The organism is Streptomyces sp. NPDC015032 (assembly GCF_043080425.1).
GTDB lineage: Bacteria > Actinomycetota > Actinomycetes > Streptomycetales > Streptomycetaceae > Streptomyces.
In genome coordinates this window covers 1-56,352 of the sequence record NZ_JBIBVN010000037.1, presented here as the reverse complement: position 1 = coordinate 56,352, position 56,352 = coordinate 1, and the positions used below count along the sequence as shown (strand labels likewise).

Below are 56,352 nucleotides of genomic sequence, written 5' to 3'. Positions count from 1 at the left end.
CGCGTGACCAGCCTCTCGCGTTCAGCGCGTGCCACACGCTGGGAGATGGCACCAGCAGTGACCAGGGATTGCTCGGCAAGCTCACGGGTGCTCAGCGTGTACGGGGGGCCGCTGCGACGCAGCGTGCTGAGGAGGTCGAGGGTGGCTGGGTCAAGGTCGGCCTCAGCCAACACTCGACGGCGGTCATCACCGAAGTGCTTCGCAAGCTGCCAGATACGGGTGACTACCCCGATAGACGCCACCGAGGTCTGCGGCCGCTCCCGGCGCCAGGCAGCGGCGATCGAGTCCACAGGGTCCCGGACGGACTCGGCTCCCTCGGGCGCCTGCTGTTGTGACATCTCCATGGACTCCCCTCATGGCGTGCTACATTTAGTCCTCAATTAAGGTCTAAACGTAGCTTCGAGACTCCGTATCCTACACCGAGCGCCTGGTACTGGGTGCAGGCTCCGTCGCGCTTCGACATTCAGTGGTGGCCATGAGTGCATTAGCAGAGGAAGAGGGCTCAGTAGCCCCAGCGGACCAGAGTCAAGGCCAACCGAGGCCGACCACTCGGGACTGGGCAGGACTTGGGGTGGTACTGCTCGCGATGTTCATGAGCCAGATCGACATGTTCATCGTGAACGTAGCGGCCCCAGAGATCCAAACCGACCTGAACGCCGGATTCGGCCAGCTTCAGTTCGTGATCGACGGCTACGTCATCGCTTACGCCGCGGGCATGGTGACGGGGGGTCGACTCGGAGACCGCGCTGGGCGTAAGAAGGTATTCCAGTACGGTGTCGCAGCGTTCACGACGACGTCTCTCCTGTGTGCCCTGGCACCCTCGGCGAACACGCTGATCGCAGCACGTGTTCTCCAGGGACTTTCAGCGGCGTTGATGACACCGCAAGTTCTGTCCCTTATCCGCACTGTCTTCGTCCACGGCCGCGACCGTGCCCGTGCGGTAGGGGCGTATGGCGCGGCCATCGGCGCCGGTGTCATCGCCGGGCTGGTTGGCGGGGGGCTGCTGCTCGACCTGGACATCGCCGGGCTGGGCTGGCGCATGATCTTCCTGATCAATGTGCCGATCGGAATCGTCATTCTCTGCGCGGCGGCACCCGCGGTGACGGAAAGCCGCAGTTCTGACAACCCGCGGCTGGACTTCGTCGGCGTAGCGTTCACTGCGCTGCTTCTGCCCCTTGTGCTGATCCCGCTGACGATCGGCCCCGAGAAGGACTGGCCATGGTGGACCTATCTCTGCTTCACGCTGGGAGCCGTGATGATTGTGGCGTTCCTGCGTTGGGAACGCCACCTCGAAGCCCGAGGCAGCGACCCCCTGTTGCCCGGCAGGCTCCTCCGAGCCAAGGGCTTCCCCCTCAGCATGGTCACCGTGCTGGCCTTCTTCGCAGGCAATGCGGGCCTCTTCCTGGTGCTCACTTATCACCTGCAATCCGGCATCCAGCTGTCCCCGATGAATGCGAGCCTGGTGTTTGTGCCACTCGGAGTCGGGTTCATCCTCGCCTCCGCTGCCTGCCGGAGGCTGGCCGCCCGGTTCGGCATCCGCGTCTCCGTCGCCGGCGGGGCCATCATGGCTGCCAGCCTCTGCGCTGTACCAGCAGTCACCAGTACAGCGGCGGACCTCCAAGCCATGTTGCTGGCCGCCGTCATGGGCATCTCGGGCTTCGGGCAAGGGCTCGTGGTGGCACCACTGATTGACACGGTCCTTTCACGTGTGCATCCAGACGATGCCGGCGCGGGCTCGGGCGTGCTGAACACGGTCACCCAAGCGGGTATGGGCCTTGGAGTCGCCGCCATCGGCGCGCTCTACCAAGCTCTGCTTGGGGCCAACCCGCAGACACCTGACAGCCGCGTCACCGCCTCGGACTTTGCTGGTTCTTTCGATGTGACCAGCCTCGTGCTGGCCGTGCTGGCTCTCGGCGTCGCGCTGCTGTGCGCGTGGCTCGGAAAGGGCCGTAGAGGCGGTGGCAACACTGGTCCTGTGCACGAGCCCGAAACGTACGAACCCGGCGCGACAGGCTAATTGGGGCTCTCCTGCCGTATGTGTGGGTCATTCTGTGGTGGGTTGGCGGCCGGGGAGGGTGGGTTTGTCTCCGGCGAGGGTGAGCATGACGAGGGCGATGATGGCGTCGGCGGTGTGGAAGCCGAAGCCGCGGCGGATGATCAGGCGGGTCTTGGTGGTGGTGGACTCGATCAGGCCCAGAGCGCGTCGGCGACCGAGACGCCGGCGAACGCCGCGCCGAGCCCGGCCACCACACTCGCCACGATGTTGGCCACGGCGTAGAACTTCGCCCCGTCCTCGGCCAGCCGCAGCGTCTCGTAGCTGAAGGTCGAGTACGTGGTGAGCGCCCCGCACAGCCCGGTGCCGAGGAGCAGTTGCACGGAGGAGGAGGCGGCTCCGGCCGCGACCGCGCCGGACAGCAGCCCGAGGATCAGCGAACCGCTCACGTTGACGGCGAAGGTGCCCCACGGGAAGACGGTGTCGTGCCGGGACTGCACCGCCCGGTCGGTCAGGTACCGCAGCGGTGCCCCGACCGCCGCCCCGAGGATCACCAGGAGCCAGTTCACCGGCGCTGCTCCTGGTCGTCGGGGGTGTCGTCGTCGCGGTTTACGCCGTTGCTCCCATCGGCGTAGCGGACGACCTCGCAGGCGTCCAGGACAACCAGACCGCCGTCCGTGACCAGCTCTTCGACGAGCGGCAGGAACGCGCGGATCCGCTCCTCCGCGTCCACGATCACGACCGCTACCGGCAGGTCCTCGCTCAGCGAGAGCAGCCGCTGGGTGTGGATCATCGACCCGGCGCCGAACCCCTCGATCCCCCGGAAGACGCTCGCGCCCGCCAGTCCCGCCCGGTGCGCCCGGTGCACGATCTCGGTGTACACCGGCCGGTGATGCCACCCGTCGGACTCGCCGACGAGGACCGTCAGGCGCAGCGCCCGTTCCGTGTCCGGAGCCGTCATGACTGCCTCCACGCCAGCACGCGGCGGGTCGCCCACACCGCACTCCACACCGCCGCGAGGGCCGCGCACAGTGTCAGTCCCAGATACGCCAGGCCGGTACGGGCCCGGCCGCCCTCGACCAGGCGCTGGATGTCCACCGCGTACGTCGAGAACGTGGTGAAGCCGCCCAGCACCCCCGTACCGAAGAACGGCCGCACCAGCCGGTGCGCCGCCCACACCTCGCTGATCACCACCATGAACACGCCGATCACGGCGCAGCCGACGACATTCACGATCAGGGTCGTCCAGGGGAAGCCGTCCGGGGCGGTCGGCCAGATCAGTGCGGCGCCGTAGCGGGCGGACGCCCCGAGCGTGCCGCCGAGCGCGACCACCGCGACGACGGAAGCTTGGGGATTCCGGGTTCCCATGCGCACATGTCTCCTGCCTGCTGTATGCACCAGGCTATCGCCGCACTCCCGGCGGGCCCACCGCACCAGGTGGGCCCGCCACACCCTCGGTGGGCCCGCCGGCCTCCGGCAGTGTGCCGGAGGTCCTTACCGCGCCCGCCGGAGGGAGCTTCGCAGGCCGTTCTCCTCGGCGACCCTGGCCCGGAGCTGCCGTATCACCGCGGAGTCCCCGTCATCGTCGTCCTCGCGGGAACGGCAGCGCGCGCACGCGCACGGTGGCCAGCGCAGCGGGTTGAATTCGGGCAACTCCGGTACGGGTTCCGGTCCTTGTCCCGGCTCCAGTTCCTGTCCCTGTTCCTGTTCCTTCATGCCGGCCCCCGCTCCGAACAGGCCGCCGTGTTCCGGTGGCGCCGGAGCAGCACCCGGCAGTCCGTCGCCTTGCTGTAGTCGTGCTGATCGTTGGCAAGGGCCTCGGCCAGGCGGAGTTTCTGACACCCGCGACAAGGCTTCTGCCCGGCCGGGGGACCGGTCTGTGCGGACACGGGTCACTCCTCTCCGTAGTCATTCCACTACTAAGCGGGCTCAGATTGGCCTAGAGTCTGGAGCGCTTCAACTTGTTGGGTACGAGCGAAAAGTCAGGTGACAGCCGTTGAACCGCAAGGAGTTGGACCCCGAGAGCAGCCCGGAGGCGGCCTTTGGTGCGCGCATTCGCGGCCTGCGGGAGGAACGCGGATGGAAGCAGGAGGAGTTAGCCGAACGGATGGGCTACTCCGGCACACACATCTCCGCTGTCGAAACTGGTCGCAAGATGCCGACTCTTCGGTTCTCGCGCAGTGCGGACCAGATCTTCGGCACCGGGGAAACAGCAGACACGTTCGAACGCCAGTACCGCGAGATCCGGCACGGCTCGCTGCTGGAAGGTTTCCCGCAGTACGTGGGGCACGAGGGACGCGCGGTAGAGATCCGGCTGTACGAAATCGGCATCATTCCGGGGTTGTTGCAGACACAGGAGTACGCGCGGGTGCTGGCGGACAGCGCCCTGCGGCGCGGAGCGATCGTCCCCGAACAGGCAGCCGAGCGGGTCTCGTTCCTCGCGGAGCGCCAGGCGGCTCTGGTGCGTCCGCGACCGCCCACGATGCTGGTGGTGATGGACGAGAGCTGCATCCGCAGGCGGGTCGGCGGGGACGAGGTCATGGCCGCCCAGCTCGACCGGTTGCTGGAGTTCGCCGAGCTACCGAACACCGTGCTCCAGATCGCCCCGTACGACATGGGGGAGCGTCGCCCGTTCAACCTTCCGGTGAACCTGCTGACGCTGTCGGACCTGTCCGTGATCGCGTACGCGGAATCCCAGATGCGGGGACATCTGGAACGCGATACGACGTCCGTGCTACCGCTGTTGACGGCCTACCATCAGCTACAGGCCGAAGCGCTGTCCCAGGCGGCATCGGTGGCCATGATCAACGAGGCACGAAAGGGCACCCCGTGACGACCACGACCGAGTCCCCCCGCTGGTTCAAGTCTTCGTACAGCGACAACGGCGGCAACTGCATCGAGGTCGCCGCCAACCTCGTCGCCCCGCGCGGTGTGGTCCCCGTCCGCGACTCCAAGAATCCGGGCGGTCCGGTGCTGAACACCTCCCCCGCCTCGTTCGCCTCCTTCGTGGCGGGCGTCAAGGCCGGAGAGTTCGGCACCGTCTGATTACCAGGTCCGGCGCTGCGATCCAGAGCCCCGTCGTGCGCCGCGCGGTGGGGCTTCTCGCTGTCAGAACTGCCCCGTTGACGGCCATCAACTTCGGGTTCAGGCTGAGGCGTTGTCCCAGAGGCAGGAAAGGACACCCCCACGGTGATCGCAACCGAATCCCCCCACTGGTTCAAGTCTTCGTACAGCGACAACGGCGGCGCCTGCATCGAGGTCGCTGCCAACCTCGTCGCCCTGCGCAGCGTGGTCCCTGTCCGTGACTCCAAGGATCCGGGCGGTCCGGTGCTGAACACCTCCCCCGCCTCGTTCGCTTCCTTCGTGGAGGGCGTCAAGGCCGGAGAGTTCGGCACCGTCTGATCGCCAGGTCCGGCGCATGCGATCCCGAAGTCCCCATCGTGCAACGCATGGTGGGGCTTCTCGCTGTCTGCATCGCGCAACCGGGGGTTAGCCCCACCGTCTTCCCGCATGCCTCCCGGATGGGTTGCGGGCGCAGGCTCAACAAGGCTTGCAGCATGAGGACTTACGGAAAATCAGCCGCGTTCGTCGCCCTGTCCGTCACCGCCGTCGCCACCGCCCTCACCGGGACCGTGCCCTCGCAAGCCGTCGCCCGCGCCAACCCCGCCGCCCCCGCGCTCTCCTGGCGGCCCTGTGCCCAGGACGGCGGCCCCGCCGCCCAGGAGTGTGCCGAGCTTCCCGTACCGCTGGACTACCGCGACCCGGACGGCCCGCAGATCTCCCTCGCGGTGACCCGGGTCCGCAGCGACCGGCCGGCCGCCCGGCGCGGGACGCTGATGGTGATCCCGGGCGGTCCGGGCTCCTCCGGGGTGCAGCGGGTGACGCAGAAGGGGGAGCGGTTGCAGCGGGAGACGGAGGGGCGGTACGACATCGTGGGCCTCGACCCGCGCGGGGTCGGCGGCAGCCCGAAGGCGAGCTGCGGGCTCATCCCGGAGGACCGGGAGCTGGTGAACCTGCGGTCCTGGCCCGGTGCCGACGGCTCGATCGCCGAGAACGTGACCCGGTCCCGGCGTATCGCCGAGGCCTGCGCCCGCAACGGCGGAGCGCTGCTGCGGAGCCTCACCACGGCCAACGAGGTACGGGACATCGACCGGTTCCGGCAGGCCCTCGGCGAGGAGAAGGTGTCGGCCTGGGGGAGCTCGTACGGCACCTACGTGGGCGCCGTGTACGCGCAGAAGTACCCGCAGCACACGGACCGTTGGGTGCTGGACAGCAGCGGTGACCCGGACCCGTCGCGGGTGGCCAAGGGCTGGCTGGCGAACATGGCGGTGGGGGCGGCCGACCGGTTCCCCGACTTCGCGCGCTGGGCCTCGGACCCGGCCAGGGAAGCGGAGGGGCTGCGACTGGCCCGGCGGGCCGAGGACGTGCAGCCACTGGTGCTGGACCTGGCGGCGCGGCTGGACCGTGAACCGAAGGAGTCCACCACGCCGGGCATCCCGCTGACCGGCAACCGGCTGCGCCAGGAGATCCAGCTGGCCCTGTACAACGACGCCGCCTTCGCCGAGCTGGCGCGGCTCGTGCAGGAGGCTCGGGACACCTCGGCGAAGCCGGTCCTGCCCGGCGCACTGAGCGGGCCGATGACGGACGCGGACGCGGCGATCACGATCGGCGTGATCTGCAACGACGTGCGCTGGCAGGGCACGGTCTCCTCGTACGCGCGGGCTGTTGCCGTCGACCGGGTGAAGTACCCGCTGACCGCCGGGATGACGGCGAACATCACCCCGTGCACCTTCTGGAAGGACGCCCCCGCCGAGCAGCCGACCAGGATCACGGACCGGGGACCGTCCAACGTCCTGATGATCCAGGGCCTGCGCGACCCGGCGACCCCGTACTCCGGAGCCCTGAAGATGCGCGCAGCCTTTGGCGGCCGGGCGCGCATGGTCGCGGTCGACCACGGCGGGCACGGCGTCTACTTGGGCAACGGCAACGCGTGCGGTGACCGCTCGGTCACCACGTTCCTGACGACGGGCAAACGGCCGGCACGGGACACCTACTGCGCGGACTGACCGAGGGGGTGGACCGAGGGGCGGTGCGGGGGTGCGTGGGCGGGGCGGCGCGGCGCACGGGCCGAGGGGCCGCTCCGGGGGCCGTATGGACCGGGGCGGCCCGCCCGCTGCCCGGCTCCCGGCCCGCCCGCTATCCAGTTCGCACGCCTCTTGGCTCGATACGGAGCTGACGCCACTGCGTGGTCCAGGAAACAGGTAGCCGACCGCGACTGAACGAGCGGTGCCCCGACACTGCATCCTGGCGTGGAACCCCTCCGTGGTGGGCCACGTCTTCTCTGCAGAAGATCATGGTCGTAGGAGAGGACACAAGGTGAGTGACCGCGAGCGGGGCCAGGACACCGAACCCGCGCCCACCGGAGACGCTCCCTGGTGGGCCGGGCTCAGGCTGACCGGAGGAGTGGTCCTCGCTGTGAGCGGGATAGGGTTGCTCTTGTGGCTGATCCTGCACGGAGGCACGGCTGACAATGACTGGTCCCACTACTACGGGGCCGGCAAGATCCTGGCCATCGGATGCGTCATTGTCGGCACGACGCTCCTGGCCCGCCGCCGCTGAGGCGGTGTCCTACGTGAAAAGGACGAGTGCGCCACCAAAGTCCTGCGTGCTCTGCTCGTCCTGACGAACTCCGAGACTATCCGCTGACGGATGATCTTGTCCGTGGACTCCCGCCGATGACCAGCACAAGTCCCCCGAGGACCGATCACACCAGCCTTTTGACCTGGGACGTCAAGTTGGCGAGGGCCAGTGCGAGCGTGGCTCACCCCCGCCCCTCCACCAACCGCGACTCCCAGGCCCAAGCCGCGATCTCCACGCGGTTGCGGGCGGACAGCTTCGTCTGAACATTTCCGAGGTGGGTCTTCACCGTGCCCACCGAGATGGTCAGCTCGTCGGCGATCTCGGCGTTCGTCAGGCCTCGGGCGACCAGGCGCACTAGGTCCTTCTCCCGCTCGGAGAGTGCGGTGTGCGGTTCGCGCGGAGCGGGCGCGGCGCTGTTGAGCTGCCGCAGTAGTCGGACCGTGATCGCCGGGCTCACCAGGGCCTCGCCGGAGGCGGCCGCCCTGATGGCCTCGACGAGCAGGGCGGGGCCCGAGTCCTTGATGAGGAAGCCGGAGGCGCCTTGGGTCAGGGCGCGTTGTACGTACTCGTCGTCGTCGAACGTCGTGACCACCACGACCTTCGGTGGGTTCACCGTCCCGGGACGCGTCAGTCTGCGCAGCGCCTCCAGGCCGTCCATGCGCGGCATGCGGATGTCCATCAGGACGACGTCCGGGCGGTGGAGTTCGGCGAGTTCCACGGCGTGGACCCCGTCCGTGGCCTCCCCGACGACGTCGATGTCGTCCTCCGCCGCGAGGATCATCGCGAACCCGGCGCGCACCATGGCCTGGTCGTCGGCGATCAGCACCCGGATCGTCACGAAGCCGCCACTCCTGCCATGGCCGTCCCGGCCGCCGACACCCTGGCCGTCGACACCGGAAGCGTCGCCTCCACACTCCAGCCGCCGCCTGTCACCGGCCCCGCCTGCATGCTTCCGCCGATCAGGCCCACCCGCTCGGCCAGCCCATTCAGCCCGAAGCCGCCATGTGAGACGTGACGCGGCCGTCCGTCGTCGCTGACCCGTACGGTCAGCCGGTTCTCCGAGTGGCTCACCCGTACCCGTACCTCCGTACAGGCTTGGGCGTGTTTGCGTACGTTGGTGAGGGCCTCCATCACCACCCGGTGCGCCGTGGTGGTCACCTCCACCGGCAGATCGTCGACGGCCCCCTCAAGGTCAAGCCTGGCCCGCGCGCCACCCACCGCCGAGAACTCTTCGACCAGCGACCGCATCTCGTCGATCCCCGCCAGTGGCGTCACCGCCACCTCCCCGTCGGCGTCGCGCAGCATCCCCACCATGTGCCGCATGGAGGTCAGCGCCTCCGAGCCGGCCTGTTCGATCCGCCGCAGCGCGGGCGGCACGAGTTCGGGGCGGCGGTCCGCGATCGCCTGGGCGCCCTGCGCCTGTACGACGATGCCGGTCACGTGGTGGGCGACGAAGTCGTGCAGGTCCCTGGCGAACTCCGTCCGTTGTTCGAGACGCAGCGCCGCCGCCTGCCGTCGCCGGTCCACCAGGAGCAGCCGCGTCCCGAGGCCGACGCCCAGCGCCGTGACCGCAGCCAGCGCGAAGAGCAGCGCCATGATGACGGTGGACTGCCGCACCGAGACCGCCACCGGCCGCAGCACGATGGCCATGCACAGCACGGGCACGGCCGCCACCACCCACGAGGGCTTCCCACGCCGGGCGACGACCAGCAGGAGCCACAGCAGCGCCGCCGGTTCGGCGAGCCCATAGGCCTGCGAACTGGCCACCATCTCCACGTGCAGCCACACCGAGAGGCAGAGCGACACGACCGCGAGCGCGCAGGCCGTCATCGGCAGCGCCCGGTCCCTGTCGAACCAAGGCGAAGCAATGGCCACTCCGACGGCCAGCAAGGCGCCGATCAGCTTGGCGGGGCCGTGGTTCTCGATCCAGTAGAAGCCGGCCAGCAGGTCGAAAAGGACGAGGCCGGCCAGGGCCGCGACCAGCAGCACCCATGACGTGACGGGCAGCAGCCGCGTACGTCCGTTCCCCCGCGTAACCGCGGGTGTGGTCGCCCCGGTCGCCCCAGTCGCCACCTCCGTCACGTCCCTCACCTCTCTCAGCTTGCTCAACATCCCGCCACGATCTCGCACACCCGAGATCTCTCGCACCGGCCGAAAGTCGGAGCCTGCCGCGCATGATCTGTCTTTCGCCCGATACCCCGCGGGCGGCGGCCGAGCAGAGTTGCGTCCACCGGAAGCGGCGTAACCCTCCCTGACACCTGACACCTGACACCTGACACGGAAGTACATCGCCACCACGGCCAACGCCACCGTAGTGCGGACCCTCGAAGGCCCCCCACGGCCCCCACCTCCCACCTCGTACAGGAGCCACCCACCCATGGACCACGCGACGATGCACCTGGAAAACGGACCGGGATCGCGGTGTCCCGCACGTACGTCCCCGCAGTCCCCCGCGCCCGCGATCGAGGCCCACGGGCTCGGCAAGAAGTACCGGCGCGGCTGGGCCCTGCGCGATGTCTCCTTCCGGCTGCCGACCGGGCGGGTCTGCGGCCTCGTAGGACCCAACGGCGCCGGCAAGAGCACGCTGATGGGCCTGGCCACCGACATGATCCGCCCGACGGCCGGCGCGCTGCGGATCTTCGGCGCGGCCCCGGGTTCGACGGAGGCGGTCCTGCGCACCGCGTTCCTCACCCAGGAGAAGCCACTGTTCCGGCGCTTCACCGTGGCCGAGACGCTGCGGCTCGGCCACGAGCTGAACCCCCACTGGAACCAGGAGGTCGCCGAGGGCATCGTCCGCGCGGGCCAGGTGCCGCTGGCGGCGAGGATCGGCACGCTGTCCGGCGGTCAGCGCACCCGCGTCGCCTTCGCCCTGGCCTTCGGAAAGTGCCCTGACCTGCTCATCCTCGACGAGCCGATGGCTGACCTCGACCCGCTGGTCCGCCGCGAGCTCATGGCCACGCTGACGGCGGCGGCAGCCGAACGCGGCACGACGGTACTGATCTCCTCGCACATGCTCGCCGAGCTGGAACACATCTGCGACTACCTCCTCGTCGTCGCGAACGGCGGCCTGCGTCTCGCGGGCGAGGTAAACGAACTACGGGCGGCACACGCTCTGGTCGCGGTCCCGCCGGGCACCTCGTTCCCGGCCGGGAGCCCGCACCGGGTCATCGGTTCCGAGTTGTCCGGCGTCGAGGGCCGGCCCGGCGTCCTCGTACGGCTCGGCGCCCCGATCCAGTACGGCGGACAGGCCGAGCCGCCCACTCTGGAGGAGCTGCTGCTCGCCTACCTGCGCTCACCCGACGCGCCCCCGCTGATCGCCCCCGGCGCCTAGGGCCTTTCGTTTGGATCAGGCCGGACCCCGCGAGCCCGGCATGATCCAAATGAGAGGCCCTGGGTCGGCGACATCCACGACATCCTCACCCGTGACCGGCAGAAGGCTGTGACCGCATGACCACGCTCACCCACGACCCGGCCCGTACGGCCCCCGACGCACGCCCCTCACGCAAGGGCCCCCGATTCGGCGGCCCGGTCTGGCTGGTCTGGCGCCAGCACCGTGCGGCGTTCTGGACCCTGCTCGCCCTGACGCTCCTGACGATGCTGGCCATGATCTACCTGCGCGGCCAGCTGACGGACTACCTCGCCACGTCCCCCCAGAAGAGCCTTCCGCCCGACATCGAGAAGTACACCGGCCGCCTGTTCAGCGTCGGAAGCTACCTGGGCTACGCCCCCATCTTGGCGGGCGTCCTGATCGGCGCCCCGCTGATCGCGGGCGACCTGGAGTCCGGCACCGCAAAGCTGGTGGCCTCGCAGTCCGTCAGCCGCCTCCGCTGGCTCACCACGAAGCTCGCGATGCCCGCCGCGCTGATCGCCCTGTCCACCACCGCGCTGGGCGCCGTCTTCACCTGGTGGTGGAACCCGGTCAGGAGCCGTGACGTCAACCTGGAGTGGACGAGCGGCGTGCTCTTCGACGTCACGGGGATCATGCCGGCGGCCTACGCTCTGCTCACCTTCACCGTGGGCGCGGCGATCGGCATGCTCCTGCGACGCACGCTGGTGTCGATGGTGGTCACACTCGGCACAGTGGTGACGATCGGCTTCATCTGGGACCGCTTCCGCCTAAACCTGGGCCACGTCCTGTCGGTCACCACCCACAAGGGCGTAGGCCCCGACGCCCGGCAGCCGGAACTGCCCGCCGGTGCGGTGCAACAGGGCCAAGGCACGTACTTCCTCACCGACTCGGGAGCCCGCCTGGACTGGACGACGTGCCTGGACAAGATGGAGAACACCCGAGCCCACACGTCCTGCCTGGAGTCAAAGCACGTCATCGGCTACGCGACCGACTACCTCCCGATCTCCCAGATGCAGCCGATGCAGTGGCTGGGAGCAGCCATCATGCTCACAGCCACCGCGGCCATCGTCACGTTCATCATCGTGTGGGGACGGGAGCGGCTCTTGTGAACCGTAGGCCCTGCAGGGCGTTGTCACGTTGACTGACCGGCCCGGGACAACGGGAGCAGCTGCCGCCACACTGCGGGACCCGAGACGGCCGGCCTCCCCGCGCCGGGCTGGCCGACCGGCTGTCGGTGCCGGGTGTCAGTCGGTGCCGGGTGTCACATGTCCGCTGTGCCGGGCCCGTGCCAGCAGGGAGACGACCTCCTCGTCGGAGGTCTGCCCGAAGTCCCGGTACCACTCGCCGACCGCGTAGAACAGGCGCGGCGTGGACAGGCACACCACCTCGTCCGCGCTGTGCCGCAGCCGGACGACCGCGTCCGGCGGCGCCACCGGCACGGCCGCCACGACGCGTGCCGGGTGCTGTGCCCGTACCACCCGGCAGGCGGCCTCGGCCGTGGCACCGGTCGCGATGCCGTCGTCCACGACGATCACGGTCCGGCCCTCGACCGGCGCCCGCGGCCTGCCCGCGCGGTAGGCCTGCGCCCGCCGTGCGAGTTCCGTCGCCTCGACGCGTTCGATCGCCGCGAGATCCTGCTTCCCGGCCCGGATATGGCTGACGACGTCTTCGTTGAGGACCCGTACCCCGCCCTCTCCGATGGCGCCGAACGCCACCTCCTCGTGGTACGGCACACCGAGTTTGCGGACCACGATCACATCGAGGGGGGCGCCGAGCATCTGTGCCACCTGGAAGGCCACCGGGACTCCGCCGCGGGGCAGGCCCAGCACGACGGGGTTCTCCCGCTCCAGATGACGGAGCGCCTCGGCCAGCTGCTGTCCCGCGTCCGCGCGGTCGGCGAACAGCACGGCGGTTCACCCCCAACCAGGGGGGACAGGGACCACACGGGACCGTGCGTACCCCACCCGCTTTCCCTACCTCGAAACAACCCCAAGTGCGGGGTCCGCGCAACTCGGGCAGGGTCGGTGGCATGGAGCGAATCGGAGCGGTCCTGATCGATATCGACGGTGTGCTCACGGTGTCCTGGAAGGCGCTGCCGGGCACCGTGGCGGCCATGGAACGGCTGCGCGAGGCGGGGCTCCCGCTGGCGCTGGTCACCAACACCACCTCCCGCACCCGTGCCTCGATCGCCGGGAAACTGGCCGCCGAGGGTTTCCCCGTCTCGGCCGACGACATCCTGACCGCCCCCGCGCTCACCGCCGCCCACCTGCGGCAGCACCACCCCGGCGCCCGTTGCCTGCTGATCAACACGGGCGACGTCCGGGAGGACCTGACGGGCGTGACGCTCGTCGGCGAGGGCGAGGGCGAGGGCGAGGGCGAGGGCGAGGGCGAGTACGGGGCCGGGGCCGGGGACGGAGTGGAGGCCGGCCCGGTTCACGGTGACGCGCCGGACGTCGTCGTCATCGGCGGGGCCGGGGACGCCTTCACCTACGCGGCGCTCAACCGCGCCTTCCACCACGTGCGGCGCGGCGCCCGGCTCGTCGCCATGCACCGGAACATGTACTGGCGCACGGCAGGCGGTCTCGACCTCGACACCGGAGCCTTCCTCCTGGGGCTGGAACGGGCTGCCCGCGTCGAGGCGGAGATCACCGGCAAACCCGCCGGGTCGTTCTTCGCCGCGGCCCTGGCACATCTCGGCGCCACGCCGTCCCAGGCCCTGATGGTGGGCGACGACATCGAGTCCGATGTACTGGCGGCCCAGCGTGCCGGGCTCACCGGCGTACTCGTCAGAACCGGCAAGTACCTCCCCGAGACCCACCGGGCCGCCGACGGCACCCCGGACCACGTGATCGACTCCTTCGCCGGTCTGCCGGACCTCCTGGAACGGCTGGAGCGGCCGGAGCGCCCCGGGACGTGAGGAGCCGCACCGGCCCGCACGGCCGGGTCAGGACACCGGGGTCGTCCTGGGCATCTCGCCCCCGGTCGTGTTGACGTCGATCACGGAGAACGCCGCGCCCTGCGGGTCCGTCAGCGCGGCGAAGCGGCCGAAAGGAATGGTCAGCGGGCCGAACCGCAGGATCGCGCCGCGCTCGGTGGCCTTCGCGACGGCCGCGTCGCAGTCCGCGACGGTGAAGTACACATTCATGTGCGGCGGCACCTCGGACGGGAAATCGTCGCCCATCTTCATCCGCCCCAAGACCGTCTGGTCGCCGAGATTGAACATCCTGAAGTCGACGCGGGCGTCCTCCATCTTCACCATGGTGTACGGGAAGACGGCGGAGAAGAAGGCATCGGACTTCTCGGGCTCCCGGGTGAACACCTCGGCCCAGCAGTACGCACCGGGCACGCGCTGGGCCTCGAAGCCCTCATGGGTGCCCGCCTGCCACACGCCGAAGACGACACCGCTGGGGTCGCGGGCGAGCAGCATCGTGCCGAACGCGCCGACCTCCATGGGGTCCATCAGCGTCTCGCCGCCGTTCTCGCGGATCTTCGCGGCGGTGGCGGCGGCGTCCGGCGAGGCCAGGTACAGACACCAGGCCGACGGTCCCTCCTGGCCGGGCATCGGGGGCACGACGGCGGCGACCGCCTTGCCGTCGGCGTACGCCTGCGTGTAGTCGCCGAACTCGGCCGACGACTCGCCGAACGTCCAGCCCAGCACATCACCGTAGAAACGCTTCGCGCCTTCGAGGTCGGGGAACATCGCGTCGGCCCAGCACGGCATGCCCTCCGGGTGTCCAGCCATGACGTCGATTCCTTCCTGATCTGCGTGATCTGCGTGATCTTCGCGGTCTCGTCCTTGGTGGGTGGTCCCGTATTTCACGCTAGCCAGGCCACCGGATCCCCGCGCGCGGAAGCGCCGCGCTTCCGCGCGCGACGGGGCACACGGGTGAGCGAGCCGTGAGCGAGCCGGCCGACGGACCGGCCCCGAATCGGGCGACTGGCCGGCCGCCGAACCCGGCCGACGAGCCGGCCCCGACCGCCCCCGGCCCGCCCCCCGGAATACCCCTCAGCGCCCGTCGCCCGGCAGCGGCGGGTCCACGCGCACCAGGCCCGACTGGTAGGCCATGGCGACCAGTTGGGCCCGGTGCCGGGCGCCCAGCTTGCTCATCGCGCGCCCGACATGGGTGCGTACGGTCAGCGGGCTGACATGCATCCGCTCGGCGATCTCGTCGTTCGACAGCCCCTCGGCGGCCTGCGCCATGACCTCGCGCTCGCGGGCGGTCAGGACGTCCAGGGACTCGGGCGCGGCGATTCTGCCCTCGGGGCGGGCGAGGTAGCGGGTGATGAGGGCCCGGGTCGCGGCGGGCGACAGGAGTGTGTCGCCCGCGGCCACCGTGCGAATGGCGTCCAGCAGTTCCTCGGGCCCGACGCCCTTGCCGAGGAAGCCGCTCGCGCCCGCACGCAGGGCCTGGGCCACGTAGTCGTCGATCTCGAACGTGGTGAGGATGAGGATGCGGGTCCCCCGCAACGCCTCGTCCTGGCAGATCTCCCGGGTCGCCGCCAGCCCGTCGAGGCCCGGCATCCGGATGTCCATCACGACCACATCCGGTGTCGTGGCACGGGCCAGTTCCACCGCCTCCCGGCCGTCCGCCGCGACACCGACGACCTCCATGTCGTCGTTCGAGTCGATCAGCAGCCGGAAGGTTCCGGCCAGCAGCGCCTGGTCATCGGCCAGCAGTACCCGGATGGTCACCGTGCCGTCCTCTCGTCATCGTCCGATCGCCCTGGTGACGATTCGGGTTCCGCTTCAGCCGTCTCCAGGGGAAGCTCCGTGGTCACCTCGAAGCCGCCGCTCGCCCGGTGCCCGGCGGCCAGCCGGCCACCGACGGACAGCGCCCGTTCCCGCATGCCGATGAGGCCGTACCCCGGTGCCCCCGCCGTCTGCGGCTTGTGCCCGTCGTCGCTGATGGTGAGCGTGAGCAGGCGGCGCGAGTAGCCGAGCCGGACCGAGGCCGTCGCGGAGCCCGCATGCTTGGTGACATTGGTCAGCGCCTCCTGCACGATCCGGTACGCGGTCAGGTCCGTCCCCGGCGACAGCGGCCGCTTTGCCCCCTCCACCGACACCGAGACGACGAGGCCCGTCTGCTCGAACGAGGCGATCAGCTCCGGGAGCTGGGCCAGGCCGGGGGAAGGCTCCAGGGGGGTCTCCGGGTCGCCCTCGCTGCGCAGCAGCCCCACGGTCGCCTTGAGTTCGCGCAGCGCGGAGGAGGTGGTTCCGGCGAGCTGGTCCATCATGTCCTGCGCCTGCTCCGGCCGGCTGCGCAGCAGATACGCGGCGGTGGCCGCCTGCGCGTGGGCGAGGGCGATGTGGTGCGCGACGATGTCGTGGAGTTCGCGGGCGATCCGGGTCCGTTCCTCGCTCACCCGGCGGCGTGCCTCCTCCTCACGGGTGCGTTCCGCCAGCTCGGCCCGCGCCTCCACGGCGGCTATGTGGTCGCGCCGGCTCCGTACCGACTCACCGATGGCACCCGCCAGCAGGACGCAGGAGAGGATGCCGATCCGGTCGGGCCGCAGCAACGCGGCGTCGCCCCAGCCGACGGAGACGACGGCGAGAGCGAGGGTCGCTCCGGCCGTGTACACCGCGGTTGTACGGAGGTCCGTGCGCAGGGCCAGCAGATAGAGGGCGACCAGAGCGGCGCCGACGAAGCTCGGGCTGGGGTCGGCGCCTATGTGGCCGCTCATGAGCCCCAGGGCGCTGCCGCACACCGTCGTCACCAGCACCACCGTGCGCGGGTACCTGCGGTGTCCCAGCAGCAGCACGGCGGAGGGCACCAGGGCGGCCAGGGAGAAGGCGAGCGCCGGGGCGCGGACGATCCGGGCGCCGGTCATGGTGCTGGAGAAGACCGCGATGACCCACAGCAGCACGGCCACCATCACATCGACGGCCCGGGGGTGGCGCCGGGCCCACTGCCGCCAGTCGGTGAACATGCAGTCTCTCTTCCTCTTCGACGGAGTCCGTCCGCCTTCCTCGGGGTCCGTCCGCCCCACCATGGTCGTCGACTCGCCCGTCCCACCCGCCCGGGGCGGCCGGAGGCCCGTCCGTCGTGCCGCACGACGGACGGGCCTTTGGACACTTCACGTCACTTCACTTCACGTCACTTCACTCCACCGATCGCACTCATACGCGTACGCGTACGGGATCGGGATCGGGATCGGGATCGGGATCGGGATCGGGATCGGCCACCGGTGCGGCCGCGCGCCCGCCGTGGGTCAGCTTCTCGCCCTCGACGTCCACCTGGGGCACGACCTTCTCCAGCCACCGGGGCAGCTGCCACGCCCGGTCGCCGAGCAGGGCGAGAACGGCAGGGACGATCGTCATCCGGACGATGAACGCGTCGAAGAAGACGGCCGAGGCGAGGCCCAGGCCCATCATCTTGATCATCGACTCGTTCATCCCGATGAACCCGGCGAACACCGCGATCATGATCACGGCCGCCGCGACGACCACCCGCGCGCTGTGCCGGAAGCCGGCGACGATCGCCTCGCCGGGCCGCGCCCCATGGACGTACGCCTCCCGCATCCGGGTCACGAGGAAGACCTCGTAGTCCATGGCCAGGCCGAAGACCACACCGATCAGGAAGATCGGCGTGATGCTCATCACCGGCCCGGTCTGCTCGACGCCGAGGACATCGGCGAGCCGGCCCCACTGGAAGACCGCGACGATCACCCCGAAGGACGCTGTCACCGACAGCAGGAAGCCGAGCGCCGCCTTGAGCGGGACGAGCAGCGAGCGGAAGACGATCATCAGGAGGAGGAAGGCCAGACCGACGACGAGCGCCAGATAGGGGGCCAGTGCGTCGTTGAGCTTCTGCGAGACATCGACGTTCACCGCGGTCGTGCCGGTGACGAGCATCGTCGCACCGGTCTTGGACTTCAGGCCGCCTGCCTCGTCACGGATGGTGTGGACGAGGTCCGTGGTGTCCGAGGAGCTCGGTCCGGTGGCGGGCACGGCGGTGAGCACCGCGGTGTCACCGGCCTTGTTGAAGGCAGGGGGTGTCGTGGCGACGATGCCGTCGGTGGCGGAGAGCTGCTTCAAGGCCTGTGCCGCCGCGGCCTTCGGGTCGTCCGATCCCTTGGCGTCGACGACGACGGTGAGCGGTCCGTTGAAGCCGGGGCCGAAGCCGTCGGCCAAGGCGTCGTAGGCGCGGCGCTGGGTGGTCGAGGTGGGCTTCGACTCGTCGCCCGGCATGCCGAGCTGGAGATCGAGCGCCGGTACGGAGATCAGGCCGAGCCCGAGGACGCCGAGCAGGAGGACCGTGAGCGGCCGGCGGATCACGAAGCGGGCCCAGCGGGTGCCCATGTTGGGCTTGGCGCTCCCGGCGGCCCCGGACACCGCGCCGCCCCTCGCACGCTGCCGGCGGCCCCCGGCACTGCCCCCGGCCCGGCGCTCGGTGCGCGACAGGACGGTCTTCCGGAAGAAGCCGAGCAGCGCGGGCAGCAGGGTGATCGCGACGAGGACGGCGATCACGACGGTACCCGCCGCGGCGAGGCCCATCTTGGTGAGGACGGGAATGCCGACCACGGACAGGCCCGCCAGGGCGATGACCACGGTGAGGCCGGCGAAGACGACGGCGGAACCCGCTGTTCCCACGGCCCGTGCGACCGCTTCCTCGGCGCTGTGGCCGTCCGCGCGTTCCGTCCGGTAGCGCGAGACGATGAACAGGGCGTAGTCGATGCCGACCGCGAGCCCCAGCATCAGGGCGAGTGTGGTGGTCGTCGTGGACATCCCGAGGGCGACGATCGAGGCCACGCCCACGCCGATGCCGACGATCGCGGTGAGCAGCGGGAGGCCCGCGGCGGCGAGCGACCCGAAGGTGATGAGCAGGACGACCGCGGCGGCGGCGACGCCCACGAGTTCGGTCGTGCCGCCGAGTTCCGCGTCCGGCACCAGCGCCGAGCCGCCGAGCTCCACGGTCAGGCCCGCGTCCTTCCCCTTCTCGGCGGCGTCCTCCAGCGCCTTGGTCGAGGCGTCGGTGAGGTCGATGCTCTGTACGTCGTACGAGATGGTGGAGTACGCGGTCCGGCCGTCCTTGCTGACGGCTCCGGCCATGTCGAACGGGTTGAGGGCGCCCTTGACCTGGGAACCGCTCGCCACGTCCGCGACGATCTTCTCGACGGCCGCCTTGTTCGCGCCCGCCGTCACCTTCTGGCCCTCGGGGGCGACGAAGACGATGCGGGCGTCGGCGGTGTTGGAGCTGCCGCCGGGGAAGCGCTGGTCCAGCAGGTCGAACGCCTTCTGCGACTCCGTTCCGGGCATCGAGAACCCGTCCTCGGCGGCGGTCGGCGCCTTGGCCGCGGCGAACGCGCAGGCGGCCAGGATCACCACCCAGAGCAGGGCGACGAGCCGGCGTCTCCGGAAGGAAAAGCGGCCTAGCCGGTAGAGGAAGGTAGCCACGAAGAGGCGCTCCAGTCTGTCTGGATCGGGCAACAGGAACGGGTCGGCGGCGCGGATGCCGCACTCCGGCCGTGCCGGGGCCGCGCCGGGGCACGGCACGGCCGGAGGAATGCCTCAATCCTTCGTGAACAGGGGCGTCATCGTCGTCGTCCGCCTGCATGGAGTCGTACGTAATACCGCTGCCGTACGCGGCGGGCCCGGCGTACCGCCCGGACAGGACGGCCGGGGCGTCGCGGGCCGTTGCGGTGTCCTGCCCACGACGCTGCAACGGCACGCACCGCATGAGGTGCGGGGCGCCTACCGAGCCGGTCGTCTGTCGGGCCGTCCGAAGTCCTGGGTCCAGTAGTTGCCGGGCTGTGCGAGGCCCACGCCGATTTCCTTGAACGAGCAGTCGAGGATGTTGCGCCGGTGGCCGGGGCTGCTCATCCAGCCCGCCATGACGCTCTCGGGGGTGGTGTAGCCGCGGGCGATGTTCTCGCCGTACGCGGTCCGGTCGTATCGGGCATCCGTGATCCGCTCGCCCGGGGTGGAGCCGTCGGAGCCGGTGTGGGACATGTTCCGGTGGGAAGCCATGTCCGTGCTGTGCTTCCGGGCGGCCTTCGTGAGTCTCTTGTTCGCCGTCAACGGCGGGCAACCGGCCCCGCGCCGCACGCTGTTGACCAGCTCCAGCAGGCGGGCTGCTTTCTTCTCATGAAGACTGAAGGCGGCCGCGGTGGCAGCAGAGGGCACATGCGCGGCTTCCGCGGCCTCCGCGAATCCCATGGTTCCCACTGCTCCCAGAGCGGCGACAGCAATGGTCATCCGCCGACGGGGCGCCATCCCGCGGTGCTTCCTCATGCGTGACCTCACTCGATAGTCGATAGTCGAGATGATCGACCGCCGAGGTTCCCGCCCGGCACACCGCTTCGCCCGAGGAAGTCCCGACGTTCGTCCGCACATATCGATCATTAACGTGACAAAAGTGGATCAATATGTCGCATACCTGAAGCGGAAGGCTACCGTTCCTAGCCAGTGCGCATGAGTGGGTCCTGGACCCAGTCATGTGTGCTGGGCGCGTCCCGAACGGTGTTGGATGCGCTGGGTTGCCGCTTTCTCGTCCCGTTCGGCAGCACGCCTCCAGGGGCGTGGTCCGTGGCGGGTGGGCGGGTTCCCTCACGTCCTCGGGTGCCTGGCCTGGCCTGGGCGGTCCGATGCCCCGCACGATCTCTCCGGTCGTGTGGGGGCGGTGCCGTCCGACGCCGGACCGGGTGTCCGAGGGCGCGTCGTCCGATCGCGATGCCGGCGGCATCGTGACGGGACATCTTTCGTTTGGGGGTGGCCAGTGGTTTCTGCCAGTGCTGGGCCCCCCACACGCTGGTGTAGGTGGGGTCGACCGCGACGATGCTCAGGCCCTGTTCAGCGGCCATGGAGACCAGCCGGGCCCTGAGCTTGCCGGTCGGGATGCCGGAGATCAGCTGCCGGAACCGTTTCCTGCGGCCGTGCTTCTCGCGGGTCTTCTCGGCTGTGAAGTCGAGGTCCTCGATGGCGATCGCGCCCGCACCGGTTTGTTTGGCCCAGTGCAGGAGCTGGGTCAGGGCGTGGCGGATCTGGGCATCGCGGTGAGTAGCGGTGCCGGACAGGTCGTAGAAGAAGCGCCGGGGCTCGCCGGTGGGGTTGCCGTGCGGGTCGAGGTGGTAGGCGGCGAAGTGGTCGGCGTTGGTGTCGACGCCGATCATGCCCCGGGCGCGGGCGGTGGCCGGCGGGATCGTCTGGACGGCGGGGCGTTGCCAGGACGCGGTGAGGTACCAGCGGCCGCGGTTCGTGTCGAGGTGGATGCGGTAGGCGACGGCCCGGTTCGCGGTGACGCGGTCGGCCCACTCCACGCCCCGGTGCGCAAACCTTACGGTCGAGGTGAGGGTGTACCGGCCGTGCTTGGCGTTGGCGAGGTGGGAGAGCGGGGCGGGCAGTTTGATGCTGATCTCGCCGTCCGGGGTGACGCGGATCGTCTCGTTCCCGAACCGCTTCCCGGACTCGCCGTCTGCGGCAAGAAACCAGCGCTCCGCCTCCCAGCGCTCCCGCCACTGCTCCTCGGTCAGCCGGGCCTGGGTGAGGTGGTGGCGGGTGTTGAGGAGCCGTTTGCCGCCCCGTACGACCCGGACGCGTCCGGCCTGCCGGTCACGGACCGCAGCATCATGCCGGGCTTCCAGCGCCGCGAGACGGCGGGACTTGTGGAACCACTCACCCCTGGACCGGTAACCACCCGGGGCCCGCTTCGTTCCCGGCGCGCCGAGAGGGAGGGACAGGCGGTGCCGCAGCGCCCTGATCTCGGCCTCCAGCGTCTGGATGTGCGCCGCCTGGCAGCGCCGGGCGAGCGCCCACTGGTCATGGGTGGCCTTGGTGATCGCACCCGCGATCCGCGACGACGACACCCCGGTCAGATCCCGCTTACGCGACGCCCAAGTCTGCGCACTGTGCTCCAGACCATCCGCACAACGGGCCTTCAGATCGCGCGAGGCCAGACGGCCCTGGTGCTCACCGACCGCACGCAGAACCTCCTCGTCCCGGGGCGTGAGGTGCTTGAGACGGTCCCGGACCGCCACCCCGCACGGCCCGGCCACCACGAACGGCGCCGCCAACTCCCGCACACCACCCACCACAACACCCCCTCCCCCAAGACCGGACACCCGCCACCCAGCCCAACGAGCACCAACCGCCAAGGTCACCCATTCGACCCCAGAACCCCCGTTCCCACCCCACAAACCCACCGCCAGCACCCACCCCTGCTCACCACAACTCACTTCAACGCAGCAAACCAACAGCAGCTCACACCCCGCGACCGGAGCAACCTCTCTGAGCAACACATGCGCTCATCCACTGCGGTGGGTGGGGGAGATGAGTCACGCGGCCCCGGTGGCGGGAGGGGGCCACCGGAGGCCCGGGAGCGAGAAAGGGAGAGGCCACCGGGGTCCCGGAAGAGAGGCCACCGGAGGCCCCGGTGAGAGCGAAGGCGGGAGCCCTCAGCCCTTCTCGGTCGGTGTCTCCTTGATGTCGTCGACGATGGCCCGCGTCATGATGGCGCTGGTGAACATCACCGTGCCCCGCTTGACGGCGCCGCTGTCCCCCCGCACCTGGACGCTGCGCTCGCCCAGGAAGACATGGGTCTTCCTATCGAAGATCCACTCCAGTCGCTCACCGCTGGTCTCGTCCAGCCTGGCCACCGCCACCCCGTGCCGGCCCGCCGCGTCCACCGCGTCGTCCACCACCACGACCCCGGGGATCTTCGCGGCGGCCTTGAACAGGGCGGAGTACAGCCCGGCCGGCGGGTAGCTCTCACCGAGCAGGTCGCCGATGGTGGTGAAGGCCTCCTGGTCGGGAGTGTTGCCCTGGCCCTCGGTCTCCTTGTAGATCTTCTGCAGCAGCTTGTCGGGGTCGGTGGTCAGCTCGGCCAGGTAGTTGTAGGACGGTCCGTTCAGATCGGCCACCGGGACGTCGCCCTTCTCGTCGGGGAGGCTCAGGGTCTCGCCCTCGGGGGAGTCGTTGACGGCCGGGTCGATCAGCCAGCCCTCGGTGCCGTCGAGGGAGTTCCAGATCTGACGTGTGTGCAGCTTGTCGCTGGCCAGGCTGGACTTCCCGTCGACGACCTTCTCGTAGCTGTTGGCCGTCTTCGACTCGATGTACACGTACTGGCCCGCCTTGGCGGGCGGGCCGGCCGTCTCGGCGGCCGCCAGCGAGATCCGGTCGAGCAGCTGGGGCACGCCCTTGGTCGTGGCCGCGCCGACCGGCGTGGTCAGGACCGGACCACCGGCGACCCCCGGACTGCCGCCGTCCGAGGCGGACATCGAGACTCCGGCGACGATCGCGCCGGCCACGGCGCACGCCATCACCGGCAGCGCGATCGCGCGGCGCGGCATGGTGAAGCGCCGTGTCCTTCGCCCCTCGCCGGCCTTCATGCGGGTGTTCTCGTCCTGCTCGATCCGGGCCATCAGACGCTCCTTGTGGAACTGGTGACGGCCCGTCGGCAGGTCGCGATGGGGCGGCGGGAGCAGCTGTGCGCTCTCCTCCCACTCGGCCGGAGTCTGCCGGGACGGGTTCGCGTTCATCGGATTCCTTCCTGTGCGGGCCGGACCGCGGCTTTGCGATCGCCTCTTATCTGTCCGAGACCTACGACGGGTTCCCGGTATGTGTGCACCGGCCCGATCCCCGCCGGGGCCAGTTCGGCGTCGGCGAGTCTGCGCAGCTTGGCGCGGGCCCGGGAGAGACGGGAACGGACCGTGCCGACCGGGATGCCGAGCGTCTCGGCGGCGGCCGTGTACTCCAGGCCCTCCCACAGGCAGAGGGTGAGGACCTCGCGCTCCGGTCTGCGCAGCGCGGCCAGAGCGGTGAGTGCGGCCGCGAGACGCCGCCGGTCGTCGACCCGGCCGGCGACTTCCTCGGCGTGGTCGGGCACCGCCGCCTCGGCCCGCGCGGCGGCGGTGGCCGCGGCCCGGTAGCGGCGGTTGCTCCGGGTCTGGTTCCGCGCGGTGTTGGTGGCGATGCCCAGCAGCCAGAGGCGCAACGAGCCGCCCTCGGGATCGACTCTGTCCCGCAGCCGCCAGGCCTCCATGAACGTCGCGGCCATCACGTCCTCCGCGGTCGCCCAGTCGGCGGTCAGCCGGAACGCATGGTTGTAGACCGTGCGGGCGTAGCTGTCGAAAAGCTCCGCGAACGCGCTCGGCTCCCCGGCCCGTACCCGGGTACGCATATCTGTGCTCACCTCCCTCAGCTGTCCGGCACCCCGGGGAGGGTTCCCGTGACCTGCGTCACGCAGCGAGCGCGGTGGGGCTCGTGAGCGCGGCGTGATCCGAACGGGACAGCCTCAGCGCGCCGCCCCGGTCCCGCGGGCGTCGCGGTCGCGGCGGGTCGCAGCCGCGACGGTGGCCATCAGTTCCGCGTCCAGGACCGACGGATCGGCCAGTCGCGTCGGGGCGGCGTACGAGTTGAGCAGGGCCTTTGTGACGCGCAGGGCGGCCTCGGGGCGGCGCACGATGGGCTTGGCCCACGCGGTGACCGCCTCATCGAGGGCGTCCTCGGGCACCACGCGCTGGAGCACCGACAGTTCGTACGCCTCCGCTGCGTCGAACGCCCGCCCGGTCAGGATGAGCTCGCGCGCACGGGCGGCGCCGACCTCGTGGAGCAGCCGGGGCAGCACGCCGCCCCACGCGGTGGGCAGTCCGAGCACCAGCTCCGGCAGCCGGAAGCCGGCGGTGTCGGCGCCCACCCGCAGATCGCAGGCGAGGGCCAGCGCCAGGCCCGCGCCGATCGCCTTGCCCTGGATCCTGGCCACGGTGACGGCCTGGCTGGTGGTGATCGCCTCGCAGACGCGGCGGGCCTTGTCGCCCGCGACCCGGATGCCCCGGCCGGTGGGGTCGTCGTCGAGCCAGTCGGCGAACTCGTTGCGGTCCCCGCCCAGGCAGAAGTCGTCCCCGGCCCCGCTGAGCACCATGACCCGGATGTCGGGGTCCGGTACGGCCAGGACCGTCAGCAGGTCGTCCAGCATCGCCTCGGTGACCGCGTTGCCCGTGGCGGGGCAGTTCAGCTCCACGCGCAGGACGGGGCCCTCGCGCAGGGTGCGTACCGTGCGCGGCCGCCGGTACGGGGGCAGGCAGTCGGGGAGCGAGAGCTTCATATCGCCACGCTCATCGAGGTCACGCGCCTGAAGACCAGACGGGACGCGTAACGGGGCGGTGTGACGGCCCGCAGGGTGGGGAAACGTTTCACTAGCTGGGTCAGCAGCGTACGTGCCTCAAGGCGGGCGAGGGCCGCGCCCAGGCAGTAGTGCACCCCGCCCCCGAAGGTGAGGTGGGTGCCCGTGCGCTCGATGTCGAAGGTGTCCGGATCCTCGTTGCGCAGCGGGTCGTGGTTGGCGGCCCCGTACATGACGTGGACCATGCTGTCCTTCGCGATCGGCACGCCCGCCAGGACGGTGTCGTCGGCGGCGATCCGGGTGTTGATGTGGATCGGCGGGTCGTACCGGAGCGTCTCGTCGACGGCGGCGTCGACGTATCCGGGGTGCTCCCCGAGCCAGGCCCACCGGCCCGGTTCCCTCAGCAGCAGCCCCACCATGCTCGACAGCAGGGTCGCGGTGGTCTCCAGCGAGGCGATGGTGACGAACATGGTGAGACGGTAGAGAATCTCGTCCGCCGTCTCGCGGTCGGGCTCCCGGGCGTCCCAGGAATGTATCCAGCCGGTCAGGACATCGTTGCCGGGGTTGGCGCGGCGCTGCTTCAGCAGCTCGGTGAAGTACGCGCGCAACTGCACGGTCGCCTCGGCGGACACGGCGAGCTGACTCTTGGTGGGCAGCAGCTCCTGGGCATGCACCTGGTTGTGGGTGATCTCCAGGATGTGGGCGTGGTCCTCGGGCGGGATGCCCAGCCAGGAGCCGATGGTGCTGATCGGGAGCTGTTCGCTGACCGTGCTGACGAACTCGGCCTCGCCCCCGGCCAGCTTGCCGGCCAGCTCGTCGAGAAGGCGGGTGACGTGCTCCTCGACCTGCGGAGCGAGCCGCTCGATGGTCGAACGGTCGAAGAGATTGCCGAGGCTGCGGCGCTGGCAGGTGTGCTCGGGCGCGTTGAGGCGGGAGAGCGTCTTGGTCATCTCCTGGGTGGCGACCGCGTCCCAGCGCTCGGTGTCCGCCTGGCGCTCCTGCCAGGCGAAGTCCGGTGCCAGCCAGTTGCGGCCGCGAAGCACCTCGCTGCACACATCGAAGCTGGTGACGAAGTACGCGTTCCACGGAGCGCGTACGACGTCTCCCATGGCTCTCAGCTCCCCCAGAAGAGCGTAGGGATCAGCCTGCCCTTCGGGTGATTTGAGACGTCTCAGGAGGGAGATGAGGGCACGACGGTCGACGGGCCGGCCGGTGCCGCGTATAGCGCTCACGCAGAGTTCCTTGCTCTGGGCTCATGGTTACGGCCAGAACCTACCCCTCCACTTATATCCGCCAAGCGTCGACCGCTGTTGCCCCTATCACAGGAAAAGGTGCCGTTGGCCCCTTGCCATGCGCCGGATCTCCCTCAAGTGGCAGTCCGTACAAGCGAGTTATGTGCACGAGCTGTCTGAAAGTCCGTCACCGGACGCCGTCATACGCGGAACACGTCCAGGAAGGAACTCCACCAGCCCTTTGTCTTCTTCGGATGCTCCACGTGGTCGTACCGCGGGGCGGAAGCCTCCTCGGGGGCGGCGATCCGGGTCGAAGCGGGCGCCTGCGTCGCGGCCTTCGCGGCCTGGCGCGGTGCACTCGGGCTGAACCGGACCGGCAGGGACACCAGGGCGCGGTGGAACGGTCCCGGCCGCCACTCGACACCGGAGGCCGGGATGGCGAGGGCCAGGTCCGGCACCGAGTTGAGGACCTTCTCGATCGCGGTGAGGGCGATGAGCTGCGCGGGGGACTTCGCCGGGCAGACGTGCGGACCCGCACCCCAGGCCAGATGGGCGCCCTTGCTCAGGGTCTGGCGGGCATCGGTGAGCGCGGGATCGCTGTTCGCGGCAGCGAAACTGATCAGTACGGGGGTGTCCGCCTTCAGCGTCACGCTGCCCAGGTCGATGTCCTGGACCGGGAAGTGCGTCGCGTAGTTGGCGATCGGCGGGTTGTTCCACAGCACGTCGTCGAGGGCGTCCTCGACCAGCAGCCCCGTACCGCGCCGCTGCGAATTCCCGGGGTTGTCCGACAGCAGGAGAAGCAGCGCGTTGGCTATGAGATTGCGTTCCGGTTCGATGCCCGCGCCCATCAGCATCACGAGCTGGTCCTTGAGCTCCTCGTCCCGCAGACCCGCCGGGTGCTGGATGAGCCAGGAGGTGATGTCCTCGCCGGGCTGGCGCCGCTTGAGCGCGACGAGCTCCATCAGGCACTCGGTCAGTTCGGCGTTGGCCCGCAGTACGTCCTCGCCGTCGAAGATCGCGGACATGCTGCGGGTGAGCCGGTCGCCGATCTCACCGGGGCAGCCGAAGAGCTGGTTGAACAGCAGCAGCGGCAGCAGCTTGGCGTAGTCGCCCAGCAGGTCGGCGGAGCCGCGTTCGATGAACTGGTCGATGAGGTAGTCGGCGATGCGCTCGACGTCCCGGCTGAGCCGGGTGGTGTTGAGCCGGCCGAGGCTCTCGGTGACCGCCTTGCGCAGGCGCAGATGCTCGGTGCCGTCCGTGAACAGGCAGTTGGGCCGGTACGCCATCATGGGCAGCACCGGGCTGTCGAGCGGTACCCGGCCCTCCCGCAGTGCCGCCCACCGCCGTGAGTCACGGGCGAAGTAGGAGGGGTTCTGCAGGACCCGGAGCGCGGCCTCGTGCTGCACGATGAGGGTGGCGTCCACGCCGGGGGCCAGCTCGATCGGAGCGGCGAGCCCGTGCGCCCGGAACTCGTCGTACACACGCTGCGGATCGGACGCGAACTCCGGCCCGTAGAGCGACTTCTGCCGCTCACCGTGCATGGGGCACCCGGTGGGGGCGCTGTACGGGGTGGCTCCCGGCTGAGAGTCCATGTGTGATTCCTCGATGTGATCGCGGGCCTCGCGGGGCCCGGACGGTGGACGGAAACGGGGAGGGGGTCACCCGTACCGAAGGGCGGAGGACGGAGCAGGGGTCAGGCCACCCGCGCGAGAAGGTGCTGGACCAGAGTGATCAGGGCCTGCGCGGACGACTTGTCGTCCCGGGCGTCGCAGTACACGATCGGGGTGTCCGGCAGCAGGTCGAGCGCCTCGCGCAGCTCCTCCTCGGCATGCTGGGAGTACGGGTCGAAGCTGTTGACCGCGACCGCGTACTCCAGCCCGTACGTCTCGACCAGGTCGATCACCGGGAAGGTGTCGGCGAGACGGGCCGGGTCGACAAGGAGCAGCGCACCGAGCGAGCCCCGCGCCATGTCCTCCCACAGCTCGACGAAGCGCTGCTGGCCCGGCGTGCCGAACAGATACAGCACCAGCTCGTCGCTCAGCGTCAGACGGCCGAAGTCCAGCGCGACCGTCGTGGTCACCTTGTCGGGCGCGCCGCGCAGATCGTCGATGTGCGCGCCGGCCTGCGTCATCCGCTCCTCGGTACGCAGCGGAGTGATCTCGGAGAGGGTGCCGATGAGCGTCGTCTTGCCCACGGCGAAGTGTCCGACGACGAGGATCTTCGCCGCACGCTGCACCGCGTCCGGCACATAGATGTTCTCAGCCGAACCGGACCTGGAGTCCATGCAACACCTCTTCGAGGATCTTCCTGTCAACGAGCTGAGCAGGCGGGGGCGCCTTGCGGCGGATCAGGTGACCTTGTTCCGCTAAATCGTTCAGCAGCAGCCGCGCCACTCCGACCGGCTGCCCGAGGTGGCCCGCCACCTCGGCCACCGACAGATAGCCGCCGGAGCAGAGCTCCCAGATCGCCCGGACCTCGGGGCTCGGGTTCGGGGGCTGCTGCCGGTCGGGCGCGATCGTGACCAGGGTGACGAGGGAGAGATCTTCCGCGCCGGGCAGGCCGCGTCCGCCGGTGATGACGTAGGACCGGACGAACCCGCTGCTGACCGACTGCTCCTCGCCCGGCGTCGTCATACGTCGCTTCCGGCGTTCTGGCGGGGCGGCGTGGTCATCGCCTTCCCCAGCGCGGTGACCTGCTGCTGCATACGGAAGGACATCGCCTCCATGTCCACGTCGGCCGCCGCGGCCGCCGCCAGGTAGGCGCCGGTACCGGCGGCGATCAGGAAGATCCAGCCGTGCTCGTACTCAAGGAGGGTCTGCCGCCAGCGGCCGGGGGTCTGGGCGCCGATGAAGGGGGCGACGGCCCGGCTCAGCGACTGCATGGAACTCATCGCCGCCGCCACGGTCTCCGCGTCGTCCCGGCCGATCTGGCTGGAGTTGGCCAGCAGCAGGCCGTCGGCGGATACGAGGATCGCGTGCCGGGCGCCGGGTACCTGGAGCACATCGTTGAGCACCCAGGAGAGATCGGGGTTCACTGGATCTCGGGTCCTTCCATCGTCGTCGTGTCACGTCCGGACCGGGTTCCGCGCTGGAACGCGCCCAGGCGGGAAGCGGTTTCCTCGTTGCTGCGCGCCGGCCCGGGGTCGGCCGACGGCACCACGGACACCGGGCTCTTGCGACGACGCTTGGGCAGGCCGCCCGCGGTGGTGAAGGACCCCGACTGCTGCGGGGCGGGGGCCATCTGTCCGGCCGGGGGGAACAGCGGGGTCGGGGCCGGCGCGGGCGCGTGGCGCTGGTGGAACGCCGCGACGTCCGCGATATTCGCGTCGTTCACGTCGTAGCCACCGGTGGCCATGGGGGCCGCGGCGGTGGCCGGAGGCGCGGACGCGTCGCCGGTGAGAAGCTCGTCGGGCAGGAGAACCACCGCGCGTACGCCTCCATAGGGGGATACGGAGTCCACCGAGACCTTGAACCCGTAGCGGGAGGCCAGCACACCGGAGACGGCGAATCCGAACTGGGGGGGAATGCCCAGGCTGGAGACGCTGATCGCGGCCTGGGGCGCCAGAAGAGCCGCCGCGCGGTCCTTCTCCTCCTGGCCCATGCCGAGGCCGGCGTCGTCGACGATGAGGCAGACGCCCTTGGGGACGGCCTGGATGTTGATCTCCACCGGGGTGCCGGGGGCGGAGTAGTTGGTGGCGTTGGCCAGCAGCTCGGCGAGGACCACCGCGACCGGCTCCACGGCCTTGCTGACGACGGAGAAGTTGACCTGTCCATTGACCCGGACCCGGTCGAACTGCCGGATACGGCCCTGGGCGCTGCGGGCCACGTCGAAGACGGACGCGACGGTCTCCCGGCGCCCGAGCCAGCCGCCGCACAGCACCGCGATGCCCTGCGCCCGGCGGCCGAACTGGCTGTTGGCGTGGTCGATGGCCATCAGGTCGGCGAGCATGTGCGGGTCGTCGCCGTACTTCTTCTGGGCGTTCTCGATGACCACCTGCTGCTCGTCCGCGAGCCCCTGGAGGGTACGCACAGCCGCCTTGAGGACGGCCTTGGTCTCCTCCTCGGCGTCCTTGCGGACCTCGGTCATCTCGGTGTTCTGCCGGTGCAGCAGACCGGTGTGGGCGGCGTGGATCTCGTCCCGCTGCCGTTGCAGCGCGTCACGCTCGTCCCGGAGTTGGGAAGTCTGTCTGCGAAGTCCGATATTGGTCTTGCGAGCCCGCAGGACGGCACCTACAGCGACCAGTGCTACGACAACCAGCGCCCAGAGGAGCAGGCCCTGTGCAAATGTCATGAGACTCACTTCAAGTGCCACGGCTATGGAAACAGCTTGACGCTCCCTCATGTGCTGCACGAACCGGGGCTTGGTGAGCCACGGCTTGTGTCACGCGGGGAAGCCTCCGAAAGTGAGGCCGAGGAACCCATCCCTCCCGGAATGCCCCCATATGCCATCAGCCCACTGGAAGTAAGATGATCTTAGCATCGGCCTGTTGGGTAAATGTCAAGACCGCCACGCCAGTTGCACGCTCGATGCGGAATGTTCACATCCGGGAGTACGGGCGACACCCTAGCTGCTCGGGCGGGCACCTTGGTTTCGCGGGTGGAATGTGACGATTGCTCAGGTCTGTGCCGGGCGCCTCGCGGCGGGTTCTCTGGCGTGGCGGGGTTGGCGGTGCGTGAACGGGGTCGCTCGGGTGGCTGGAAATCTGACGCGATGCCCGAATTCTGCTGTGCCGGTCCGCTGTGTCGGTCCGCTGTACCGGTTCGCTGTGTCGGTCGGCTGTGCCGGTCCGTTGCGCCCTTAAGGAATCCTTAAGTGGAGAGGTTCCCTCCGCCTTTGGGGCGATAGCGTGGCGGAGAGAAACTCTCCGATTCAGTGGGGTCACGGAAGGCGGTACACCGTGCGGGCAGACGCGGCACGCAGCAGGCGGCGGATTCTCGACGCGGCCCGTGACGTCTTCCTGGAGCGCGGCCTCGACGCGCCCCTGGACCTGATCGTGCGCCGGGCCGGAATCGGGCCCGGCACGCTCTACCGGCGCTACCCCGACCGGGCGGCGCTCGTCCGGGATCTGACCGGCGACCTGCTCGCCCGACTGGAGGGCGCGGCCGAAGAGGCCGCCGCGGTGGACGGCGACGCCTTCGCGGCCGTACGCCGCTTCGTCCACGCGGCGGCGGACCTGCGGATGGGCGCGGTCATCCTCGTCCTGCTCGAAGGTCTCGTGGTCGACGAGGAGCTCGTACGCATCCGCACCAGCACCGCGAACACCGTCGAGACCCTGATCGACGCCGCACACCGGTCCGGCCGGCTCCGCCGCGACGTGGGCATGGGCGACCTCGTCCTGCTCTCGATCCGCCTCTCCCGCCCCCTCCCCGGCGGCCTGGACCGCCTCGACCCCGACGGCCACCTCCTCCACCGCCACCTCGACCTGGCCCTCGACGGCCTCGACACGGCAGCCGCGACCGGGTCCACGGTCACCCCGGCGCCGGGCACCCCCCTGACCTTCGCCGACCTCGTCACCGCCGCCGACCGCCCGGCCACCACCGACTGAGCGGGCTGCGGAACGGGTGCCGGGCGGCGCCCGGGTAGCCGGAGTCCGTTCCGTCGCATCGACCGGTTCATCCGGGGTGCGCCTCCTCCGGGGTGCGCCTCCTCCGGGGTGCGCCTCCTCGAACCGTCGCAGGACCGGGCCGGGTTCAGGCCAGGGGCCGGGTCGGCTGCCGGGTCCCGGACGGGGTGTCACGGCGCGCCCTATCCGACCCCGACAGCGCCCTGACGGGGCCCGCCGGCCACCCGGCCGGCGGGCCCCGCAGCCGGAGCGTGATACCCAGCGGTCCGGCAGCTCACCGCCGGTATCGCCGAGCAACTCGGGCGGCTGACCGAGGCGTTCTGCAGTAGCTCTCGCCTCCTGCGAGCAGCGTCAGGACCTGGCGCTCGCGGGGGTCGGTGTGGGCTCGCAGACAACGGTGTTCAGGGCGTCCGGCATGGCGGGCTCCTCCTCGTCGACGGGTGACCGGCGGGCGCCCACTCGGGGTGGGCCCGTCCGGGCGCCTCCGGCGCGTTCGGTTCGGTCAGGCAGGGGACCGCATCCGGTCCGCCACGGCGACGAGCAGCGGCTGGAAGAAACCTGTCTCCTGCGGCATCCGCCACTCGACGCCCACGAACCCCGCGTCGGCCGCGAGGGCGGTCAGCCGGTCCCGGCCGAGCGCCCAGTAGGTGGTCCGGCGGGCCTGTACGCGCCATTTTCCGCCTGCCGGAAGGAGCTGGAAGTGCTCCAGGTCGTAGTGCTCGCCGTCGTCGTGCCAGTGCCAGAGCTGGAAGGTGACGGTCCGTTCGGTCTGTTCCCTTCCGTCGGCGCGGTCGGCGGTCCGGTGAACCTGGGGCGGCGTCGAAGCGGGGCGGTCGCGCAGCAACTCGTCGTAGAAGCGTGTGCTGACCAGCAGCAGGCCGCCGGGGCGCAGCACCCGGCGCATCTCGGCCAGGGCGGCGACCACATCCTGCTCCGTCAGAAGGTGGGGCAGCGAGTTGTCGGCGCAGACGACGGTGTCGAACCGGCCGTCGGGAAACGGGAGATGTCGCATGTCGGCGGCGGCCGTGCGCAGCGTCAGGTTCCGGTGAGCGGCCTCCCGGGCCGCGCGGGCGGCGGCGCGGGGGCTGAGGTCGGTCCCGATGACGCGGTGCCCGCGCAGCGCCAGGCCGATGGCCTGCGTGCCGATGCCGCAGGAGCAGTCGAGCACGACCGCACGGTCCCGGCCGATCAGAGCATCCAGGGCGTCCCCCTGCCGACGGATGCTCGCGTCCCAGTCTTCGTAGATCAGGTGGTAGCCGTCGGCCAGTTCGTCGTAGAAATGTCCCACCGCTCCTTCGGGCATGGCCCGAAGGCTACCGGGCCGTCCGGGAACCGGTCGTCGGCGTGGCCGCCCACGACCGCCGCCGTACGCTGCTCAACTGCACCACTTCAGCCGCCGACCGGGAGCCCCGCGTGAGCGATCAGCCCGACCAGCAGACCAAGAAGCCGTTCCTGTACGTCGTCGTGTGCGCGGCCGGAGTCGCCGGTGACGTCGGCAAGCTCATCACGGCCGCCCAGGAAGCAAACTGGGACGTGGGCGTCGTCGCCACCCCGCAGGGCCTCGGCTTCATCGATGCGGCCGCTGTCGAAGCGCGGACCGGCTTTCCCATCCGCTCGGCCTGGCGCTCACCCGGCGACCCTCGTCCGCTGCCGCCCGCCGACGCCATCGCCGTTGCCCCGGGCACCTTCAATACGATCAATAAGTGGGCGGCGGGGATTTCCGACACCCTTGCGCTGGGGATCCTGTGCGAGGCGTACGGCTTCGGCATCCCGACCGCCGTCCTCCCCTGTCTGAACTCGGCCCAGGCCGCTCATCCCGCTTACCGGTTGAGTCTGGACCGGCTGCGCGAGATGGGTGTCCTGATCGGCTCGTACGAACCTCGCGAGCCCGAGGCCGGCGGTGGGGCCGACCACTTCCGCTGGGAAGAGGCGCTGGAACTGCTCACTCCCAAGGTTTCCGCCACGGCCTGACCGGCGCTGCCGAGCTGGTGGCGGCTGCGGGGCAGGCGTCCGCGAGGACGTCGGTCTTCGTGCGGACGAAGGTCGTCAGCCCCGGCCATCCAGGGGTTCGCAGCCGCCACCCCGGCGCTGGTGTCCCCGGCCGTGGGCCCTACGCGTCGATCGCGGCGGGGTCGAGGGAGTCGATGTCTTCCATGAAGCCGAGCATCCGGGCGTTGACCATGTCGGGGTGGTCGATCTGCGGTCCGTGGCCCGTCGCGGCGATGATCTCGGCGCGGGCTTTGGGAATGAGGCGCGGTACCCGCTCCAGCTGTCGCTGCGGGTGTACGAGCAGGCTGCGCTTGCCCATGATGAGGTAGACGGGGGTCCGGATGGACCGCAGCGCATCCTCGGCAAGCGGCAGGGGCGCGGGGCGGCGGACCCGGAACGCCCGGGCGCCGGCCTGGACCCACTTCCGCAGCTCGGGAACGGCGATGACCGGCTGCTCCAGCCAGGCGGCGAGGCGCGGACGCAGCGCCTTGGGGGCAAAACTGGCGAACAGGCTGATGAACACCCAGGCGAAGAAGCGCAGACCCACCTTCTCCAGGCCGCCGGGGTCGAGGGCGGTGACCGAGGCGAGCCGTTCGGGTCGGCGGTGGGCCTGGTTGAGCACCAGCCAGCCACCGTAGGAGGAGCCGACGAGGTGGACCCGGTCGAGGCCGAGTGCGTCGAGGGCCTCGTCCATCCACTGGGCGGCGCGCTCGGGCTGCCACATGGGCTCGCGGTGGACGCTGCGGCCCGCGTCGCCGGGGGTGTCGAGGGCGTATACGGGGCGGTCGAGGCTGAGCCCGGGGGTGTTGGGGTACCACATGGCGGAGCAGTAGCCCGCGCCGTGGATCAGGACGATCGGCGTACGGGATTCGGCTGCGGGGTCCACGGGTCCGTACCGGTAGACGTGCGTAGTGCCGAAGCTGGTCTCGACGTCCGTCTCGGAGCGGATGGGCGCCCCCATCGCGTAGAGCACGTCGCTGGCGGCGAAGTAGCGGTCGCGGAGCTTGTCGTTGACGTACCGGCCGACGTCGCGGCGCACACGGGTCGTGTTCTCGGGCACAAGGTACCTCCGGAAAGATCCGTTTTTCGTGGTACGACCGTACCACGATGTTGATACGGCAGTACCATAAAAGGGGTCCGGGGAGCCCGGACCGAGAATCCACCACCGACGGGCGGAGACACCGGCACATGCCGAAGCGCGTGGATCACGAGGAAAGGCGCGCACAGATCGCCGAGGCGCTCATCCGGGTCGCCGGGCGGCGGGGGCTGCACGCCGTTGGCATGCGCGACGTGGCTGCGGAGGCCGGCGTGTCACTCCGGCTCGTGCAGTACTACTTCGAGACCAAGGAGAAGCTCCTCTTCTACGGGCTCCAGTACCTGACCGACGGCTTCACCGCACGGGTGGGATCCCTCCTGGCCGCCGCGGGTCCGGACCCGGGCCCGCGCGCGACCGTCGAGGCGCTGCTGCTGGCCTCCCTCCCGACCGATGACGAGAGCCGCACCTTCCACCTCGTCTACAGCTCCTACTCGATCCTGTCCGTGACCGACGAGGCGCTGGCCGCCCAGCCGTTCATCGACAACCCCGACGCCGCGGAGAACGCTCTGACCGGCCTCCTCGAACATGCCCGGGCGGCAGGTCTGACCGATCCCGGCACCGACGCCCGCATGGAGGCGATCAGTCTGCTCGCGATGGCGGCGGCCATGGGCACCAGCATCCTCGTGGGTCAGCGGAATCCGGAGTCGGCCATCGCGGTACTCCACCACCACCTGGACCGGATCTTCGCGACCGCGGAGACGTCGGTGTCCAGGACGGGGTCAATCTGACGCCCCGCTACGGCACGTGTGGCACGCACACAGCACGCGACTTCGAATTATTTCGAATTATTCCGGGCATCGAAGAAGGCTCAGGCGTCGTTGGCCCAGCCCGTCGGACGGGTTCGGGCCTCAGCACTTCGCCGGCGGGATTCGGGACGGGGTTCGGGACGGGAGGCGTGACGGGGGGAGAGCAGCGGACTGGTGCGGTGGCGGGCTTTCACCACAGGGGAGCCAGCCACCCTTCCAGAGCGGCCTCCCGGCGACGCGAGCGCAGGACTTCGGTCGGCCGGTTCTCCGCCCACCACTGTGTCAGGGTCGAAGGCGAGGCGCTGCCCCGCACGAAGTGGGAGAGCAGACCGAGTGAGAGGTCGACTTCCCGCTGCGTGTACGCGGTGTCCGCGGCGGAGGAGACCGGCGTCTCGACGCGCTGGTCCCGGGCATGCACCACCACGGTCATCTGCGGCGGACTGTCCGGAACCCAGACGTCGAGGGCCGCCGCGGCGACCGTTGTCACCCGGGTCGCCCATCGGACGGCAGCCGGGCGCACCGGCACGTCGAGAACCTGAAGATCCGTCACATCCGCCCAGCCCCAGACATGTTGTTCAGGGCCAGTGACTGAAAGCTCGGTAGGGGAGAGGAACACTCCAGGGACCTCTTCGGCCGGAGGCGCGCCCAGACACACCCTGGCCTCCTCTATCCAGAACAGGCCGATCACACATCCCGGCCGGCCGGGATCGCCGTTCTGGGCCGATGAGGTTCCCAATTTCAGCTCCGTTCCTCGATCACGGACATGGAAGCGTCCGTCCCCGGTTGCTGGACCGTCCGTCTTTCGCGCCCGCCCTGCTGCGATCCAGGGAGCACCGTATATGCGCGCATCATCGGCGGACGATTTCCAGGGCCTTTCGGTACGCGTGGGGTGGGGTGCCCGGTCGGCACCCCACCTCGTGCGTCAGGCGTGGGAGCCGGCCTTGCGACGGCGTGCGAGGAACACCGCGCCCCCGCCGATCGCTACGGCCGCGCCGCTCGCGAGGGCGAGCTGCGACGTCGCGGAGGACGAGCCCGTGGCAGCGAGGCTGCCGCTCACCGGACGGGCCGACGCGCCGCTCTGCGCCTTGAGGTCCGAGGTGTTCGGCCTGGTCGTGCCGGGCTTGGCGTCGTCGACCTTGCCGGGCTTGCTGCCCGCGGCGGCGATCAGGAACTCATAGCCATCGAGGTCCGGGTTCCCGCCGCAGGTGCCGTTGTCGTTGAAGTAGTCACCGGCGACGAAGGTGACGCCGTTGCCCGCGGGGGCCGAGGCGTCGATCGTGAGGCGCATCTTGATGTCGGCGTGGGTGCCGGCCTTCAACGGGCTGATGGCGTCCATGTAGTGCTTGTTGTCGACGGTCTTCCACTTCGAGGACGAGGCGGAGGACCATTGCAGGTGCACCAGGTCGTCGATGGTGTTGAGCCCGCTCCGGTCGGTCGCGTGGACGTAGGCGAACGGAAGCACCTCGTCCATCGTCCTGTCGGTGCCGTTGGTCACCCGGAGATTGAAGTTGACCTTCGTGCCGGCGACGACGGTGGACGGCAGACCCGTGACGACCGTGGTGAGCTTGGCCTCGGGGACGCAGTCCTCACCGTCCTCACCGTCCTCGCCGCCCTCCTCCTTCGCCTTGGCCAGCGCCTCGTCGGCGGCGGTCTTGTCGGCGAGCGCCGCCTTGGTGGTCTTCTGAGCCCGGTCCAGTTTCCGGGCCGCGGCGACCCGCTCGTCGTCTCGCGCGTTGAGGGCTTTCACGGCCTCGGCGTCGGCGGCGGTCTTGGCCTCGTCGGCGGTCCTGGCGTCGGCCTTCGCTTCGGTGAGTTTGGCCGCGGCGGCGGTCTTCTCCTCCTCGGTGGCCGTCTCCGGGAGGGCGTCCACCGCGGCCTGGGCGTCGAGGACCGCCTGGTCGGCGGCCATCTTCGCGGTGGCGGCCTCCGCCGCCGCGGCCTCGGCGGCCTTGGCGGCCACGGTCAGAGGACTGGTGTCGGACAGGACGGCATTCAAAGCCGCCTTGGCGGCATTCTCGGCCTCCACGGCGTCGTCGTACGCTGCCTTCGCGGCGGCGGCGGCCTTTTCCAGCTCCGCGATGGACGGCTTGTCCTGCGTCTGCGCTGCCGGCTTGTCGTCGGCGAACGCGGGGGTGACCGACAGCAGGAGGGCAGGCATGGTCACTGCGGCGGCAACGGCTGTGGCAAGAATCGGGCGAATCTTCACAAGAGCCCTTCGGCGTCCGGAAAAAGAGAAGAAGGGGTCGCGGCGGAGTGGGGGCACGCAGATGCGACTTGAGGTGATCGTATGGCCGGAGCAACGGCCGACCCTCACGAGTTCTTCACCTCTTCCGGCCCATACCACAGCACCGTGACCGACAGAAAAGGCGAAAGGGTGCAGTTGCATTCACTGCCTGTGCTTTCGCTGTGATCAATGCCACAGGGTCCTGGGTGCGGTGTTCTGCGCGTCCCCGGCGGAGGGAGCCGAGGCTCACCCGCCGTACCCCCGATGCTCCCGGCTCTGTGACGGTGGGGCCGTCGGGGACGCGCAGAACGTTCAGGGGGCCTCGACTACGCCGATGAGCACGGCGATTCCCGCCGGGTCGACGACCTCCGGTACGAACCCCCTGTCGCCGTCCGTTCGTTGACAGGCCGCGCGACGCACCGCGTCCCCGCCCCATGACCACCGAGCCGGTAGGAGTCGGTGCGGGCGTTGACGAACAGGGACGGTACGGCCTCCTTCGCGGCGGCGATCTGCGCCGCGTGCGGCTGGGCAGGGGCGTGCGGCTGGGCCGGGGCGGGGGTGCCGCCAGCTCTGCCGTCCTCGTTGCCGTTGTGTGCCCTCATCTGTCGCGGGGCTCCTGCGTTTGTCGCCGGTCCCCTGCGGATTCGTCTGCGATCGGTAACAGGGGGATCCCATGTGGGCGTTCGTATGTCTTCATGGGTGCACGGCGTCGGCGGAGACAGCAAAGGGGTGGGCGGACATGGCAAGGCACAAGGAAAGGGGACGGCACGGCAGGCTTCTCGCGGCGGCACTCGGGGTGACAGCAGTGGCCGCTGCCGCCTCGGTGTGGACCGCGCAGGCCGACATCGCCGGAGGGCGGCAGCCGCAAGCGCGCGTCTCATCGCCGGACGCCCGGCCTCAGGACCGGACCGTGGCCAAGGTGGCGGCGGACATCGCGCACGCCTCGGACCGCGGCGCCCGGGGTGTCAACATCACCATCGACGACGGACCGGACCCGGTCTGGACGCCGCAGGTGCTGCAACTGCTGAAGGACAACGGTGTGAAGGCCACGTTCTGCATGGTGGGCACGCAGGCCCAGGCACACCCGGACCTGGTCAAAGACGTCGTGGCGGCCGGGCACCGGCTGTGCGACCACACGATCTCGCACGACACCGCCATGGACTCCAAGTCCGAGGCGTACCAGTCCCAGCAGATCCTGGACGCCGAACGCATGATCACCAAGGCATCCGGAGGTGTCCGGCCGCAGTACTACCGGGCCCCGGGCGGTGCTTTCACCCCGTACAGCCGACAGCTCGCCGCATCCCGGGGGATGCGACCGTTGGGCTGGAACGTCGACTCCAAGGACTTCGAGCGTCCCGGTGTGGACGCCATGGTCGCCACCGTCAAGCGCGAGATCTCCAACGGGCCGACCGTCCTCTTCCACGACGCGGGAGGAGACCGCTCCCAGACCTTGGCCGCCCTGCGCGAGATCCTGCCCTGGCTGAAGCAGCAGGGGTACTCCTTCGGCTTCCCCGTGCGGTGAGTGAGGCCCGCCCGCACTGACATCAGGACCCGCCCCCGGCACCGGCAGACAGGCACGAACAAGTTGGTCGTCCAAGTTGGTCGTCGCAACTTCCGGCCGGTCTCAGGTGATCAAGAACGGCTGGACGGCGTGGAGCGGGCCCAGATCCGGCACCCTCCCCGACCGTATCTGCGCAGCGACGTGCTGAATCTGCGCAGCGACGTGCTGAACGGAGTCGACGGAACCGAGGAGGGAATGCGTCCCGGGTTCTGGCCGACAGCGGGAGATTCCGGGAGCGACAATGGTGGGTGGGTGCCGTGCCGGTCAGTCGGTTCACGGAGTCAGGTCGTGAGGTCCTGCCGTGGGCCGGTTACCGAGCCGGCGGGAGACGACGATGAACGGCTCGGTCCGTGTCGGACAAGTTGTCGGAGTACCACTGCGGATGCACTGGAGCATGCCGCTGCTGGTGGTCCTGTTCGCGTACGGCCTTGGCCGCCAGACCCTCCCCGCATGGACACCAGGGCGCCCGGGTGCGGTGTACACCTTCGCCAGTGCTGTGGGGGCCGTGCTGCTCATGGGCAGTCTCCTGCTCCACGAGACGGCACACGCTGCGACTGCCCGCAGGAAGAAGATCGCGGTACAGGATGTGACGCTGTGGGCACTGGGCGGGATGACCCGGATGGGGCGACCGCCGACGGCCGCGGTGGCTTTCGCAGTGGCGATCAGCGGGCCGCTCACCAGCCTGGCCATCGGAAGCGCCGCGCTCGGAGCGGGAATCGGGCTGCACACGATGCCCGGCTGGGCGGTGCCCGCCGCCGTTCTGGTGTGGCTCGGCTGGGCGAACCTTTTCCTGGGCGCATTCAACCTCCTTCCCGCTGCGCCGCTCGACGGCGGGAGGGTGGTGCAGGCGCTGCTGTGGTGGCGTACCGGAGACCGGGAACGTGCGGATCGGGCGGCCTCCCGAAGCGGTCAGGTCATGGGCGGGCTGCTGATGGCCCTCGGCTGGATCTCCTTCCTGCGCGGGGTGCCGGGCGGGCTGTGGCTCATCCTGGTCGGTCTCTTCATCACGGTCGTCGCCGGAACCGAACGGCAGCGCGCCGTGATCCACACAGCACTGCGGGGCGTCAAGGTCGCCGATGCCATGTCCAGCCCGGTGACCACCGGCGCCGACTGGCTGACCATCCGGCATTTCATCGACGAGGTGGCAGCGAACTCCCGCCATTCCGCCGTGCCGCTGCTTGATTTCGAAGGCCGTCCCAGCGGGATCGTTCAGATACGCAAGCTCGCCCGGATACCGGGAGCGCGCCGGGAGGCGCTGCGCGTGCGCGAGGTGGCGATCCCGCTGGCACAGTGCGCGGTTGCCGCCCCGACTGATCTTCTGAGTGAGGCTCTCGACAAGCTCCGCCCGAGTACTGGCGTGCGCATTCTCGTCGTGGACGGGGCCCATCTGGTGGGGATCGTCACCGCGAAGGACATTTCACGGCTGGTCCAGCGGCACACACTGGAGGGCCAAGGATCCGACTGAGCCCCGGCCCCGGGCCCGCAGCGTCGTCGGTGATGTGCCCCCCTTCGGCCAGGAGGAGTTGTCGCCCGCTGGGACCGCTGAGCTTCTGGGCCCTGTCCTGGCCGTTCGTCGCCCGCCTGCTCGAAGCCGGGGACGTCCCCTCGACGAACCTGCCCGGCAGCAGTCACCGCGTGGTCCGCCTTGCGGACGTGCCGGCGTTCCAGCAGCAGCGCGAGCGCCGCAGGGAGGGGGGCGGCGTCAGATCGCCGATGCCTTGGAGGGCGTACCTGTGCGGGCTGGTACCGGGAGCTGCCGCATGAGGTGGTGGAGACAATGCACACCAGGGCTGAGATTGTGATCTCGAAACTGGCAGAGACCGCTGTCAACCTTCGTAATCGCAGAACTTTACATGGTGGTTCACAGTCGCCGGCATGTCGTTGAAATCGGAAAGTCGACCTGGTTTTGATTCGATAGTAGTTGTCGCTCGATGCGCGCAGTTCGGCGTTTTGTCTTGGTGTGAACATAGAGCACTGTGAATGCGCAATTTGATTGCGTTGTCCCTGGCTCGCGCAGCCCTCGCGCCGGAAATCTGGCCGACTTCACCTCGGCGACTGACGTCGTTGCTGAAAACAGTGCTGAAGTAAGATGGCGCCTCTTGGGTGTCGCCTCATTTCTCTACGGGTGGTGCGTTTCCTCGGTGATGCAGGAGGAGTTGTCAGCTGCTCTCCCGGGTGGAATTGCTCGCAGGGTTGGCCCGTGTCACCGTGGGCGCGAGGGCGTGCGTAATGGGAAGTAGCTGATCCTTTTCGTGGTAGAGTCTTAATGAATTCACAGGACGCCGCGATTAAAAGGGGAATGGCGTGAATACCGAGAAGGTTACGGCTCGACGTCTTACGGCCGAAGAGGTTTCGGGCTTGGGCTCCCAGGACGGTATCTTCGTCTCGGCAGGGATGAGCGGCCTTCCTCTCGACTGCTATGCCCCGGCTTTCCTTACGGGGCCGGGCAAAAATTTCGAGGGAGGGTCCTTCGCCGCGAGGACGGTTTTCGGTGAGGAGATTCACGTCCTCCCGGACAATGCTGAAGAGGGTGGGATCTGGATTGCTGACAAGGCGGGGGAGGAAATCGAGGTTCTTCAGAGTGCCGGCGTCCTCCTGAACCTTGCCCTCTTCGTGCCCGGCGGGAACAAGGAATCCCTGGAGTCGCTCTACTCCGCCGCGCGGGACGCGTTCGGTGCGGGGGTCGTTCAGCGCTGGAGCGAGGAAGCCGTCGCGGTGCCGGACGTCAAGGTCGACCTGTACGAGGAGCCGGCCCGGGCGCGGAAGAACACGAACAGCCAGAACCGCGACCGCCGCGCCATGGACATCTACCCGACCCGAGTGCGGTTCCTGGAGCCCAGCGAGGGCTGGAAGTTCATTGTCGAACCGCACAAGGAGATCGTCGATGACACACCGACGATCTGATCTGACGGCAGCCTGGAGGCCACGCCGGAGGCACAGGCCCGCTCCCGGTGGCGGATTCAAGAGGGTGTAGCAACCCGCTGGTCAAGCGGCTGTTGTCAGTAGTTCAGTCAGACGCTCGGCTGGAGTTCCCAGCCGAGCGTTCTGCGTGGGCGGGGGATGGATTCCACAGCGACAGCGTCCAGGTGGTCGTGGCTGCGGGAGGGTGGGATGGGCCTGGGGCTGCTGAGGCCTGTGGCTTCTACGCGCCGTGCTTGACCGCTGTCGTCCACCCCGAACGGCACGGATGGGACACGGCAATGAGGGGTGGGCAGCCTGTCGCGAGCCGCATCCTTGTCGAGCGGTCGGCATCCGTGAGGCCATCAGTCTTCGTGCGGAGTCTCCAGCTCCTGGAGCCGTTCCCCGATGCCGTCGTGCCGTGCTCGGGCCGGCAAGTTCAGAGAGAGCTGCGGTCAGACGCCGACCGGTCGTCCCGTGCGGGGCACCCGGGGCACCGTCACTGACCGCAGTTTGCCGTGCTGCAGGGCGCGACGGCCGTGGACCGCACTGCCGTCAACCGTCATACGCTCTCGCGAAGCGTGAGGCCAGCCCCGATCGGTGGGGGCACCTCACCGTTCCTGTTCCACCAACTCCTTGAAGTGCTCGAGGTCGTCCCGTACAAGCCGTTCGATCGCGGTCGCCTGGGCGAACCCCTTCGGCCCGCCGAACGCCTCCTTGACGGTGCCCGGGTCGTACTCGATCCGGGCCTGGACTCGGGTGTGCTCCCGGTCGATGGGCAGCAGTGAGAAGGTTCCCGCCAGGTCCGGACCGCTCGTGGTCTGCCACTCCAGCATGTGTTCCTTGCCGCGGTCGGTGAGCTCGGCTTCGAACTCCTGAGCCCGGCCGCCCGCGTCGACGTCCAGGCGCGCCCGGTGCCCGTCCTCCGAACGAGCCTCGCGTACTCCTTCGACGAATCGCGGATACGTCTCCACCTTGTGGAGGTGTTCCCAGGCCACAGCGATCGGAACAGCAACGTCGATCTGTTCTTCGAGAGTGCTCATAGGCCACCTCAAAACTCGGTTCACCGTTTATGGGGCCAGGACTCCAGTGTCTCCCCCCGGAGGAGTGATGGCAGCCGGGAGCCGGTGTCCGCAGGCCTGCGCTGCCCGTTCTCGGCGTTCCGGGACGCGGGCAGAAGGACCGCGGCGGCTTCAGGCGTGCCCGACTCCGAGTTCGCGGCCGCGGTAGAAGCCTTCCCGCTCCTCGACGATGTAAGGGGCCATGGCCTCACGCCGCTGCGTCTCCGCCGCGGAGGCCCGCCAGGAGTCGCACGCTTCCTTGGTGTCCCAGAACGACACCCCGGTGATCTCTTGCCCGTCCTCGGACCAGTACGCGTAGGCGCGGCGCAGCGCCCGCGGGTACGGGTCCGGGCGCCAGGCCCTCTCGAACTCCTCCAACGCGCCCGGCTTGATGCGGCGTGTCGTCACCCAGACAAAGTGCTCCACCATCGCGGCCTCCTCCGGAACGCCGGCTCGACTTGATGGTGCCTTCCCGAGCCATCGTAGGTTTGTGGCACAGCTTCCGCCCCTGCTGCGGGGGAGCTCGGTTGCCCCAGGTCGCTGAGCGGGCCCCGGGGGACGGGGCAGGAGCTGACGAGCAGGGGTCGGTGTGCTGCGCCCGCGCGTGCCGTCCCGTCCGGTCGGCGTAGTCCTCGCCGGGCGTCTGCTTGCCCGTGATCGGGTTGGCCGACCCGGGCCTCGGTGCATCGGGACGGCGTTGCCTCGGTGGTTTCTTCACGGTCTTCAGCGTCTACATCCGCTGGCGCAACAACCGCGCTGAACCGAAAACCAACTTCGCGCCCGACTCCCCGATCCGCCAGTGGACCGAATACCCGGCCAAGGCAGCGTGACAAGCCACTGGCGCCGCTGCGGTGGCGCGGGTTCGTGCGGTGGTTGATCGTCCGCAATGGTGCCGGTCGGCCGCGGTGACACGGCGGGCGGTACCCCCGCGACGACCCCGGCGTACCCGCCCAGGGCCCCACGCGGCTGCTCACTCCAGCCGAACGCCCTTGACGTTCAAGCGCGTTAGCGAGCGGCAGGCGAGACGGACAACACAGGACAGCCAGGCAGATCGATTGACTTTCGATCGATATCGATATATGAATCGCTTCTTCATCGTCGCGCTCCGAGCCGGTATCATCGCAGCGATCACGGTGGGCCTCTTCGGTCAGTTCGTAGTCATCCCCACCACAGCGGCCGATGAAGTCGACCGCTTCCCTCCATACGCCTCGTTCGCCGCGCCCTATGCGACCGTGGCGATCATCGGCGTCGCCTGCGTTCAAGTCGCGCTCGTCGCGGTGTGGATGCTGCTCACCATGGTCCGACGCGGCGCGATTTTCACCCCGAGGGCCTTCCGCTGGGTCGACACCGTCATCGGGTCCTCGGCCGTGGCGACGCTGTTGGCGCTCGGCGGCACCGGGCACCTGACCCTGGCCGAGATCCCCACCCCCGATGACGACAACATGGCCGTCCTCGGCGCCCTGTTCGCCGCGCTGGCGAGCGTCGGCGTGGGGGCGGCATTCGTCATGCTGATCGTCATCATGCGCGGCCTGCTGCGCAAGGCGACGGATCTGGAGACCGAGATCGCCGAGGTGGTGTGATGGCGATCGTCGTCAACCTGGACGTGCAACTTGGCAAACGCAACATGTCGGTCGGAGAGTTCGCCGCCGTCGTCGGCATCACCCCCGCCAACGTCGCCGTGCTGAAGAACGGGCGCGCCAAGGCGGTGCGGTTCACGACGCTCGACGCGATCTGCCGCACCCTCGGCTGTCAGCCCGGCGACGTACTGCGCTGGGTCCCCGACGACGAGGACGACGAGGACGACGAGGACGACGAGAGCGACGGGAACAGCGCTGTGAGCCGAGAGAAGAACGGCGCCGGACACGTCGGCTGAACACCCGCGAAAGCCCGCCACGACAACCCGCCACCACGGCCGACCACGCAGGCCGCACGACCACCGGCCACGGCACACAACGGGTCCTCGCCCAGGAACGTCCCATCCGCAGGCCCAGCCCCGGGACTCCAGCCCCTCAAGGGCCTTCCTGGTCTCGGCGGTCATCTCCGTGGCCTTTGCCAACGCTGCCCGGGCCGGGCCGTCGGCGTCGATGTCCTTGAGCACGGTGCGGTAGTTCCCGATCAGGGCCTCGGTGATCTCCCGCTCGGCGAGCCGGAGCCTGGACCGGCCGGAGACCGTACTCGCCGACACCACCGGGAGGCGGCGGTGCGCACGCTTCGACGCCGAGCCTGCGGTGCCGGGGGAGGCCGTTCGCGAACTCTGACAAATGTCATGGGAGGGTCATGGGTCAGCTCACTGCCGCAGCAAGGGCTCCAGGGCCGACCCTCGGGGGTATGGCCTCACCCGCAGCAGTACCCGAGCCCACATCCGCATCCAACCCGACGCTGATCGGACAGGCTCTGCGCCCGGTCAAGCGTCTCGTCGGCAGTTACCTCGCCCTCAGCGTCGCGACCCTCGTCGCTGTCTTCCTGCTCCGCGACCACGCGGACGTCGTCGACGACGCGGTGTGGACCCGCACCGTCCTCGTCGCCGGGAGCGCGGCCCTCACCTACACCTTCGCCGTCGGCGCCGCGCGCGGCTCGCGCCGCGCCTTCCTTCGGCTGCGCATCGTCACGGCCGTGATGACGGCGGCCGTCGCCGTCATCGTGGCGCTGCCCGGCCTCTTCCCCGTCTGGCTCCGCATCGAGCAGAGCGTCTGCGGACTGCTCCTGCTCAGCGTTGTCCTCGCGGTCAACGGCCGTGAGATACGCGCCCTGTTCCGGTCCCGATGAGCACACCGCAGCTCGGGAGCGGTGTTAACGTGCCCGCCATGCAGGCGCCAGGCACCCCGGCGGTGAGCCGTGATCCGCAGCGCTGGTCCCGGGGCTGGCGGCGGACACTGCTCGCCGCCGGCATGCTGGCCTACCCCGCCGTCACCGCGGTCGGTGTCGCCCAGTACAGCACGGGTGGTGCCCGGATCGCCGGGTACGCCGTCGTGACCGTGTTCTGCGTCTGCTACGTCCTGGGGACGCTCGCCGCCGACCGGGGAGCGCTGCGCCACCCGGTCCTGCCATTCGCCGTGCTGACCGTGCTGTTCGTCGCCGCGCTACCGTTCGCCCACGAGTACGCGTTCTTCCTGTGCACAGTGATCGTCGCCTTTGCCGCGCTGCGCCGCCGCCGGTACGCCGCCCTCCTGATCGGCACCGGGGCGGTGGCCGCCGTCGTCGTTCCCTGGGCGGTGCGGCCCTGGCACAGCGGCCCCGGCTGGCTTGAGGCCGTCGCCCTCGTCTTCACCGCGCTGACCGTGTCCGCGTTCGCCGAGATCGCCCAGTCGAACCAGGCGCTCGTCGAGGCCCGCGCCGAGGTCGCCCGGCTCGCCCAGCAGACAGAACGGGACCGGATCGCCAGGGACCTGCACGACCTCCTCGGCCACTCCCTCACGGTCATCACCGTCAAGAGCGGCCTCGCCCGCAAGCTCGCCGCCGCTGGGTCGGAGCGCGCCATCGACGAGATCACTGAGGTCGAGCAGTTGTCCCGGCAGACCCTCGCCGACGTACGGGCCGCAGTCTCCGGGTACCGCGAGGTGACCCTTGCCGGTGAACTCGCGCGCGGACGCGAGCTGTTGCGAGCCGCAGGCGTTGAGGCACGGCTGCCGCTGACGACGGACCCCGTCGGGGCCGAACAGCAGGAACTGTTCGGGTGGGTCGTGCGGGAGGGGCTGACGAACGTAGTGCGGCACGCGCGGGCCACACGGTGCGAGGTGACCTTGACCGCGTCGGCCGTGGAGATCCGGGACGACGGCGCAGGCGGCGGCACCGGGGGAACGGCGAACGGACTCGTGGGGCTGCGAGAGCGAGTGGCGGAGGCCGGCGGCGTCTTGGAAGCCGGACCGGTCGCACCGCGCGGCTGGCGGTTGCGGGTGGCGCTGTGAGGGGCGGACGCCGGGCACCGGGAACGAGACAGGGAGAAACGACGCGATGACGACCCAACGCACCATCCGGCTGCTGCTCGCCGACGACCAGGACCTGATCCGCAGCGCGCTGTCCGCCCTGCTCGACCTGGAGGACGACTTCGAGGTCGTCGCCGCCGTCGACCGCGGCGACAAGGTCGTCGACGCCGCCCTCGCCCACGACCCGGACGTCGCCCTGCTCGACATCGAGATGCCCGGACTCGACGGACTCGCCGCCGCGGCCGAGCTCACCGCACGGGTGCCGCGGTGCCGCATCGTCGTCCTCACCACCTTCGGCAGGGCGGGCTACCTGCGGCGCGCCATGACCGCTGGTGCCGTCGGCTTCGTGGTGAAGGACGCGCCGCCCGAGGCGCTCGCCGACGCCGTCCGCCGCGTGATGCGCGGAGAGCGCGTCGTCGACCCGGAGCTCGCGGCCACCACCCTCGCCGCGGGCGAGTCACCGCTGACTCCACGTGAACGGGACGTCCTGCTGGCCGCCCGGACGAGCGGTTCCGTGGCCGACATCGCCAGCGCCCTCCACCTCTCCGAGGGAACAGTCCGCAACTACCTGTCGTCCGCCATCGCCAAGACCGGCACACGCAACCGAATGGAGGCGGTGCAGGCGGCCGACGAACGCGGCTGGCTCTGACCCCGGAAACCCACGACCGGGGCCCCGTAACTGTCCGCACCCGCCAACTCGAATGGGCAGCACGACGTGCCCCAGCCCGATGAACCCCCAGAACAGGGCGGGGCCTGCTGGCGGCGGGGCAGGACGACGAAGCCGGGATCGTCCGCAGGGGGCGGCTCGGGGGCCAGGTCGGGGGTGCGGGCCCCGGTCAGGAGACCGTCGAGGCAGAGGGCGTCGGCGAGGATTCGGCCGCGGACGTTCACGACGCAAGGCGGCACGTGCAGGGCGTCGGCATTCTTCGCGGTGGCCAGCGCAGCATGGTCAGGGGCCTGGGCGTAGGCGGTTTCGGTCTGGTCCGTGAGCAGCGCGTCGACCTGGGGACCTGGTCCACGCCGACGGCTCCCCCCGCCACGCCGGACTCCACCTGCCCGACCATGACCACCAGCACCCTCGGCAGAAAGAGGTCGCCGGCGGGCTGGACCGGAGGGTGCAGACCGCCCGAGAAAGAGCACGCGAGCAGCAACAGAAAGGGTCAGGTGGTGCAGAGGTGGTGCGTGACGCCTAGAGAGGTCTAGACAAGAGAGAGCCCAGGTCGCTGACCTGGGCCCTCTGCCAAGAGCGGGTGACGAGAATCGAACTCGCGCTCTGAGCTTGGGAATCAACGGTTCTCGGGCTACCGAAGGTGCTCTGACCTGTGCTTTCCCGTTGGACGGGATGGTTGGCTACGGTCCCTGGGAGCCGTCCCTGACCGCTGTTGTCCGCTCCGCTGGGCACGGATGGGGCATGGCCGGTCTGATCGGCCCGATGCGCATCCTGCCGAGCGTCCAGCCTCCATGCGGCCATCAGTCTTCGGGCGGAGCTTCCAGCTCGTGGAGCCGTTCGCCGATGTCCTCGCCCCATACTTGTGCCCACTGCCGCAGCCCGGTGATTGCTTGTTCGTCGAGCCCGTAGGCGGTGAATTCTGTGTCGTCGATCCAGTCGGCTCCGCCCAGTCGGGCTTGCAGCTCGCTCAGGTCGAAGGAGTCGCGCGCGTGGCGCCGTCCGAGCTCTTCGAGTTCGACATGGCTCCAGCGGTCCGCAGCGGCCTGCACGTCGATCAGGTCCCTGGCGAGTCCACGGTCGGCCAGTGCGCGGACCTTGGTCCCAACGACATCTTCGAGGGACAACACCAAGCCGTGCTCGGTGCGCACCGGCGGCCGCCAGAGCGTTTCCTTGAGGATGTCGACCTCGCACTCGTCACGGCTGGCGGGATCGGTGACGATCAGACGTGCGGACAGCGGATCTGTCTCCAGGGATTCCACCTGCCATCCGCGCTGCTCCAGTCCGGTGCGCACGACGGTCGCGATGTCCTCCAGGATGCCGGCCAGGTGTGGGCGTGCCGTGCCGCCGCTTGCGCATCTGTGCCGAAGCCCTCGCCAGGCCGATGGGCAATGGAGCCCAGGAAGCGGAGCAGGTTGCTCCCTCCTTCATCGGCTCCGGAACGCTGATCGCCTCGGGGCCCAGCCTCAACACCTGTGCGATGTAGGGCCACCAGTGGCCGGGAGTCCGTTCGCCCTCGATCCACCGCCGGGCGTGCCGGCGCTGCGGGCGGCGCGGATCACCGCGTTCGGCGAGGCCAAGGGGACGTGCCGACTCCGAAGGCCCCCAGCCACGTTCCTGGCAGGCCCGCTTGATCAGTTCCGCGACGGCAGGGTTCCTCGGCACCCCGTCACCCTCCCCATCTGGATCACGCGGGATTACGCAGGACTGGAGGGCGGTCGCCCTGTGTGCCGACGAGAAGGCCCGGATCCAGGCACTGGACCCGCCCCGACCCGTGCTGCTGGTCCAGCAAGTGGACCGACGCGGACGGGCTGCGATCAGCTCTTGAACAGGTTCGAAAATGGCTGCGGTGTGGTGATCTCTCCTGGTACTGTCGCCCTCTCGCGCGGGGACGAGTGGCGGTTCCACAGGCGCTCCCCTGTGTCGAATACCTTGGGGAGGGGCTTCTTTCGTGATTCGTCCGCTGAACAGACGGAGCACGCGCCAGCAGCGCGTACTCAGCCGTATTGCTCTCACCGTCACGCTTGCCGTGACCGCCGGGATCGGCACCGCTGCGGGGGCGGCCGTCGCCGAGACCCGCGACGCGTCCGCCGATCCCGTCGTCATCAGCCCGGGCGCACGCTTCGTGCCCCGCGCCACCATCGTCCTGAATGCAGGCGAGACCGGATTCCTCACCGCCCAGGAGGGGGACGACCGCCTCCGCTGGATCGACTACGGCACCGGTGCGACAACCACCCTCGACCACCGGCTGAGCGAGCCGCTCGCCTACAACGTGGATGAGTTCCGCTTCGCCCAGTACCCGTCGGACTTCGGCCATGGCTCCGACACCGTCGCCCTCTACGCGGACTCCCCCACTCCGCACGTGACGCTCCAGCAGCGGGCAGACGCCGGACCGGCGACCACGGTCCCGATCCCGGAGGGGCAGACATACGTCGCGACCTACGGCGACACCGTCATCACCCGGACCGGCACCGAGAAGGAGGCTACGAGCCTGCACCTCCTGCGCCTGGAGGACGGCGAGGTGCGGGACCGGAAACTGGAGGGTCTGCCGGAAGGGTGGAATCTCTCCATCAGCGAGGGCGACGCCCGGTCCGTCGCTGTCCGCGGCATCAAGTGGGAGGACACCACGATGTCTCAGGGGTGGTGGGTCGTCGACCTCGCCACCGGCAGTGTGAAGGCGCTCTCCACGCGGGGCGAGAGCGTCTCCTTCGACGGCGACACCGTCTTCCATCTCGGCGCCCCGTCCGGCGACGCCGCCCAGGTGTATCGCCGTGACGACCTGGACGCGGAGCCGACCACCGTCGACCTGCGGGATGTGGCCTCGTACAACGACGTCGTACGGCGCTTCGGCGACGACTTCGTCACCGTGACCCCGCCCAGCCCCGGCAACGACGGCGGGTACCGGGGCAACCACCTCGTCCTGCGCGACGCCTCGGGGAGCTGGAATTCCCTGCTGGCCGTCGCCTCCCCCTCGGTGCACCGCACGCCCGACGGCTCGATCCTGGTGGCCGGCGCGGAGGAGAACACCTCCTACGGCGCACTCGACTGGGGGTACTATCTCTTCACCCGCGCCGCGGACGGCACCATCACCCGAAAGCGCCTGGCGGACATCGAGGACCGGGAAGCCAGGCCGGCCGGCATATCGCTGGGCAGCGGCATCCTCACCACAGCCGACGACTCGAAGCACTACGACCCTGCCACCACCATCGGCGGCTACCGGAGCACCTGGCTGAAGACCTCCGGCCGTCCGGAGGAGCTTGAATCGACCGTCGACGGCGTCGCATCCGGCCGGGACGACGACTGCAGCCCGACAGTAGGCACCTACTGCATGACCATGTTCGCGAGCGGCGACGGGCATCACGGACGCAAGGCCGCGACCGAGCAGGGCGTCACCATGCTCTACCGGAACGGTGCCGCCCCGTGGGGACCGCGGGTGACCTCCGAACTCAGCAGCCCGCAACTCGTGGACCTCTCGGGCCGGTTCGGCATCGTGAACCAGGCCTCGGGCGGACAGCAGGCGGTTCTTCACTTCAAGGACAACGCCACCGGGAACGTGCTCCTGAAGCGGGAGCCGGCCGCGGCCTCCGTCTGGGGCAACACTCTGTGGAGCGCCCTCGGCCGGTGGGACGACACCAGCTCGGGCGTGCCCACCCAGGTGGAAGCGAAGAACCTGTCGACGGGTGCTGTCGGTGAGTCCTTCGACGCGGGCTGCGTCCCCAGCGACCTCCAGGCCGTGGGTCGTTGGGTGTACTGGCGGTGCAGCGATTACTGGCACAACTTCAAGGGCGCCGGCGTCTACGACCGGCAGGCCAAGAAGTACCTGAAGCTCGGGCCCGACGAGACGCTCCTCGGCGACGGCTATCTCGTCCGCCGCTCGGACGCGGCCGGCCTCACCCTCGTCGACCTGCACAGCGGACTCCCGGCCGGCGGCGGGGAAGCCGACCTGCCCCAGCGGGTGGTCGCCACCGTCGCCGAGCTCGGTGACCGGACCGGGCGGCGTTCCGGCTGGACGGTCGACCGCTTCGGAGGGCACGTCGCGTACGTGGGTGCGGATCGCCGGGTGCGGATCGTCCCGTCCGGCGTCCCTGCCTCCCAGATCGCCGTCATCGACGCCGACACGCCCGCCATGGACGTCAAGGCCGGTGCGTGGAAGCCGCGCTGGTGGCTGTCGAAGCCTGCGGGGTCGTGGGCACTGACGCTGACGAACAAGGCGACCGGGCAGACGGTACGGACGCTCACCGGCGGGGAGGCCCGAGGACTGGTCGAGCCGTCGTGGGACGGCAAGGACGCGGCCGGCAAGTACGTACCGAGCGGGGCCTACACCTGGACCCTGGCCGCGAAGCCCGCCGACGGTGTCCAGGCCGACCTTTCCGTCCTCGGGACGGTCGCGGTGACCGGCGGTGCCGCCGTGCGCCGCGACTATGTCGGCGACGACGGCTACCCGGATCTCTACGCCCGCGGCACCGACGGCTCTCTGGTCGTCTACCAGGGCAACGCTACCGGCAGGGTGTCGGCGAAAGCCGACGGCGGCACCTGGCCCACCGCCTCCACCGTTGTCCCCTTCGGCGACCTGGACGGCGACGGCGTCAACGACACCCTGGTCACCGACAAGGACGGCTTCCTGTACCGCTACTCCCCCGAGCGCGGCAAGGTCGTCACCCCGGACGCCTCGCAAACGAAGATCGGCAGCGGTTGGAATGCCTTCGACGGCCTGACCTACGCGGGCGACTTCACCGACGACGGCATCCCGGATCTGGTGGCCCGGCAGACCGCGACGGGTGACCTGTACCTGTACGCGGGCACCAAGACGGGCGGCTTCACCCGTACCGGCCGGATAGGCACCAGCTGGAAGGGCCTGACCATCGTCGGCGCGGGTGACCTCAACGGCGACAGGCACGCCGACGTCGTCGCCCGCACCACCAACGGCGACCTCTACCGCTACTACGGCACCGGCAAGGGCACCATCTCCTCCGGCACGAAGATCGGCTCCGGCTGGGGTGGCATGGCCGACTTCGTCGGCATCGGCGACCTCACCGGCGACGGCAAGGACGACATCCTCGGCCGCACCATGACCGGCGACCTGTATCGCTATGCCGGCAACGGCACCGGCGGCATCGGCTCCGGTGTCAAGATCGGCACTGGCTGGAAGAGCTTCACCAGCGTGCGCTAGGTGTACTGCCCCGGGAGGTTAGGGACGCGGCTGGCGGGTGGTTGACCCTTGAGTGCGGTGTGTCCGCGGTGGTGATTGTAGGTGTGCAGCCAGGCCGGGTAGGCGGCGCGTCTGTCGGCCTCGCCCAGCACGCGGTAGCGGTCGGCCCCCGCCTGGCCGTGGTCGGGGAGACCTGGAAGCGCTCGGCGGCCCGGCGCAGGGGCCAGCCGTCCTCGACCACGCAGCGGGCCAGGCGCAGCCGTCCGGTCTCGGTCAGGGGTGCATTACGGTGGGGCACGAGGGCCTTTCGGTCGGTGTAGACGTCGCAATCCACACCGAACCCGGAAGGCCCTCACCCGTTCAAGACGCCTCAGCCGAGATCTGGCTCACCTGTCCACAACCTCCCGGGGCAGAACAGCTAGGGCACCAAGGCGTAGGGCCCGCCGGACGTACGTCCAGTGGGCCCTACGTCGTCTCGTCGGTCTGCGGCGCCGTCGAGTTCCAGATGCGCGGGACGCCATCCACTTCCATGCAGCCGTACGCCTCGACGGACCGGATGGGGCCGACAGCCCACCGCCCTCACTGAGCATCTGAGTCCTGTGCGGCTGTGGTCGTTCGCTTGAACCTCCAGTGGATCTCGGAGCGGGCCGATGCGAGCCCGCGGAGCACTTTCCGGAACCGCTTCTCATCAGTCCGAAGCTGCCCGTGCGGGCCCTTGCCGAGCGCGTCCGTGATGCAGTTGGACACCTCACGGACATCACGGCTGACCAACGCGCGCAGTATGGGCCACAGACCGACGAGAGGGTTGCGATCGAGGTACCGGACCAGGCCGTCGTGCCGACCCTCGGCCAGGACGATGCGGCAGCAGCTCATCCGCAGCCGGGCCGGGGCTGATCGAGGTCGGACGCAGACGATATCGCCGGGGCCTGGCGGGACGCCTGCGAGGACGTGAAGAAGGCGGCGGACGACTGCACGGACGCGATTTCCTACGTCACAGACCCCACGGGCAACGGTGAATGGCAGGCCGCGATGAGGTCTTTCTGCCAGACGATCTTGGGAACCACGGCATGGGGGAAGGTCCGTGACCAGTGGGCCGAGGTGACGGCCAAGAAGGGCGCCCGGAGCTGGAAGACCCACGTGTGGCTGGCAGGGGAACCGCCGGATCAAGCGTCGTAGGCGTACGCCTCACGCACTGCGCGCCGCTGATCGCGCGGCGCAGATTGCTCACTGCGTACGTGACGCACGCAACGTGGGTTGGATCCTGGAAGGTGGGCCTGAAGGGCTAGACCTTGGCCCTCGGTGGCGTCGTACATGCCGTTGATGCAGGCTGGAAGGCCGCCTATGGCGCGAGTCATGAAAAATGGTCTAGACAACAAACAAGGCCCCGGTCTTCGACCAAGGCCTTCATTATGGAGCGGGTGACGAGAATCGAACTCGCGCTCTGAGCTTGGGAAGCTCATGTTCTACCATTAAACTACACCCGCGAAGCGTTCCGTTTGATCGGCTGCGCATCGTTGCACACTCTACCCCATGCCAGGTCCCCGGCGTTCGAGCCGTGGGGCCTTTTTGTTGTGGGGGAGGGTGGATGCGGGTGCCGTGGGCGGGAGTTGGGGGCGTAGCGTGGGTGGTCGGAGTGCCGCCTGGAGTCGCGTCCCGTTCATCCCCTAATGTGGCTTTTTCGTCCACGGTTTGTTGGGGAAGGGACTTGATGGACTCCATGGAGCGCACCGTCGTCCGCTGTGCCGAAGGGCACGTTTTCGCTACCGCCTCGTTCCCGATGCAGCAGCTCGGGGCCGGGCGGATCGGTCCCGGGCGGCTCATTCGCTGTCCTCGTTGTGCGCGGCTGCGGCATGCCGTGCCGGTGGTGTTCGAGCAGCGGTAGGAGCGGTGACAGGCGCGCGGGGCGGTCCCGGATTGGGGCGGGCCCGCGCGTTCTGCGTATCCTCGGGGCGTGCTTCTCTCAGATAAGGACATCCGGGCCGAGATCGACGCCGGACGTGTACGCATTGATCCGTTCGACGCGTCGATGGTGCAGCCTTCGAGCATCGATGTGCGGCTCGACCGTTACTTCCGGGTGTTCGAGAACCACCGCTATCCACATATTGATCCAGCCGTCGAGCAGGCTGATCTGACGCGGATGGTCGAGCCCGACGGGGACGAGGCGTTCATCCTGCATCCCGGTGAGTTCGTGCTCGCTTCGACGTACGAGGTCATCTCACTGCCCGATGATCTCGCGTCGCGGCTGGAGGGAAAGAGCTCGCTCGGGCGGCTCGGCCTTGTGACGCATTCGACCGCGGGGTTCATCGACCCCGGTTTCTCCGGGCATGTGACCCTGGAGCTGTCGAATCTCGCGACGCTGCCGATCAAGTTGTGGCCGGGCATGAAGATCGGGCAGCTGTGCATGTTCCGGCTGAGTTCGCCCTCGGAGTTCCCGTACGGCTCCGAGCGGTACGGATCCCGGTACCAGGGCCAGCGCGGGCCGACCGCGTCGCGGTCGTTCATGAATTTCCACCGGACTCAGGTGTGATGCCGGATGAGTGCTGATGGGCGAGAGAACCTGACGTACGAGGGATTCGGCCATGCCGTGCGTGAGCTGGCGCAGGCCGTGGCCGACGACGGGTTCGAGCCCGATGTCGTGCTGAGCATCGCGCGGGGCGGGGTGTTTGTCGCGGGCGGGCTCGCCTATGCCCTGGACTGCAAGAACATTCACCTCGTGAATGTGGAGTTCTATACCGGGGTGGGCACCACCCTGGAAATGCCGGTCATGCTGGCTCCCGTGCCGAATGCCATCGACTTCTCGGACAAGAAGGTCCTGATCGCCGACGACGTCGCCGATACCGGGAAGACGCTGAAGCTGGTGCGTGATTTCTGTATCGATCATGTCGCCGAGGTGCGCAGCGCGGTCATCTACGAGAAGTCGCATTCGCTCGTGAAGTGCGAATACGTGTGGAAGAAGACCGATCGCTGGATCAACTTCCCGTGGAGTGTCTTGTCTCCAGTACGCAAGTTGGGTGAAGCGCCCAAGGTGAATAAAGAAGCCAACTGACCTGCGCTTTTCCCACCGCCTCATCCCACCACTCGCCCCAGCTCCCATCCCGTCCGCCTTCGGCCCACACACCGTGGAGCGGTCGTGGTTCAGGGCGTCAAGGTGGAGCGCGCCACTGTACGAACGACCTTGACGCCCTGGGCCGCGACTGCTCGGCT

53 protein-coding genes, 1 tRNA gene and 4 pseudogenes (1 of these 58 only partly in view) are annotated in these 56,352 nt (G+C 69.5%); 24 read left to right on the top strand and 34 right to left on the bottom strand.

Annotated elements, in window-relative coordinates:
* Positions 1-338: the 5' portion of a MarR family winged helix-turn-helix transcriptional regulator gene (locus tag ACF08M_RS33755; protein ID WP_392189087.1), read on the bottom strand. Its footprint begins 229 nt before the window's first position; the window shows 338 of its 567 coding nt (coding positions 1-338); the start codon lies at positions 336-338; the stop codon falls past the left edge of the window.
* 233 nt (positions 339-571) lie between these two features.
* Here ACF08M_RS33755 and ACF08M_RS33750 point away from each other — a divergent pair, with 233 nt between their 5' ends.
* Positions 572-2,017, top strand: a complete 1,446-nt coding sequence (locus ACF08M_RS33750; RefSeq protein ID WP_392189077.1) for an MFS transporter — start codon at positions 572-574, stop codon at positions 2,015-2,017.
* Between the two features lie 170 nt (positions 2,018-2,187).
* Here ACF08M_RS33750 and crcB (ACF08M_RS33745) read toward each other — a convergent pair whose 3' ends face one another.
* The 4 genes from crcB (ACF08M_RS33745) to ACF08M_RS33730 form a co-directional block, all read right to left on the bottom strand.
* Positions 2,188-2,562, bottom strand: a complete 375-nt coding sequence (gene crcB, locus ACF08M_RS33745; RefSeq protein ID WP_392189076.1) for a fluoride efflux transporter CrcB — start codon at positions 2,560-2,562, stop codon at positions 2,188-2,190.
* Complete coding sequence (locus tag ACF08M_RS33740; RefSeq protein WP_392189075.1) at positions 2,559-2,954, bottom strand: DUF190 domain-containing protein; 396 nt, start codon at positions 2,952-2,954, stop codon at positions 2,559-2,561. The genes crcB (ACF08M_RS33745) and ACF08M_RS33740 overlap by 4 nt, the downstream gene beginning before the upstream one ends.
* A complete protein-coding gene (gene crcB, locus ACF08M_RS33735; protein WP_392189074.1) occupies positions 2,951-3,361 on the bottom strand; it encodes a fluoride efflux transporter CrcB in 411 nt (136 codons plus the stop codon). Before crcB (ACF08M_RS33735) ends, ACF08M_RS33740 begins: the two co-directional genes overlap by 4 nt.
* Before the next feature lie 126 nt (positions 3,362-3,487).
* Positions 3,488-3,709, bottom strand: a complete 222-nt coding sequence (locus tag ACF08M_RS33730; protein ID WP_392189073.1) for a hypothetical protein — start codon at positions 3,707-3,709, stop codon at positions 3,488-3,490.
* A 280-nt stretch (positions 3,710-3,989) separates the two neighbouring features.
* Between ACF08M_RS33730 and ACF08M_RS33725 the strand changes: the two genes are divergently transcribed.
* The 5 genes from ACF08M_RS33725 to ACF08M_RS33705 all read left to right on the top strand — a co-directional run bounded on the left by ACF08M_RS33725 (position 3,990) and on the right by ACF08M_RS33705 (position 7,612).
* On the top strand, positions 3,990-4,826 hold the full coding sequence (locus tag ACF08M_RS33725; protein ID WP_392189072.1) for a helix-turn-helix domain-containing protein: 837 nt from the start codon (positions 3,990-3,992) through the stop codon (positions 4,824-4,826).
* Complete coding sequence (locus ACF08M_RS33720) at positions 4,823-5,038, top strand: DUF397 domain-containing protein (RefSeq protein ID WP_392189071.1); 216 nt, start codon at positions 4,823-4,825, stop codon at positions 5,036-5,038. Before ACF08M_RS33725 ends, ACF08M_RS33720 begins: the two co-directional genes overlap by 4 nt.
* Before the next feature lie 147 nt (positions 5,039-5,185).
* Positions 5,186-5,395 (top strand): DUF397 domain-containing protein, encoded by a 210-nt coding sequence (locus tag ACF08M_RS33715; protein WP_392189086.1) that lies wholly within the window; start codon positions 5,186-5,188, stop codon positions 5,393-5,395.
* A 155-nt stretch (positions 5,396-5,550) separates the two neighbouring features.
* Positions 5,551-7,059: an alpha/beta hydrolase gene (locus ACF08M_RS33710; protein WP_392189070.1), complete on the top strand. Its 1,509-nt coding sequence runs from the start codon at positions 5,551-5,553 to the stop codon at positions 7,057-7,059.
* Positions 7,060-7,369: 310 nt separating this feature from the next.
* A complete protein-coding gene (locus ACF08M_RS33705; RefSeq protein WP_392189069.1) occupies positions 7,370-7,612 on the top strand; it encodes a hypothetical protein in 243 nt (80 codons plus the stop codon).
* 202 nt (positions 7,613-7,814) lie between these two features.
* On the opposite strand, the gene ACF08M_RS33700 is transcribed toward ACF08M_RS33705, so the two are convergent.
* Positions 7,815-8,471, bottom strand: coding sequence for a response regulator (locus tag ACF08M_RS33700; protein WP_392189068.1), 657 nt, complete (start codon positions 8,469-8,471; stop codon positions 7,815-7,817).
* On the bottom strand, positions 8,468-9,715 hold the full coding sequence (locus ACF08M_RS33695; protein WP_392189067.1) for a sensor histidine kinase: 1,248 nt from the start codon (positions 9,713-9,715) through the stop codon (positions 8,468-8,470). The genes ACF08M_RS33700 and ACF08M_RS33695 overlap by 4 nt, the downstream gene beginning before the upstream one ends.
* A gap of 295 nt (positions 9,716-10,010) precedes the next feature.
* Here ACF08M_RS33695 and ACF08M_RS33690 point away from each other — a divergent pair, with 295 nt between their 5' ends.
* Positions 10,011-10,964 (top strand): ABC transporter ATP-binding protein, encoded by a 954-nt coding sequence (locus ACF08M_RS33690; protein ID WP_392189066.1) that lies wholly within the window; start codon positions 10,011-10,013, stop codon positions 10,962-10,964.
* Positions 10,965-11,080: 116 nt separating this feature from the next.
* Positions 11,081-12,091 carry an ABC transporter permease subunit gene (locus tag ACF08M_RS33685; RefSeq protein ID WP_392189065.1) on the top strand — a complete coding sequence of 337 codons (1,011 nt, stop codon included), beginning with the start codon at positions 11,081-11,083 and terminating at the stop codon, positions 12,089-12,091.
* 171 nt (positions 12,092-12,262) lie between these two features.
* Here the strand turns inward: ACF08M_RS33685 and ACF08M_RS33680 are convergent.
* Positions 12,263-12,889 (bottom strand): annotated as a pseudogene (locus ACF08M_RS33680) (phosphoribosyltransferase); the annotation flags it as partial.
* A 122-nt stretch (positions 12,890-13,011) separates the two neighbouring features.
* On the opposite strand from ACF08M_RS33680, the gene ACF08M_RS33675 reads away from it, so the two are divergent.
* Positions 13,012-13,899 (top strand): HAD-IIA family hydrolase, encoded by an 888-nt coding sequence (locus ACF08M_RS33675; protein WP_392189064.1) that lies wholly within the window; start codon positions 13,012-13,014, stop codon positions 13,897-13,899.
* Positions 13,900-13,926: 27 nt separating this feature from the next.
* Here ACF08M_RS33675 and ACF08M_RS33670 read toward each other — a convergent pair whose 3' ends face one another.
* The 15 genes from ACF08M_RS33670 to ACF08M_RS33600 all read right to left on the bottom strand — a co-directional run bounded on the left by ACF08M_RS33670 (position 13,927) and on the right by ACF08M_RS33600 (position 30,561).
* On the bottom strand, positions 13,927-14,724 hold the full coding sequence (locus ACF08M_RS33670) for a VOC family protein (protein ID WP_392189063.1): 798 nt from the start codon (positions 14,722-14,724) through the stop codon (positions 13,927-13,929).
* A 264-nt stretch (positions 14,725-14,988) separates the two neighbouring features.
* On the bottom strand, positions 14,989-15,675 hold the full coding sequence (locus ACF08M_RS33665; RefSeq protein WP_392189062.1) for a response regulator: 687 nt from the start codon (positions 15,673-15,675) through the stop codon (positions 14,989-14,991).
* Positions 15,672-16,910: a sensor histidine kinase gene (locus ACF08M_RS33660; RefSeq protein ID WP_392189061.1), complete on the bottom strand. Its 1,239-nt coding sequence runs from the start codon at positions 16,908-16,910 to the stop codon at positions 15,672-15,674. Before ACF08M_RS33660 ends, ACF08M_RS33665 begins: the two co-directional genes overlap by 4 nt.
* 190 nt (positions 16,911-17,100) lie before the next feature.
* A complete protein-coding gene (locus ACF08M_RS33655) occupies positions 17,101-19,377 on the bottom strand; it encodes an MMPL family transporter (RefSeq protein ID WP_392189060.1) in 2,277 nt (758 codons plus the stop codon).
* A 297-nt stretch (positions 19,378-19,674) separates the two neighbouring features.
* Entirely contained in the window at positions 19,675-20,214 is a 540-nt protein-coding gene (locus ACF08M_RS33650; protein WP_392189059.1) for a CAP domain-containing protein, read from the bottom strand.
* A 167-nt stretch (positions 20,215-20,381) separates the two neighbouring features.
* Entirely contained in the window at positions 20,382-22,010 is a 1,629-nt protein-coding gene (locus ACF08M_RS33645) for an IS200/IS605 family accessory protein TnpB-related protein (RefSeq protein WP_392189085.1), read from the bottom strand.
* 363 nt (positions 22,011-22,373) lie between these two features.
* Entirely contained in the window at positions 22,374-23,456 is a 1,083-nt protein-coding gene (locus tag ACF08M_RS33640; protein WP_392189058.1) for a CU044_5270 family protein, read from the bottom strand.
* Positions 23,453-24,109, bottom strand: coding sequence for an RNA polymerase sigma factor (locus ACF08M_RS33635; RefSeq protein ID WP_392189057.1), 657 nt, complete (start codon positions 24,107-24,109; stop codon positions 23,453-23,455). The genes ACF08M_RS33640 and ACF08M_RS33635 overlap by 4 nt, the downstream gene beginning before the upstream one ends.
* Positions 24,110-24,211: 102 nt before the next feature.
* The gene (locus ACF08M_RS33630) at positions 24,212-25,021 is read right to left on the bottom strand and encodes an enoyl-CoA hydratase/isomerase family protein (protein WP_392189056.1); all 810 of its coding nucleotides are present in this window, start codon (positions 25,019-25,021) and stop codon (positions 24,212-24,214) included.
* The gene (locus ACF08M_RS33625) at positions 25,018-26,148 is read right to left on the bottom strand and encodes a cytochrome P450 (RefSeq protein WP_392189084.1); all 1,131 of its coding nucleotides are present in this window, start codon (positions 26,146-26,148) and stop codon (positions 25,018-25,020) included. Before ACF08M_RS33625 ends, ACF08M_RS33630 begins: the two co-directional genes overlap by 4 nt.
* Positions 26,149-26,471: 323 nt before the next feature.
* The gene (locus tag ACF08M_RS33620) at positions 26,472-27,863 is read right to left on the bottom strand and encodes a cytochrome P450 (RefSeq protein WP_392189055.1); all 1,392 of its coding nucleotides are present in this window, start codon (positions 27,861-27,863) and stop codon (positions 26,472-26,474) included.
* A 101-nt stretch (positions 27,864-27,964) separates the two neighbouring features.
* Positions 27,965-28,555, bottom strand: a complete 591-nt coding sequence (locus tag ACF08M_RS33615; RefSeq protein WP_392189054.1) for an ATP/GTP-binding protein — start codon at positions 28,553-28,555, stop codon at positions 27,965-27,967.
* On the bottom strand, positions 28,530-28,904 hold the full coding sequence (locus ACF08M_RS33610; RefSeq protein WP_392189053.1) for a DUF742 domain-containing protein: 375 nt from the start codon (positions 28,902-28,904) through the stop codon (positions 28,530-28,532). Before ACF08M_RS33610 ends, ACF08M_RS33615 begins: the two co-directional genes overlap by 26 nt.
* A complete protein-coding gene (locus ACF08M_RS33605) occupies positions 28,901-29,305 on the bottom strand; it encodes a roadblock/LC7 domain-containing protein (RefSeq protein WP_392189052.1) in 405 nt (134 codons plus the stop codon). Before ACF08M_RS33605 ends, ACF08M_RS33610 begins: the two co-directional genes overlap by 4 nt.
* Entirely contained in the window at positions 29,302-30,561 is a 1,260-nt protein-coding gene (locus ACF08M_RS33600) for an ATP-binding protein (protein ID WP_392189051.1), read from the bottom strand. The genes ACF08M_RS33605 and ACF08M_RS33600 overlap by 4 nt, the downstream gene beginning before the upstream one ends.
* 607 nt (positions 30,562-31,168) lie before the next feature.
* Between ACF08M_RS33600 and ACF08M_RS33595 the strand changes: the two genes are divergently transcribed.
* Positions 31,169-31,816 carry a TetR/AcrR family transcriptional regulator gene (locus ACF08M_RS33595; protein WP_392189050.1) on the top strand — a complete coding sequence of 216 codons (648 nt, stop codon included), beginning with the start codon at positions 31,169-31,171 and terminating at the stop codon, positions 31,814-31,816.
* Between the two features lie 520 nt (positions 31,817-32,336).
* On the opposite strand, the gene ACF08M_RS33590 is transcribed toward ACF08M_RS33595, so the two are convergent.
* Complete coding sequence (locus ACF08M_RS33590; RefSeq protein ID WP_392189049.1) at positions 32,337-33,137, bottom strand: class I SAM-dependent methyltransferase; 801 nt, start codon at positions 33,135-33,137, stop codon at positions 32,337-32,339.
* A 110-nt stretch (positions 33,138-33,247) separates the two neighbouring features.
* Here ACF08M_RS33590 and ACF08M_RS33585 point away from each other — a divergent pair, with 110 nt between their 5' ends.
* Positions 33,248-33,805, top strand: coding sequence for a flavoprotein (locus ACF08M_RS33585; protein ID WP_392189048.1), 558 nt, complete (start codon positions 33,248-33,250; stop codon positions 33,803-33,805).
* A 139-nt stretch (positions 33,806-33,944) separates the two neighbouring features.
* Here ACF08M_RS33585 and ACF08M_RS33580 read toward each other — a convergent pair whose 3' ends face one another.
* Positions 33,945-34,883 carry an alpha/beta fold hydrolase gene (locus tag ACF08M_RS33580; protein WP_392189047.1) on the bottom strand — a complete coding sequence of 313 codons (939 nt, stop codon included), beginning with the start codon at positions 34,881-34,883 and terminating at the stop codon, positions 33,945-33,947.
* Positions 34,884-35,011: 128 nt separating this feature from the next.
* Here ACF08M_RS33580 and ACF08M_RS33575 point away from each other — a divergent pair, with 128 nt between their 5' ends.
* Complete coding sequence (locus ACF08M_RS33575; RefSeq protein ID WP_392189046.1) at positions 35,012-35,647, top strand: TetR/AcrR family transcriptional regulator; 636 nt, start codon at positions 35,012-35,014, stop codon at positions 35,645-35,647.
* Between the two features lie 208 nt (positions 35,648-35,855).
* Here the strand turns inward: ACF08M_RS33575 and ACF08M_RS33570 are convergent, their stop codons facing one another.
* The 3 genes from ACF08M_RS33570 to ACF08M_RS33560 form a co-directional block, all read right to left on the bottom strand.
* Positions 35,856-36,215: a hypothetical protein gene (locus tag ACF08M_RS33570; protein ID WP_392189045.1), complete on the bottom strand. Its 360-nt coding sequence runs from the start codon at positions 36,213-36,215 to the stop codon at positions 35,856-35,858.
* A gap of 372 nt (positions 36,216-36,587) precedes the next feature.
* Positions 36,588-37,871: an LAETG motif-containing sortase-dependent surface protein gene (locus ACF08M_RS33565; protein WP_392189044.1), complete on the bottom strand. Its 1,284-nt coding sequence runs from the start codon at positions 37,869-37,871 to the stop codon at positions 36,588-36,590.
* 344 nt (positions 37,872-38,215) lie between these two features.
* The gene (locus tag ACF08M_RS33560) at positions 38,216-38,491 is read right to left on the bottom strand and encodes a hypothetical protein (RefSeq protein ID WP_392189043.1); all 276 of its coding nucleotides are present in this window, start codon (positions 38,489-38,491) and stop codon (positions 38,216-38,218) included.
* 137 nt (positions 38,492-38,628) lie between these two features.
* Here ACF08M_RS33560 and ACF08M_RS33555 point away from each other — a divergent pair, with 137 nt between their 5' ends.
* From ACF08M_RS33555 to ACF08M_RS33545, 3 genes are all read left to right on the top strand, one after another.
* Positions 38,629-39,411 (top strand): polysaccharide deacetylase family protein, encoded by a 783-nt coding sequence (locus tag ACF08M_RS33555; protein WP_392189042.1) that lies wholly within the window; start codon positions 38,629-38,631, stop codon positions 39,409-39,411.
* A 373-nt stretch (positions 39,412-39,784) separates the two neighbouring features.
* Positions 39,785-40,915 (top strand): site-2 protease family protein, encoded by a 1,131-nt coding sequence (locus ACF08M_RS33550; RefSeq protein WP_392189041.1) that lies wholly within the window; start codon positions 39,785-39,787, stop codon positions 40,913-40,915.
* A gap of 839 nt (positions 40,916-41,754) precedes the next feature.
* On the top strand, positions 41,755-42,354 hold the full coding sequence (locus ACF08M_RS33545; protein WP_392189040.1) for a hypothetical protein: 600 nt from the start codon (positions 41,755-41,757) through the stop codon (positions 42,352-42,354).
* Positions 42,355-42,959: 605 nt separating this feature from the next.
* Here ACF08M_RS33545 and ACF08M_RS33540 read toward each other — a convergent pair.
* A complete protein-coding gene (locus ACF08M_RS33540) occupies positions 42,960-43,391 on the bottom strand; it encodes an SRPBCC family protein (protein WP_392189039.1) in 432 nt (143 codons plus the stop codon).
* 150 nt (positions 43,392-43,541) lie between these two features.
* On the bottom strand, positions 43,542-43,838 hold the full coding sequence (locus tag ACF08M_RS33535) for a hypothetical protein (protein ID WP_392189038.1): 297 nt from the start codon (positions 43,836-43,838) through the stop codon (positions 43,542-43,544).
* Positions 43,839-44,062: 224 nt separating this feature from the next.
* On the opposite strand from ACF08M_RS33535, the gene ACF08M_RS33530 reads away from it, so the two are divergent.
* From ACF08M_RS33530 to ACF08M_RS33505, 6 genes are all read left to right on the top strand, one after another.
* A complete protein-coding gene (locus ACF08M_RS33530; protein WP_392189037.1) occupies positions 44,063-44,239 on the top strand; it encodes a hypothetical protein in 177 nt (58 codons plus the stop codon).
* Positions 44,240-44,398: 159 nt separating this feature from the next.
* A complete protein-coding gene (locus tag ACF08M_RS33525) occupies positions 44,399-44,989 on the top strand; it encodes a DUF2975 domain-containing protein (RefSeq protein ID WP_392189036.1) in 591 nt (196 codons plus the stop codon).
* Positions 44,989-45,282, top strand: coding sequence for a helix-turn-helix domain-containing protein (locus tag ACF08M_RS33520; protein WP_392189035.1), 294 nt, complete (start codon positions 44,989-44,991; stop codon positions 45,280-45,282). The genes ACF08M_RS33525 and ACF08M_RS33520 overlap by 1 nt, the downstream gene beginning before the upstream one ends.
* A 455-nt stretch (positions 45,283-45,737) precedes the next feature.
* Positions 45,738-46,175 carry a hypothetical protein gene (locus ACF08M_RS33515; RefSeq protein ID WP_392189034.1) on the top strand — a complete coding sequence of 146 codons (438 nt, stop codon included), beginning with the start codon at positions 45,738-45,740 and terminating at the stop codon, positions 46,173-46,175.
* Between the two features lie 38 nt (positions 46,176-46,213).
* Complete coding sequence (locus ACF08M_RS33510; protein WP_392189033.1) at positions 46,214-47,314, top strand: sensor histidine kinase; 1,101 nt, start codon at positions 46,214-46,216, stop codon at positions 47,312-47,314.
* Between the two features lie 46 nt (positions 47,315-47,360).
* Positions 47,361-47,981 (top strand): response regulator, encoded by a 621-nt coding sequence (locus ACF08M_RS33505; RefSeq protein WP_392189032.1) that lies wholly within the window; start codon positions 47,361-47,363, stop codon positions 47,979-47,981.
* An 821-nt stretch (positions 47,982-48,802) separates the two neighbouring features.
* Here the strand turns inward: ACF08M_RS33505 and ACF08M_RS33500 are convergent.
* Positions 48,803-49,315: pseudogene (locus ACF08M_RS33500) on the bottom strand (nucleotidyl transferase AbiEii/AbiGii toxin family protein); the annotation flags it as partial.
* Between the two features lie 635 nt (positions 49,316-49,950).
* On the opposite strand from ACF08M_RS33500, the gene ACF08M_RS33495 reads away from it, so the two are divergent.
* Entirely contained in the window at positions 49,951-53,169 is a 3,219-nt protein-coding gene (locus ACF08M_RS33495) for an FG-GAP-like repeat-containing protein (protein ID WP_392189031.1), read from the top strand.
* Here the strand turns inward: ACF08M_RS33495 and ACF08M_RS33490 are convergent.
* From ACF08M_RS33490 to ACF08M_RS33480, 3 genes and pseudogenes are all read right to left on the bottom strand, one after another.
* A pseudogene (locus ACF08M_RS33490) lies at positions 53,166-53,291 on the bottom strand (IS481 family transposase); the annotation flags it as partial. The gene ACF08M_RS33495 and the pseudogene ACF08M_RS33490 sit on opposite strands and share 4 nt — an antisense overlap.
* Positions 53,286-53,446 (bottom strand): annotated as a pseudogene (locus ACF08M_RS33485) (helix-turn-helix domain-containing protein); the annotation flags it as partial. The pseudogenes ACF08M_RS33490 and ACF08M_RS33485, both read right to left, overlap by 6 nt.
* 1,112 nt (positions 53,447-54,558) lie before the next feature.
* Positions 54,559-54,632: transfer RNA gene (locus ACF08M_RS33480), tRNA-Gly, on the bottom strand.
* Between the two features lie 467 nt (positions 54,633-55,099).
* On the opposite strand from ACF08M_RS33480, the gene dcd reads away from it, so the two are divergent.
* The gene (dcd, locus tag ACF08M_RS33475; protein WP_072487843.1) at positions 55,100-55,675 is read left to right on the top strand and encodes a dCTP deaminase; all 576 of its coding nucleotides are present in this window, start codon (positions 55,100-55,102) and stop codon (positions 55,673-55,675) included.
* Between the two features lie 6 nt (positions 55,676-55,681).
* Positions 55,682-56,194, top strand: a complete 513-nt coding sequence (locus ACF08M_RS33470) for a phosphoribosyltransferase (RefSeq protein WP_392189030.1) — start codon at positions 55,682-55,684, stop codon at positions 56,192-56,194.
* Positions 56,195-56,352 lie beyond the last annotated feature (158 nt).

Coding starts and splice junctions, on each gene's coding strand:
- ACF08M_RS33515 (WP_392189034.1), top strand. CDS start 45,738: ATGGCCTCACCCGCAGCAGTACCCGAGCCCACATCCGCATCCAACCCG.
- ACF08M_RS33520 (WP_392189035.1), top strand. CDS start 44,989: ATGGCGATCGTCGTCAACCTGGACGTGCAACTTGGCAAACGCAACATG.
- ACF08M_RS33670 (WP_392189063.1), bottom strand. CDS start 14,724: ATGGCTGGACACCCGGAGGGCATGCCGTGCTGGGCCGACGCGATGTTC.
- ACF08M_RS33660 (WP_392189061.1), bottom strand. CDS start 16,910: ATGTTCACCGACTGGCGGCAGTGGGCCCGGCGCCACCCCCGGGCCGTC.
- ACF08M_RS33505 (WP_392189032.1), top strand. CDS start 47,361: ATGACGACCCAACGCACCATCCGGCTGCTGCTCGCCGACGACCAGGAC.
- ACF08M_RS33690 (WP_392189066.1), top strand. CDS start 10,011: ATGGACCACGCGACGATGCACCTGGAAAACGGACCGGGATCGCGGTGT.
- ACF08M_RS33550 (WP_392189041.1), top strand. CDS start 39,785: ATGAACGGCTCGGTCCGTGTCGGACAAGTTGTCGGAGTACCACTGCGG.
- ACF08M_RS33730 (WP_392189073.1), bottom strand. CDS start 3,709: ATGAAGGAACAGGAACAGGGACAGGAACTGGAGCCGGGACAAGGACCG.
- ACF08M_RS33600 (WP_392189051.1), bottom strand. CDS start 30,561: ATGACATTTGCACAGGGCCTGCTCCTCTGGGCGCTGGTTGTCGTAGCA.
- ACF08M_RS33555 (WP_392189042.1), top strand. CDS start 38,629: ATGGCAAGGCACAAGGAAAGGGGACGGCACGGCAGGCTTCTCGCGGCG.
- ACF08M_RS33685 (WP_392189065.1), top strand. CDS start 11,081: ATGACCACGCTCACCCACGACCCGGCCCGTACGGCCCCCGACGCACGC.
- ACF08M_RS33535 (WP_392189038.1), bottom strand. CDS start 43,838: ATGGTGGAGCACTTTGTCTGGGTGACGACACGCCGCATCAAGCCGGGC.
- crcB (WP_392189074.1), bottom strand. CDS start 3,361: ATGGGAACCCGGAATCCCCAAGCTTCCGTCGTCGCGGTGGTCGCGCTC.
- ACF08M_RS33540 (WP_392189039.1), bottom strand. CDS start 43,391: ATGAGCACTCTCGAAGAACAGATCGACGTTGCTGTTCCGATCGCTGTG.
- ACF08M_RS33710 (WP_392189070.1), top strand. CDS start 5,551: ATGAGGACTTACGGAAAATCAGCCGCGTTCGTCGCCCTGTCCGTCACC.
- ACF08M_RS33560 (WP_392189043.1), bottom strand. CDS start 38,491: ATGAGGGCACACAACGGCAACGAGGACGGCAGAGCTGGCGGCACCCCC.
- ACF08M_RS33510 (WP_392189033.1), top strand. CDS start 46,214: ATGCAGGCGCCAGGCACCCCGGCGGTGAGCCGTGATCCGCAGCGCTGG.
- ACF08M_RS33620 (WP_392189055.1), bottom strand. CDS start 27,863: ATGGACTCTCAGCCGGGAGCCACCCCGTACAGCGCCCCCACCGGGTGC.
- ACF08M_RS33610 (WP_392189053.1), bottom strand. CDS start 28,904: ATGACGACGCCGGGCGAGGAGCAGTCGGTCAGCAGCGGGTTCGTCCGG.
- ACF08M_RS33675 (WP_392189064.1), top strand. CDS start 13,012: ATGGAGCGAATCGGAGCGGTCCTGATCGATATCGACGGTGTGCTCACG.
- ACF08M_RS33640 (WP_392189058.1), bottom strand. CDS start 23,456: ATGAACGCGAACCCGTCCCGGCAGACTCCGGCCGAGTGGGAGGAGAGC.
- ACF08M_RS33650 (WP_392189059.1), bottom strand. CDS start 20,214: ATGAGGAAGCACCGCGGGATGGCGCCCCGTCGGCGGATGACCATTGCT.
- ACF08M_RS33470 (WP_392189030.1), top strand. CDS start 55,682: ATGAGTGCTGATGGGCGAGAGAACCTGACGTACGAGGGATTCGGCCAT.
- ACF08M_RS33625 (WP_392189084.1), bottom strand. CDS start 26,148: ATGGGAGACGTCGTACGCGCTCCGTGGAACGCGTACTTCGTCACCAGC.
- ACF08M_RS33575 (WP_392189046.1), top strand. CDS start 35,012: ATGCCGAAGCGCGTGGATCACGAGGAAAGGCGCGCACAGATCGCCGAG.
- ACF08M_RS33590 (WP_392189049.1), bottom strand. CDS start 33,137: ATGCCCGAAGGAGCGGTGGGACATTTCTACGACGAACTGGCCGACGGC.
- ACF08M_RS33630 (WP_392189056.1), bottom strand. CDS start 25,021: ATGAAGCTCTCGCTCCCCGACTGCCTGCCCCCGTACCGGCGGCCGCGC.
- ACF08M_RS33740 (WP_392189075.1), bottom strand. CDS start 2,954: ATGACGGCTCCGGACACGGAACGGGCGCTGCGCCTGACGGTCCTCGTC.
- ACF08M_RS33615 (WP_392189054.1), bottom strand. CDS start 28,555: ATGGACTCCAGGTCCGGTTCGGCTGAGAACATCTATGTGCCGGACGCG.